This is a genomic window from Billgrantia saliphila (genome assembly GCF_002930105.1).
In the GTDB taxonomy this organism is placed as follows: Bacteria; Pseudomonadota; Gammaproteobacteria; order Pseudomonadales; family Halomonadaceae; genus Halomonas; species Halomonas saliphila.
On sequence record NZ_PJRN01000002.1, the window covers coordinates 56,187 to 113,351 of the forward strand.

Annotated in this window: 50 protein-coding genes (2 of these 50 running past the window's edge); 18 read left to right on the forward strand and 32 right to left on the reverse strand. The window is 64.4% G+C overall.

Translation table 11 applies throughout. From position 1 onward, the window contains the following. The 5 genes from CYJ07_RS02400 to CYJ07_RS02420 all read right to left on the reverse strand — a co-directional run. A protein-coding gene (locus CYJ07_RS02400; protein ID WP_104202083.1) for a Re/Si-specific NAD(P)(+) transhydrogenase subunit alpha crosses the window boundary here: on the reverse strand, positions 1–602 show its 5' end (the start). It extends 970 nt beyond the left edge of the window; 602 of the gene's 1,572 nt are visible here — the first part of the coding sequence; its start codon is at positions 600–602; its stop codon lies beyond the left edge, outside the window. Between the two features lie 255 nt (positions 603–857). Beyond that, positions 858–2,762, reverse strand: coding sequence for a molecular chaperone HtpG (htpG, locus tag CYJ07_RS02405; RefSeq protein ID WP_104202084.1), 1,905 nt, complete (start codon positions 2,760–2,762; stop codon positions 858–860). Between the two features lie 91 nt (positions 2,763–2,853). Further along, the gene (locus tag CYJ07_RS02410) at positions 2,854–3,327 is read right to left on the reverse strand and encodes a PaaI family thioesterase (protein WP_104202085.1); all 474 of its coding nucleotides are present in this window, start codon (positions 3,325–3,327) and stop codon (positions 2,854–2,856) included. Further along, positions 3,320–3,814 (reverse strand): PaaI family thioesterase, encoded by a 495-nt coding sequence (locus CYJ07_RS02415; protein ID WP_104202086.1) that lies wholly within the window; start codon positions 3,812–3,814, stop codon positions 3,320–3,322. Before CYJ07_RS02415 ends, CYJ07_RS02410 begins: the two co-directional genes overlap by 8 nt. A 37-nt stretch (positions 3,815–3,851) precedes the next feature. Beyond that, the gene (locus tag CYJ07_RS02420; protein WP_231489506.1) at positions 3,852–4,190 is read right to left on the reverse strand and encodes a YkvA family protein; all 339 of its coding nucleotides are present in this window, start codon (positions 4,188–4,190) and stop codon (positions 3,852–3,854) included. Positions 4,191–4,363: 173 nt separating this feature from the next. Between CYJ07_RS02420 and CYJ07_RS02425 the strand changes: the two genes are divergently transcribed. Beyond that, the gene (locus CYJ07_RS02425; protein WP_231489507.1) at positions 4,364–6,322 is read left to right on the forward strand and encodes a transglycosylase SLT domain-containing protein; all 1,959 of its coding nucleotides are present in this window, start codon (positions 4,364–4,366) and stop codon (positions 6,320–6,322) included. A 62-nt stretch (positions 6,323–6,384) separates the two neighbouring features. Here the strand turns inward: CYJ07_RS02425 and CYJ07_RS02430 are convergent, their stop codons facing one another. Beyond that, entirely contained in the window at positions 6,385–7,026 is a 642-nt protein-coding gene (locus CYJ07_RS02430; RefSeq protein ID WP_104202087.1) for a LysE family translocator, read from the reverse strand. A 362-nt stretch (positions 7,027–7,388) separates the two neighbouring features. Between CYJ07_RS02430 and CYJ07_RS02435 the strand changes: the two genes are divergently transcribed. Beyond that, a complete protein-coding gene (locus CYJ07_RS02435) occupies positions 7,389–7,595 on the forward strand; it encodes a cold-shock protein (protein WP_104202088.1) in 207 nt (68 codons plus the stop codon). A 125-nt stretch (positions 7,596–7,720) separates the two neighbouring features. Here the strand turns inward: CYJ07_RS02435 and CYJ07_RS02440 are convergent, their stop codons facing one another. The 3 genes from CYJ07_RS02440 to CYJ07_RS02450 all read right to left on the reverse strand — a co-directional run bounded on the left by CYJ07_RS02440 (position 7,721) and on the right by CYJ07_RS02450 (position 11,191). Beyond that, a complete protein-coding gene (locus CYJ07_RS02440; RefSeq protein ID WP_156085464.1) occupies positions 7,721–8,545 on the reverse strand; it encodes a hypothetical protein in 825 nt (274 codons plus the stop codon). 129 nt (positions 8,546–8,674) lie between these two features. Beyond that, positions 8,675–10,582 (reverse strand): M48 family metallopeptidase, encoded by a 1,908-nt coding sequence (locus CYJ07_RS02445; protein ID WP_104202090.1) that lies wholly within the window; start codon positions 10,580–10,582, stop codon positions 8,675–8,677. Between the two features lie 12 nt (positions 10,583–10,594). Beyond that, positions 10,595–11,191 carry a LemA family protein gene (locus CYJ07_RS02450; protein WP_104202091.1) on the reverse strand — a complete coding sequence of 199 codons (597 nt, stop codon included), beginning with the start codon at positions 11,189–11,191 and terminating at the stop codon, positions 10,595–10,597. Between the two features lie 105 nt (positions 11,192–11,296). On the opposite strand from CYJ07_RS02450, the gene CYJ07_RS02455 reads away from it, so the two are divergent. Continuing rightward, on the forward strand, positions 11,297–12,895 hold the full coding sequence (locus tag CYJ07_RS02455; RefSeq protein WP_197038238.1) for a cation:proton antiporter family protein: 1,599 nt from the start codon (positions 11,297–11,299) through the stop codon (positions 12,893–12,895). A gap of 38 nt (positions 12,896–12,933) precedes the next feature. After that, the gene (locus tag CYJ07_RS02460) at positions 12,934–13,221 is read left to right on the forward strand and encodes a hypothetical protein (RefSeq protein WP_104202092.1); all 288 of its coding nucleotides are present in this window, start codon (positions 12,934–12,936) and stop codon (positions 13,219–13,221) included. Positions 13,222–13,287: 66 nt separating this feature from the next. Here CYJ07_RS02460 and pepN read toward each other — a convergent pair whose 3' ends face one another. From pepN to CYJ07_RS02485, 5 genes are all read right to left on the reverse strand, one after another. Continuing rightward, a complete protein-coding gene (gene pepN / locus CYJ07_RS02465; RefSeq protein ID WP_104202093.1) occupies positions 13,288–15,924 on the reverse strand; it encodes an aminopeptidase N in 2,637 nt (878 codons plus the stop codon). Positions 15,925–15,994: 70 nt separating this feature from the next. Next, entirely contained in the window at positions 15,995–16,408 is a 414-nt protein-coding gene (locus CYJ07_RS02470) for a YbaN family protein (RefSeq protein WP_104202094.1), read from the reverse strand. Between the two features lie 178 nt (positions 16,409–16,586). Further along, positions 16,587–17,123, reverse strand: a complete 537-nt coding sequence (locus CYJ07_RS02475; RefSeq protein WP_197038239.1) for an Hsp20/alpha crystallin family protein — start codon at positions 17,121–17,123, stop codon at positions 16,587–16,589. A 118-nt stretch (positions 17,124–17,241) separates the two neighbouring features. Next, on the reverse strand, positions 17,242–17,727 hold the full coding sequence (locus CYJ07_RS02480; RefSeq protein WP_104202096.1) for a YajQ family cyclic di-GMP-binding protein: 486 nt from the start codon (positions 17,725–17,727) through the stop codon (positions 17,242–17,244). A 61-nt stretch (positions 17,728–17,788) separates the two neighbouring features. Continuing rightward, positions 17,789–18,259 (reverse strand): GNAT family N-acetyltransferase, encoded by a 471-nt coding sequence (locus tag CYJ07_RS02485; RefSeq protein ID WP_104202097.1) that lies wholly within the window; start codon positions 18,257–18,259, stop codon positions 17,789–17,791. A 172-nt stretch (positions 18,260–18,431) separates the two neighbouring features. Between CYJ07_RS02485 and CYJ07_RS02490 the strand changes: the two genes are divergently transcribed. The 9 genes from CYJ07_RS02490 to CYJ07_RS02530 all read left to right on the forward strand — a co-directional run bounded on the left by CYJ07_RS02490 (position 18,432) and on the right by CYJ07_RS02530 (position 32,264). Then, positions 18,432–19,934, forward strand: a complete 1,503-nt coding sequence (locus tag CYJ07_RS02490) for a RimK family protein (protein WP_104202098.1) — start codon at positions 18,432–18,434, stop codon at positions 19,932–19,934. Positions 19,935–20,312: 378 nt separating this feature from the next. Then, entirely contained in the window at positions 20,313–21,659 is a 1,347-nt protein-coding gene (locus tag CYJ07_RS02495; RefSeq protein WP_104202099.1) for a UDP-glucose dehydrogenase family protein, read from the forward strand. A gap of 9 nt (positions 21,660–21,668) precedes the next feature. Then, the gene (locus CYJ07_RS02500) at positions 21,669–23,597 is read left to right on the forward strand and encodes a glycosyltransferase (protein ID WP_104202100.1); all 1,929 of its coding nucleotides are present in this window, start codon (positions 21,669–21,671) and stop codon (positions 23,595–23,597) included. A 19-nt stretch (positions 23,598–23,616) separates the two neighbouring features. Continuing rightward, positions 23,617–25,182 (forward strand): PilZ domain-containing protein, encoded by a 1,566-nt coding sequence (locus tag CYJ07_RS02505; RefSeq protein WP_104202101.1) that lies wholly within the window; start codon positions 23,617–23,619, stop codon positions 25,180–25,182. Next, positions 25,172–26,041 carry a polysaccharide lyase gene (locus tag CYJ07_RS02510; protein WP_231489508.1) on the forward strand — a complete coding sequence of 290 codons (870 nt, stop codon included), beginning with the start codon at positions 25,172–25,174 and terminating at the stop codon, positions 26,039–26,041. Before CYJ07_RS02505 ends, CYJ07_RS02510 begins: the two co-directional genes overlap by 11 nt. Before the next feature lie 36 nt (positions 26,042–26,077). Then, positions 26,078–27,325 (forward strand): alginate lyase family protein, encoded by a 1,248-nt coding sequence (locus CYJ07_RS02515; protein ID WP_104202102.1) that lies wholly within the window; start codon positions 26,078–26,080, stop codon positions 27,323–27,325. A 36-nt stretch (positions 27,326–27,361) separates the two neighbouring features. Beyond that, positions 27,362–30,001: a tetratricopeptide repeat protein gene (locus tag CYJ07_RS02520; RefSeq protein WP_104202103.1), complete on the forward strand. Its 2,640-nt coding sequence runs from the start codon at positions 27,362–27,364 to the stop codon at positions 29,999–30,001. Positions 30,002–30,067: 66 nt separating this feature from the next. Next, entirely contained in the window at positions 30,068–30,961 is an 894-nt protein-coding gene (locus CYJ07_RS02525) for a polysaccharide lyase (protein WP_231489509.1), read from the forward strand. A 49-nt stretch (positions 30,962–31,010) separates the two neighbouring features. After that, positions 31,011–32,264 (forward strand): alginate lyase family protein, encoded by a 1,254-nt coding sequence (locus tag CYJ07_RS02530; protein WP_231489510.1) that lies wholly within the window; start codon positions 31,011–31,013, stop codon positions 32,262–32,264. A 99-nt stretch (positions 32,265–32,363) separates the two neighbouring features. Here the strand turns inward: CYJ07_RS02530 and CYJ07_RS02535 are convergent, their stop codons facing one another. From CYJ07_RS02535 to CYJ07_RS02585, 11 genes are all read right to left on the reverse strand, one after another. Beyond that, entirely contained in the window at positions 32,364–33,659 is a 1,296-nt protein-coding gene (locus tag CYJ07_RS02535; protein ID WP_104202105.1) for an adenylosuccinate synthase, read from the reverse strand. A 127-nt stretch (positions 33,660–33,786) separates the two neighbouring features. After that, positions 33,787–34,962: an ATP phosphoribosyltransferase regulatory subunit gene (locus CYJ07_RS02540; protein WP_104202106.1), complete on the reverse strand. Its 1,176-nt coding sequence runs from the start codon at positions 34,960–34,962 to the stop codon at positions 33,787–33,789. 169 nt (positions 34,963–35,131) lie between these two features. Then, positions 35,132–36,028, reverse strand: a complete 897-nt coding sequence (gene hflC / locus CYJ07_RS02545; RefSeq protein ID WP_104202107.1) for a protease modulator HflC — start codon at positions 36,026–36,028, stop codon at positions 35,132–35,134. Then, positions 36,029–37,258, reverse strand: coding sequence for an FtsH protease activity modulator HflK (gene hflK, locus CYJ07_RS02550; RefSeq protein ID WP_104202108.1), 1,230 nt, complete (start codon positions 37,256–37,258; stop codon positions 36,029–36,031). A 147-nt stretch (positions 37,259–37,405) separates the two neighbouring features. Next, positions 37,406–38,722, reverse strand: a complete 1,317-nt coding sequence (gene hflX, locus CYJ07_RS02555) for a ribosome rescue GTPase HflX (RefSeq protein ID WP_104202109.1) — start codon at positions 38,720–38,722, stop codon at positions 37,406–37,408. A 9-nt stretch (positions 38,723–38,731) separates the two neighbouring features. Beyond that, positions 38,732–38,983 carry an RNA chaperone Hfq gene (gene hfq / locus CYJ07_RS02560; protein ID WP_104202110.1) on the reverse strand — a complete coding sequence of 84 codons (252 nt, stop codon included), beginning with the start codon at positions 38,981–38,983 and terminating at the stop codon, positions 38,732–38,734. A 123-nt stretch (positions 38,984–39,106) separates the two neighbouring features. Beyond that, positions 39,107–40,045 carry a tRNA (adenosine(37)-N6)-dimethylallyltransferase MiaA gene (miaA, locus tag CYJ07_RS02565; protein WP_104202111.1) on the reverse strand — a complete coding sequence of 313 codons (939 nt, stop codon included), beginning with the start codon at positions 40,043–40,045 and terminating at the stop codon, positions 39,107–39,109. A gap of 14 nt (positions 40,046–40,059) precedes the next feature. After that, positions 40,060–41,988 (reverse strand): DNA mismatch repair endonuclease MutL, encoded by a 1,929-nt coding sequence (mutL, locus tag CYJ07_RS02570; RefSeq protein ID WP_104202112.1) that lies wholly within the window; start codon positions 41,986–41,988, stop codon positions 40,060–40,062. Beyond that, positions 41,985–43,403, reverse strand: coding sequence for an N-acetylmuramoyl-L-alanine amidase (locus CYJ07_RS02575; protein WP_422666940.1), 1,419 nt, complete (start codon positions 43,401–43,403; stop codon positions 41,985–41,987). The genes mutL and CYJ07_RS02575 overlap by 4 nt, the downstream gene beginning before the upstream one ends. Positions 43,404–43,465: 62 nt before the next feature. Then, positions 43,466–43,966 (reverse strand): tRNA (adenosine(37)-N6)-threonylcarbamoyltransferase complex ATPase subunit type 1 TsaE, encoded by a 501-nt coding sequence (gene tsaE, locus CYJ07_RS02580; protein ID WP_104202113.1) that lies wholly within the window; start codon positions 43,964–43,966, stop codon positions 43,466–43,468. Then, positions 43,947–45,512 carry an NAD(P)H-hydrate dehydratase gene (locus tag CYJ07_RS02585; protein WP_104202114.1) on the reverse strand — a complete coding sequence of 522 codons (1,566 nt, stop codon included), beginning with the start codon at positions 45,510–45,512 and terminating at the stop codon, positions 43,947–43,949. Before CYJ07_RS02585 ends, tsaE begins: the two co-directional genes overlap by 20 nt. Positions 45,513–45,613: 101 nt before the next feature. On the opposite strand from CYJ07_RS02585, the gene queG reads away from it, so the two are divergent. Continuing rightward, on the forward strand, positions 45,614–46,717 hold the full coding sequence (gene queG / locus CYJ07_RS02590) for a tRNA epoxyqueuosine(34) reductase QueG (protein WP_104202115.1): 1,104 nt from the start codon (positions 45,614–45,616) through the stop codon (positions 46,715–46,717). A gap of 99 nt (positions 46,718–46,816) precedes the next feature. Here the strand turns inward: queG and orn are convergent, their stop codons facing one another. After that, positions 46,817–47,401, reverse strand: coding sequence for an oligoribonuclease (gene orn, locus CYJ07_RS02595; protein WP_104202116.1), 585 nt, complete (start codon positions 47,399–47,401; stop codon positions 46,817–46,819). A gap of 86 nt (positions 47,402–47,487) precedes the next feature. On the opposite strand from orn, the gene rsgA reads away from it, so the two are divergent. From rsgA to asd, 3 genes are all read left to right on the forward strand, one after another. Continuing rightward, positions 47,488–48,519 (forward strand): small ribosomal subunit biogenesis GTPase RsgA, encoded by a 1,032-nt coding sequence (rsgA, locus tag CYJ07_RS02600; RefSeq protein ID WP_104202117.1) that lies wholly within the window; start codon positions 47,488–47,490, stop codon positions 48,517–48,519. A 40-nt stretch (positions 48,520–48,559) separates the two neighbouring features. Then, complete coding sequence (locus CYJ07_RS02605; RefSeq protein ID WP_104202118.1) at positions 48,560–49,390, forward strand: sulfurtransferase; 831 nt, start codon at positions 48,560–48,562, stop codon at positions 49,388–49,390. 166 nt (positions 49,391–49,556) lie between these two features. Next, positions 49,557–50,414 (forward strand): archaetidylserine decarboxylase, encoded by an 858-nt coding sequence (gene asd, locus CYJ07_RS02610; RefSeq protein ID WP_104202119.1) that lies wholly within the window; start codon positions 49,557–49,559, stop codon positions 50,412–50,414. 15 nt (positions 50,415–50,429) lie between these two features. Here the strand turns inward: asd and epmA are convergent, their stop codons facing one another. After that, the gene (epmA, locus tag CYJ07_RS02615) at positions 50,430–51,404 is read right to left on the reverse strand and encodes an EF-P lysine aminoacylase EpmA (RefSeq protein ID WP_104202120.1); all 975 of its coding nucleotides are present in this window, start codon (positions 51,402–51,404) and stop codon (positions 50,430–50,432) included. A gap of 198 nt (positions 51,405–51,602) precedes the next feature. Then, on the reverse strand, positions 51,603–52,169 hold the full coding sequence (gene efp / locus CYJ07_RS02620; RefSeq protein WP_104202121.1) for an elongation factor P: 567 nt from the start codon (positions 52,167–52,169) through the stop codon (positions 51,603–51,605). Positions 52,170–52,269: 100 nt separating this feature from the next. Between efp and epmB the strand changes: the two genes are divergently transcribed. Next, on the forward strand, positions 52,270–53,316 hold the full coding sequence (gene epmB / locus CYJ07_RS02625) for an EF-P beta-lysylation protein EpmB (RefSeq protein WP_104202122.1): 1,047 nt from the start codon (positions 52,270–52,272) through the stop codon (positions 53,314–53,316). A gap of 102 nt (positions 53,317–53,418) precedes the next feature. Here epmB and leuA read toward each other — a convergent pair whose 3' ends face one another. The 4 genes from leuA to CYJ07_RS02645 all read right to left on the reverse strand — a co-directional run. Beyond that, positions 53,419–55,125: a 2-isopropylmalate synthase gene (gene leuA, locus CYJ07_RS02630; protein WP_104202123.1), complete on the reverse strand. Its 1,707-nt coding sequence runs from the start codon at positions 55,123–55,125 to the stop codon at positions 53,419–53,421. A 349-nt stretch (positions 55,126–55,474) separates the two neighbouring features. After that, positions 55,475–55,807 carry a protealysin inhibitor emfourin gene (locus tag CYJ07_RS02635; protein WP_104202124.1) on the reverse strand — a complete coding sequence of 111 codons (333 nt, stop codon included), beginning with the start codon at positions 55,805–55,807 and terminating at the stop codon, positions 55,475–55,477. Then, a complete protein-coding gene (locus CYJ07_RS02640; protein ID WP_104202338.1) occupies positions 55,804–56,847 on the reverse strand; it encodes a M4 family metallopeptidase in 1,044 nt (347 codons plus the stop codon). Before CYJ07_RS02640 ends, CYJ07_RS02635 begins: the two co-directional genes overlap by 4 nt. Before the next feature lie 81 nt (positions 56,848–56,928). Beyond that, a protein-coding gene (locus tag CYJ07_RS02645) for an ion transporter (RefSeq protein ID WP_104202125.1) crosses the window boundary here: on the reverse strand, positions 56,929–57,165 show its 3' portion. The gene runs 597 nt beyond the window's last position; only the last 237 of its 834 coding nucleotides appear in the window; the start codon falls outside the window, past its right edge — the gene reads right to left on this strand; the stop codon is at positions 56,929–56,931.

Here is a 57,165-nt window from a genome sequence, read left to right on the forward strand (position 1 = left end):
TCGGGGCGAACGTCGAAGGCGCGCACGACGGCGCCCAGGCTGGTCGCGGTACCGATGGCGGCAAGACCGGCCACGCCGGCGCCGATCACCAGCACCTTGGCCGGTGGCACCTTGCCGGCGGCGGTGATCTGGCCGGTAAAGAAGCGTCCGAAATTGTTTCCCGCCTCGATGACCGCACGATAGCCGGCGATGTTGGCCATCGAGGAGAGCGCATCCATCTTCTGCGCTCGCGAAATGCGCGGCACCATGTCCATGGCGATGACGCTTGCCCCGCGTGCGCGACAGCGCTCGAGCAATGCCTCGCTCTGTGCCGGCCAGAAGAAGGAGATCAGTGTCTGGCCCTCGCGCAGTCGCTCGGCCTCCTCCTCGCTGGGCTCGCGGACCTTGATCACCACCTCGGCTTCATGCCAGAGCGCCTCGGCGCTCTCCAGCACCGTGACACCCGCGGCGCGATAGGCGTCGTCATCGAAGCCGGCGGCGACTCCGGCACCGCTCTCGATCAGGCATTCATGCCCAAGCTTGCGGATATGCTGTGCACTTTCAGGGGTCAGCGCAACGCGCGCCTCTCCCTTGGCGAGCTCCTTGGGTGCACCAATCTTCACGATGGATCTCCCTTATGGTTATTGAAATCCTGCATAGGTCAGTCCAAGTATTCATACCTGACACTACCGCATTGCACAACAGCAGCGCAGCCGATCGGCAAACCCTGAATGTAGCACTATCCGGCTGAAATTTCGGAAAAAGCGGCAAATTGACGTTTACGTCAAGCGTCAAACAGGACGCGATGTAGGACATGCGAAGGCCGCCCGAAGGCGGCCTGTCGTCTTGGTAAAACCGCATCGTGGCGGGTTATCACATCAGGCGCTCAACAGGGCATTGAGTCGCTTGACGTAGGCGGCCGGGTCGTCGAGATGGCCGCCTTCGGCGATGATCGCCTGATCGAGCAGCACCCGTGCCAGATCGTCGAAACGCTCGCCTTCGGTAGCCTCGAGCCGCTCCACCAGAGCGTGATCGGGGTTGAGTTCGAGGATCGGTTTGACCTCCGGCATCTTCTGCCCTGCGGCTTCCATGATGCGGCGCATCTGGTAGCCCATCTCGTGCTCGGGCAGCACCACGCAGGCCGGCGAGTCGGTGAGGCGGTGGGTCACCTTGACCTCCTGCACCGTGTCGCCCAGCGACTCCCTAACCCGCTTGACCAGCGATTCCTTGGCCTTGGCGGTTTCTTCCTGGGCTTTCTTCTCCTCTTCGCCCTCGATCTCGCCGAGGTCGAGGTCTCCCTTGGCCACGTCGACGAAGCGCTTGCCATCGAACTCGTGGAGATGGCTCATCAGCCACTCGTCGATACGATCGTGCAACAGCAGCACTTCGATGCCCTTCTTGCGGAAGATCTCGAGATGCGGACTGTTCTTCACGGCATTGAAGCCATCGGCGACGATGTAATAAATCTTCTCCTGGCCCTCCTTCATGCGCGACACGTAGTCGGCCAGCGACTGGTCCTGGGTGGTGCTGTCGGTTTGAGTGGTGGAGAAGCGCAGCAATCCGGCAATCTTCTCGCGATTGGCGAAGTCTTCGGCCGGACCTTCCTTGAGCACGCTGCCGAAGGTGTTCCAGAAGGTCTGGTACGCCTCCTTGTCCTTGGCCAGCTTCTTTAGCATGTCCAGCGCCCGCTTAGTCAGCGCGCCCTTGATCTTCTCAACCTTGGGATCCTGCTGCAGCAGTTCACGGGAGACATTGAGCGACAGCTCACGAGTGTCAAGCACCCCCTTGATGAAGCGCAGGTAGAGCGGCAGGAACTGCTCGGCGTCGTCCATGATGAAAACGCGCTGGACGTAGAGCTTGACACCGCGAGTCCCGTCGCGCTCGTAAAGGTCGAACGGCGCGCGCCCCGGTACATAAAGCAAGCTGGTGTATTCGAGCTTGCCCTCCACCTTGTTGTGGCTCCAGGTCAGCGGATCGGCGAAATCGTGGGCCACATGCTTGTAGAAGGCCTTGTATTCGTCGTCGGAGATCTCGCTCTTGGGACGCACCCACAGCGCGGTGGCCTCGTTGACGGTCTCCCAGGAGGTGACCTCGCTGCCCTCGATCTCGTTGCCGTCGTCGTCCTTGGCGGTCTCGACCCTGGGCATGCGCACCGGTACCTCGATATGGTCGGAGTACTTGCGCACCAGGCTTCTCAGGCGGAAGTCATCGGCGAACTCCTTGGCATCCTTCTTCAACTTGAGGACGATCTCGGTACCGTGCGCCTCGCGCTCAAGGTCGGCGACGGTGAATTCGCCCTCGCCCTTCGAGCGCCACTCGACGCCCGCATCCTTGTCGCTGCCCGCCTTGCGGGTACGCACCGTTACCTCGTCGGCGACGATGAAGCTGGAGTAGAAGCCCACCCCGAACTGGCCGATCAGGCGCGCGTCCTTCTGCTGCTCGCCGCTGAGCTGCTTGAGGAATTCGGCAGTGCCACTGCGGGCGATAGTGCCGAGGTTCTTGATCACCTCGTCGCGGTCCATGCCGATGCCATTATCGCGCACGGTCACGGTTCCGGCTTTTGAATCGTGCTCGATCTCGATGCGCAGCTCACTGTCGCCTTCATACAGAGCGTCATTGTCGAGCGCAGCATAGCGCAGCTTGTCGCAGGCATCGGCGGCGTTGGAAATCAGCTCGCGCAGGAAGATCTCCCGGTTGGAATACAGGGAGTGAATCATCAGGTGCAGCAGCTGCTTCACCTCGGTCTGGAACCCTAGGGTTTCCTCGTGAGCGGTCGTGGACATGGAACGGTCACCTCATGGCTTGAACGCAAGGCGACGTCTGAACGTCGCCATTTTGAAACTGTTCAGCGATATGGGGACCGAACCGGGCTTTTCAAGCGTCTTCGTCGGGAGTGGCCAATACGAAGTGCAAACGCGCCGTGGCCACCGGCAGCGTTTCCGCTTCCTGCCAGGCCACGACCTGGACGTTGGCCAGCCGCCGCCCTTCACGCAGCAACCGACAGCGGGCGTGGGTGGGCACGACCCGAGCCGTACGCAGGTAATCGATGGAGAAGTCGACGATGCGCGGCAACCGCGGCTCGCGGGTCGCCATCATCAGGTCGAGGGTGCCCGCGGTTTCCATGAACGCCGCCACCACGCCGCCGTGAAGCGCCGGCAGCAGAATATTGCCGACATTGTGCTCGTGCGGCTCGAGTTGATAGATCAGCCCTTCGCCTTCTCCCGCGTCGTCGGGTGTAGCGCTGACGCCGATATGACGGGCGTAGGGCAGACGCTCCAGCCAGGCCGTCACATCGCCTTCGGCCCGGGTCCTGGCCAGCCAGGCCACATCGTGGAAGCCCTCATGCATGGTCCGCATCTCCGAACAGCGCCTCGCCGAATCCTGGCGGAGTATTACGTGCTCCCAGGCGTACGAAGTTGCCGATCCCTCGGGCGATCGTTCGCCCGGGCGTCTGCCACAGCGTACCTTCGGTGAAGACCATCGAGGCGGTTACCCTGACCACACGCGCCTCGGCCAGAATCGCCATACCAGCCACCGCCGGTCGGTAGTGGTCGACCCGCAGGTCCAACGTCGGGCACACTTCGGGCTCGGGCAGGCCGCAAAGCACGGCGGAACCGCATACGGTATCGAGCAGCATGGTCAACACTCCGCCGTGAACGAGTCCGCGCTCAACGTCACCGAGCAGCGCGTCTTGCCACGGCAGGCGCATGATCACCTCAGGCGGATCGACGGAAACGACGTCGAGTCCCAGCCCTCGGGTATGCGGTATCACGGTCACGAAGCGCGTCAGGGCGGTTCGCCATTCGTCGGCGGTAGGGGGGGATGCATTGGGCATCGCGAGACCTCGCAAGGGGCGGATTCAAACGATCGTATCAAAACTGCCCTTCGTCGTCCCCCTCCCCTGCGACGGGCAACCCCCGCCAGGTGCGGTAGGCGTCCAGGCTGCGATCGACACGAGTCAGCAGCCAGCCAACGATGACAAAGTCATCGACGACACCGATCAGCAGCAGCCAGTCGGGAATCAGGTCCAGCGGCGAGATCAGATAGGCCAACGCCGCCAGCATCCAGCCGAAGGCCGCCCAGGGCGGTGGCCGGTAGCGGCCTTTCACCACGTCGCGGCACATGGGCACGAAAAGCTTGAGGGCGCGTGCGATCTGGCCCAGTACCCGCGAGCGGCGGCGCAACCGCCCCACGATATTCCAAGGTTTCACTCTTCGTATCCCTCCTCATTTCGCCGGAACGGCAATATGATCTCTCACGATAGGCGATCCCCGGCCGGACGCCTATCTCGCACTACATATCGGTTGGGACGACACTTCTCAAGCCGGTGTCGATCGGCCACCATGTCGCCAACACCGCTCGCGAACTGAACGAGGTAATCTCCATGTCGCCGATGCTCCGCCTGAGGCAGTACCTGCGGCACCGCCGCCTCCTGGTCATCGCTACCCTGCTTTGCCTGCCGCTGGTCGGCCAGGCCGACGACCGTGCCATACGCGACGCCCTGGCCGATGCCCGTGCCCAACGGTGGGAAAGGGTCGATGTAACCGCCCTTGCCGATCACCCCCTGGCCGGCTATGTGGAGTATCACCGCCTGCGCGGACGGCTACCGCAGGCCGAGCCCGGCGAGGTGCTTGATTTCATCGAGCGTCATCGGGACTCGCCGCTGGCGGCATGGATGCGCGGCCAGGCGATCGGCCGCTACGGCGAGGCCGGTCGCTACGGCAGCCTGCTCGCCGTGGCGGACGGCGAACCCAGCGGTACCGAACGACAGTGTCATTACTATACGGCGCTGCTCGGCGGCGACCCGCAAGTGGCGGCAGAAGGCGGCCGCTCGCTATGGAATGTGGGCCACTCCCAGCCCTCGGCCTGCGACACCCTTTTCGATCAACTTCGCGCGAACGGCGAGATCGGCGAACTCGATATCTGGCAGCGCAAGATGCTGGCCTGGCAGCAGGGGGAGACGGGTCTCGTCAGCTACCTGGGCCGACAGCTCGACGACCGCTGGCAGGAAGGTCTCGACGCCGTGGATCGGCTTCAGCGCGACTATGCCGCCATTACCCGGGTGCCGACCTGCATCGGCCCCGAGTGCCTCGGCAGCGGCCCGCTGTTTGCCGCTGCCATGTACGGTTTCACTCGCGCCGACACCGAGGCGGCGCTCGAAGCATGGCGCAAGATCGCCGCGCACCTGCCGATCGAGGAAGAACACCGGCACGCCATCGAGGAGGATCTGGCCTTCTACTCGCTGGTGCGCGATGTCGCCAACAACCAGGGCTGGGTCGACGAGGCGCTGCCCCGGATCGCCACGCCGCGCGTGCTCGAATTGCGTGTTCGTCAGGCACTCGCCAGCCGCGACTGGTCCGGCGTGTTGCAGTGGCTCGAGCATATGCCCGAGGAGGTGCGCAACGAGAGCCGCTGGCAGTACTGGGAAGCACGCGCGCATGAGCAGCTGGGCAATCAGGAGCAGGCCGAAGTGGCCTATGCCCAGGCGGCGCAGGAACGCAATTTCTTCGGCTTCGCCGCCGCCGATCGCATCGATCGTCCCTACTCGCTGAACCTGGAGCGCAGCCGTTTCGACGAGGACTTCCAGCGTCAGGTGGAGACGTGGCCAGCCGTACAGCGCACCGAGGCACTCGAACGCATCGGCGAGCAAGGCCTGGCCAATAGCGAATGGCTGCATGCCGTGGCCAACGGCTCGCCGCGCGAGATCCGAGCGCTGGCCGACTACGCAGCCCGTCGTGGCTGGCACGCGCGGCTGGTGCAGACCACCATAACCGCCCAGCTCTGGGATGCACTGGACTGGCGCTTCCCCGAGGCCTACCGCGAGCATTTCCTGCACTGGGGGCAGCGCAATGGCGTCGACCCCTTCCTGCTGATGGGTATCGCCCGCCGCGAGAGCGCCTACAACCCCGAGGCACTGTCACCGGCTGGGGCACGCGGCCTGATGCAGCTGATGCCGGGTACCGCGACCCTGCTGAGTCGGCAGCTCGGCATCAACGACCCCGGCCCCTACGGCGTTCTCGACCCGGAGCTCAATATTCGCCTGGGGAGCACCTACATTCGCGACATGGTCGACCGTTACCGCGGCAACCGCCTGGCCGCCGCCGCGGCCTACAACGCCGGCCCCGGACGGGTTGACCGCTGGCTGCGTGACGCACCGGAGGAGTTCGACTTGTTCGTCGAGGCCATTCCCTTCCGCGAGACGCGCGACTACGTTCAGGCAGTACTCTCTTATCGGGTGATCTTCGAAAGCCTGGCCAACGGCGGCAGCACCGAAGGGGTCGTCATGCTCAGCGATGCGGAGACCACCATGCGCTATGACGCCTCGCTGCTGGCCCGAAACTGAATCGGAGAAAGGCATTCCGCGACAGGCCCCCGGCGGCATCGAGGCCTGTTGCGTCCCGGCGCTCAGCCAGGCTGACGTTCGAGCGCCAGCCTGACGCCGAACGCGATCAATACCGTCCCGGTCACGCCGTTCAAAGCCCTGGCGAATAGTCGGCTGCCGAGCCAGCGCCCCGCGCCGCCTACCGTCACGACGATGGCGATCTGCCACAGGTTGGCGATCACGAAGTGGACGCCGGCCAGGAACAGCGATTTGATCAGCGCGGGGTCGCCCGGGGCGATGAACTGGGGCAGGAAAGCCATGTAGAAGACCACGGTCTTTGGGTTGAGGACGTTGGAGAGCAGCCCCTCACGCAGCGGGCGCCATACCGGTATGGGCTGGCGCTCGCCCCCTATGGCCGCCATGGGCAGGCCGGAGCCGCGCCAGGCCGCCATCAACCCCGAAATGCCCAGCCAGATCAAGTAGCCCGCCCCGGCCAGCTTGAGGAGCCCGAAAGCCCATGCCGACTGCAACAGGATCAGCGATATCCCCAGGGCCGAAACGGTGGCATGGACGAACAGGCCACAGCAGATCGCCACGCTGGTGAGAACGCCGTCGCGAACCCCGCCACGCGCGGTGTTGCGGATCACCAGCAAGGTATCGACCCCAGGCGTCATGGACAGTAGCGTTATGGCGATCAGGAAAGGCCAGAACTGAGAATCCAACATGGGGGTTACCTCCGCTAGGGTGTCGGTGTGGCAAGCTCGCACCCGCCGCATGCCGCGGCGACTTGGCGCGATGTCGTGCCGAAAACGGCATGGCGCAATCAGAGCAATGGGATTCTCTGGACGCTCCGATATTTTCTATCTACAGTGGATTGAGCGGACCGCATTGGCTGGAGCAGGTAGCATTAAATGCCCCTTCGGCCCATCGCGCAAACCGCTGCGTTGGCCTGCAAGTGGAAAGTCGTCCGTTGTATTTCGCTTTGTCGATACACCCGAAGCGCACTTTTCTTCTCTTGCCCACGCACTTCGGGCCCGGCATCGCCGAGTGCCCAGCACGATCAATCTGTAAGTAAGGAAAATCGACAATGGCAACTGGCACTGTCAAGTGGTTCAACGATACCAAGGGCTACGGTTTCATCTCTCCGGACGACGGCGGTGATGACCTGTTCGCCCACTTCTCCGAGATTCAGGCTGAAGGCTTCAAGACCCTGCAGGACGGTCAGAAGGTCACCTTCGACGTAACCCAGGGCAAGAAAGGCCTTCAGGCCTCCAATATCCGGATCGCCAACTGAGGCATCGCCTCGTTCGATCCGACCCGGCTTCATGATCTCCAGCCGGGCAGCCATACGAAAGGCCCACCGCAAGGTGGGCCTTTTTCGTGCTCCTTCCTTCTGGCCAGCACAAGCCAGCTACGGATTCAGGATTCGGGTTCGGTCCGGGTCCGCCTTTCGGATTGGGACGCTTCGGGCTCGGTAGCGGATTCGGCTTGCGGCTCGGGCTCGATCCTCGGAAGGTCGCCTCCCGGCTCACTCTGCTCCGCCTCCTCGAACTGCTCGTCGAGCTGACGCTGCGCCTCTTCGAAGCGACGCTCGGTCTCTTCCAGCAACGCATCGATATCCGACTGAGTGGTCTCACCACGACGCTCCGCCTCCTCGTCGATGGACGAGGTGCTGCGGTCGTCCTCCTCCATGGGCTCGAGACTCGACTCGAAGTCTGACGATCCTTCCATAGGCTCCAGCGTTGGTGCGTCGCGCTCGACCTCTTCGAACTGTTCGTCGATACGTCGCTGTGCCTCTTCGAAGCGGCGCTCGGTCTCCTCGATAATGGCCTCGACATCGGAACGAGTCGGCTCGCCGGGCAATGCGCCGCCCTCTTCCAATGTCTCGTCGGGCGTTTCGCCCAAGGCCTCGGCATCGGCTACGTCCTCTTCGTCCGGATCCGAGGCTGTGGGGGTTTCCTCCGTTCCCTGCCCCTCCTCTTCCCGCACCCGCTCGTCCTCCTGCGCCGACGGCGATGCCGAGGCAGCTCCGGCGTCGCTCTGCCGCTCTGCTCGCTGCGCTTCCTCAGCGCCCTCCTCCGCAGGCGGCGGCGTGGAAGGCTCTTCGCTCGTGCCGTCGGTCTCGGCAGCGGATTCCGTATCCTCAACCTGGGACGTGGCCTCCTCGTCGCCGTCTCCGCAGCCGGCCAGCCCCAGACCCAGGGTCAGCAGCAGCGCAGCAGTCATTCGGGGTGTCTTCGCCATTGGCTATCTCCCATCCATTAGAGGCCAGCAAAAGGGCCTTATTGCAGCAGAGCCCGGGAGCCGCTGCAAGCCGCCGGGTTCGCAAGTTCAAAAACTTGGACAACGCGGAAGGGAAACGATCCCTCCCGCTCAGTCGCCCATGGCGATCGGCAGCGGACACTCGAGCGACCAGGCCACCGTCCGCAGCGCTTCTGCTTCACCCGCCGCGATGCAGCCATCGTGGCTGACGCAGCAAGCCAGGGCATTGACCAGCCGCTTGCGCTCATCGCCGCCCAGCCCGCTGCAGTGCGCCAGGGCCCGATCGAGCGCCTGGGGCGCTGCCGGCTCGGGACAGAACGTCAGCGACAAGCCCAGCTCTACGGCAGCCGCCCGGAATGCTTCCCGCGCCCGAGCCACGTCGACCTCGCCCGCCAGTGCCAGGCTCGATAGCAGCCGGCCAATGGGCTCGACGTTCTGCTCCAGGCCGGTCTGCCGCTTGCCCTTCGGCATCACGCCTTCGATGCCGACCATCACCAGGCGATGCAGCGCCCACTGCAGCATACCGGGTTCGTTCTCGGCCGCCATCAACCGGGCGAGACATTCGCGAAAACGGGCGTACTGGGTCGTCGCCAGTTGACGCAGCACGGGCAGCGCCAGTTCGATCAGCGGCAGCCGATGGCCCGGTTCGAGCTCGGCCAAGGCTGGCATCAAGCGATCGAGTTCGACGAGAACTTCCGGTAACGCCGCCTCGATCAGGGCCTGGCGCTGGCGCGCTCGGCTGGCCGGATCGGCCCCCATCAGAATGCCGTAGACCAGCGCCCGGGCGGCATAAGGCTCGTGCGCGGCCTCGAGCAGACGACGGTCGAGATCGCTCAGTGTACGGTGCGCCTGGCGGAGATCCTCGTCGCGCGGCTCCCCGATCCGTCGCGCCGGCGCCGTGCCGGCCACATGGACCAGACCGCTTGCCGGAGCGCCTGTCCGCCGCCGCTCGGCGTCATCTTCGGCATGCGAGGCTTGCCCGGGACCGACTCGGTCATGCATGGGATGCGGCTCGGGCAGGTGGCCGTTCCACTCGGGATCGAGACGTCGAATGCGCGTCTCGAGCGGAGGATGGGTGGCGGTCAGCCGGCTCAGGTGACGCGACCCGCTGCCGAAGAAGAGATGACTGAACTCCTCGGCGCGAGCCGTACGCAGCTCGGACCCCTGGGCCGCCACGCGCTTGAGGGCATCGGCCAGGCCCGCCGGATTGCGGGTGTACTGAACGGCACTGGCATCGGCCAGGTATTCGCGCTGGCGGCTGACCGCGGCCTTGATCAGATTGCCGCACAAGGTCCCCACGAAGCCCACCACCATCAGCGCCACGCCGGCAGCAAGCAGCACGACGTGACCATTGCCGCGGCGCGAGCCGCGCACCACGCGTCGTGTCGCCATGCCTCGCAACAGCATGCGACCGACGAGACCGATCACCAGGATGCCATACAGCAGCGCAATCAGACGCATGTTGAGGCGCATATCGCCATGCAGGACGTGACTGAACTCATGGGCGATCACACCCTGCAGTTCATCACGCGTAAGCGCCTGAATGGCGCCACGGGTCACGCCGATGGCCGCATCCTGAGTCGTGTGTCCGGCGGCGAAGGCGTTGATGGCGGTCTCGGGCAGGACATAGACCGCCGGCACGGGAAGCCCGGCAGCGATGGCCATCTCCTCGACCACGTTCAATAGGCGGCGCTCCTCGGCATCGCGCGTGTCGCCATTGATGGGGCGACCGCCCAAGGCCTCCGCCACCGCGGCCCCGCCGGCGCGAAGCTGAAAATGCCGGATCAGACTGCCGCTGACGATCACCACCAGCACGCCGACGATCACGCCGCCAAGCAGCCGCGGGTCCAGCACGCGGGCCAACGGATCGCCGCCGGGCTGGCCGCCCTCCAGCAGCACCGTGGCCAAGGCCACTACCAGCACGGCGGCAGCGACCATACCCAGTACGGCGACGATCAGCAGCGCGACCAGCCAGAGGGTCAGTCGCCTGGCTCGCGCCTGGGCACCGAAGAAATCCATGGCCGCGAGCCGTCAGAAACCGACGCGCGGAGCCGTCTGGATTTCGGCGCTGTCGTCGAACTCCAGCAGCGCCGCATCCTCACGATGCCCGAGCGGCCCTGCCAACAGCACCGGCGGAAAGCTCTGCTTATAGGTGTTGTACTGCATCACCGCATCATTGAACGCCTGGCGGGCGAAGGCCACCCGGTTCTCGGTGCTGGTGAGCGTCTCGGAGAGCTGGCGCATGTTGTCGGAGGCCTTGAGCTCCGGATAGGCCTCCATGACCACATTGAGCCGCCCCAGGGCGGCGCCCAGCGCCCCCTCGGCGCCGGCCAGCTCGGCCATGGCGCCGGGCTCGCCCGGACGGGCGGCCGCGGTTTGCAGTCCCGACAGCGCGGCATTGCGCGCCTCGGTGACGGCCGTCAGCGTCTCGCGCTCATGCGCCATGTAGGCCTTGGCGGTCTCCACCAGGTTGGGAATAAGGTCGTAACGGCGCTTGAGCTGCACTTCGATCTGGGCAAAGGCGTTCTGGTAGCGGTTCTTCAACGCCACCAGGCGGTTGTATATGCTGACGCCGTAGATCACCAGCAGGGCCAGCGCTACCAGTAGCACGATTGTCGTGATTTGCATGTTATCTCCTCGTCGCCGGCTGCCGATGAAGACCTCGCCAGTGCCATTTTGCGAAGCAAACTCTTACACTCAGCCCTCGGACACATTATCAGAACATGGGGATAGATGATCGAAGCCGCCTACATCGTAGCCGCTTTCCTCGGCGGCGTGACCGCTCTGGCCGTCCGCCTTCCGCCGCTGGTCGGATTCCTGGCGGCCGGCTTCGTCCTCAATATGCTGGGCTACGAGTCGACCCCCCTGCTGACGACCATTGCGGATGTCGGGGTGACCCTGCTGTTGTTCAGCATTGGCTTGAAGCTCAACGTCCGCCACCTGCTCAAGGGCGAGGTCTGGGGAAGCGCCTCGCTGCACATGATAGGGTCGAGCCTGCTCTTTCTCGCCATTCTCGGAGCGCTCAAGTGGCTGGGACTGAGGCTGCTGGGTGACGCCACCTGGGCCACGCTGTTGCTCCTGGGCTTCGCGCTTTCCTTTTCGAGCACGGTCTTCGTGGTCAAGGTCCTTGAGAAGCGAAGCGAGACCCAGTCTGCCCATGGCCGCCTGGCCATCGGGGTGCTGATCATGCAGGACGTCTTCGCCGTGGTATTCATTTCGGCCTCGTCCGGCGAGCTACCGAGCCCCTGGGCCATCGGATTGCTGCTGTTGATCCCACTGGCGCCGCTGCTGCGCCAAACGCTGGATCGCCTCGGGCATGGCGAGATGCAGATGCTCTTCGGCATGATCCTGGCGCTGGTGCTCGGCTATGGCCTGTTCGATGCGGTGGGGCTCAAGGGCGATCTCGGCGCCTTGGTCGTCGGCCTGCTGCTGGCCCCACATCCCGCTGCCGGCAACCTGTCCCGCTCGATGTTCAATCTCAAGGAGCTACTGCTGGTGGGCTTCTTCCTGAGCATCGGCTTTACCAGCACACCGGATTGGGGAATGCTGGGCATCGCTCTGCTGCTGGTCGCCGCGCTCCCCCTCAAGAGCTTGCTCTATCAGCTGATCTTCATGCGCTTTCCGATGCGCCGCCGCACCTCGCTGCTGGCCACCTTGACCCTCACCAATTACTCGGAATTCGGCCTGATCGTGGGCGCCCTGGCCGTTTCGACAGGCTGGCTGGCACCGGAGTGGCTGGTCGTGCTGTCGCTGGCGGTGGCCATGAGCTTCGCCTTCTCCGCGGCACTCAATATGGTAAGCGAGAGCGTATACCGCCACGTCGAGGGCCTGCTGCCTCCGTCACGGGAGGTCGACCTGCCCCCCCGGGAGCGACCGATCGAAATCGGCGATGCACAGGCCGTGGTACTCGGCATGGGACGCATCGGGCGCAGCGTTTACCGACGCCTGCGCAAGGAATATGGCCTGCGGGTGCTGGGCATCGATAGCAATCCGAAAACCGTCGCGGAGCTGAGCGAGAGAGGCTTCAACCTGCTGGAGGGCGATGCGGTGGATTCGGATTTCTGGGATAAGCTATTGATGTCGGAGGACGTTCAGTTGGTCATACTGGCCATGCCGCACCATTCGGGCAATCTGTTCGCCCTGCAGCAGCTGCGAAATCGCCAGTTTCCGGGTCGCATCACGGCGGTGGTCGAATACCCCGAGGAGATCGAGCCGATTCGCGAACTGGGAGCCAATGCGGTCTTCCACGTCTATGACGAGGCGGGGCGCGCCCTGGCGGACAGCGCCGCCGCGAATGCGGGTGTACCCCCCGTGACGCAGCAGATCGGCTGATCGACGACAGTTTTCTATTTCACAACGAGAGAGATTCCATGCAGGACTTCTTCACCTGGCTTGGCCGCACCTTGGGCGAGATCATCCGCTTCGTGGTTGACCTGCTGCTTGTCTTCTTCCAGAACCTGGGCGCTTCCGTGCGCAACTTTTTCGATGCCTTGACGAACGCGCTGGGCATACCACCCACGCTGATCAGCCTGGGGGTTCTCCTGCTCGGCCTGTGGCTGCTCTACTTGGCGCTGCGCGCCCTGTTGCGCCGACGCCTGTTCGCCACCTTGATCTGGGCGGTGCTAGGCGTAACCGTCCTGAGCTGGCTGATCTATTGATTGGGCGAAGACGTGATCGGGCGAGGGGCTGCCGCTTGCGCGCTATCCCCTCGCCCAAGATGGAGCTCACTGCGCCAGAGCTTTCTCGACCACTTCGTAGACATTCGGAGAGAGAGGCTCGGCGCGGATACGCTCGAGTTCGCGTTTCATCAATTCCTGGCGAGGCTCGTCGAAGCGCTGCCAGCGCGTGAGCGGCGTGACCAGTCGCGCGGCAATCTCGGGATTGAGCCGGTTGAGTTCGATCACCACGTCGGCCAGCAACCGATAACCCTCGCCGTCGGCACGGTGGAAATTGATACGGTTCTGGTTGGCAAAGGTGCCTACCAGCGCCCTCACCCGATTGGGATTCTTCAGCGAGAAGGCGGGATGTCCCATCAGGTATCTGACACGTTCCAGGGCATCCGCCTGCGGCCGGGTGACCTGGATGGCGAACCACTGGTCCATGACCAGCGGATCGTGGGCCCACTTCTCGCCAAAGGCGCGCAGCGCCGGGTCGGCCAGGTCTTCGCGACTGCTGTGAGTCAATAGCGTCAGCGCATGACGCACGTCGGTCATGCTGTGGTCGGCCGCGAACTGCTGCTGGGCAAGCTCGATCGCCTGCTCGTCCTCAATCGCCATCAGGTAGGAGAGCGCCACGTTCTTCAGCTTGCGCTGGCCGATCTGTTCGGGTGTCGGCGCGTAGGGAGCCTCGCTGCGATTCTCCTCGTAGAGACGCAGGAAGTCGTCGCCCAGCGCCGCGGCCAGCGACTGCTTGACGAAGGTGCGCGCGGCATGGATCGCCTCGACATCCACCAAAGGCTGCTGCTCTGCAATGTAGGCTTCGCTGGGCAGCGTCAACATCTCGGCCATCACCGCCTTGTCGTCGCTGCCACGCTCCAGCAGGGCGCGGAAGGCCTCAACCACGCGCGGATCCATGACCTTCTCGACGCCGTTGCGGTGGGCGGCGATCAGATCGTCCAGCGCCAGCATGGCCAGCCGTTGCCCGGCGTCCCAGCGATTGAAACCGTCAGAGTCGTTGGCCAGCAGAAAGGCCAGGTCCTCGCGACTGTAGGGGAAGCGCAGCTGCACCGGAGCCGAGAAGCCCCGCAGCAGCGATGGCACGGGCGCCTCGGGCACGTCGGTGAAGATGAAGGTCTGCTCCGCCTCGCGCAGGTGGATGACTCCATCGCTACCTAGCGACTCGCCGTCCAGGTTCAGCGCCAGGTCGCGTCCGGACTTGGTTCCCACCAGCCCCATGCGAACGGGAATGTGCAGCGCCTGCTTCTCGGGCTGGTCGGGCGTGGCGGGGGTACGCTGGCGCAGGGTGAGACGATACTCGGCATGGGCATAGTCGTACTCGCCGTGTGCGTCGATCTCCGGAGTGCCGGCCTGGGAGTACCACAACATGAACTGCGAAAGATCCGTCCCGGAGGCCTCGGCCATGCAGCCGACGAAATCCTCGATGGTCACTGCCTGACCATCGAAGCGTTCGAAATAGAGGTCGCTGCCGCGACGGAAGGCCTCCCAGCCCACCAGGTTGCACAGCATGCGCACCACTTCGGCGCCTTTCTCATAGATGGTCAGGGTGTAGAAGTTGCTGATCTCGATGTAATGATCGGGACGCACCGGGTGAGCGGTGGGGCCGGCATCCTCGGCGAACTGGGCGGTACGGAAGAAGGCCACGTCCTCGATACGTTTCACCGGGGCCGAGTTAACGTCGGCGGAGAAGCACTGGTCGCGAAACACCGTGAAGCCCTCCTTGAGCGAGAGCTGGAACCAATCGCGACAGGTGACTCGGTTACCCGACCAGTTGTGGAAGTACTCGTGGGCGACGATCCCTTCGACGCGCTGAAAGGCGGCGTCGGTAGCGGTATGCGTATGGGTCAGCACCGCCGCCGAGTTGAAGATGTTGAGCCCCTTGTTCTCCATGGCGCCCATGTTGAAATCGTCGACCGCCACGATCATGAACAGGTCCAGGTCGTATTCGCGTCCGTAGGTCTGCTCATCCCATTGCATGGCCCGCTTGAGCGAGGTCATGGCATGGTCGGTCTTGCCCAGGTTCGCCTCCTCTACCCAGATCTGCAGGGTAACGTCTCGCCCGCTCATGGTGGTGAAGCGGTCCTCTACCTTCTGCAGGTCACCGGCCACCAATGCGAACAGGTAGCTGGGCTTGGGGAACGGGTCGTCCCAAGTGACGAAATGCCTGCCATCGGGCAGTTCGCCCCGCTCCACCGGGTTGCCGTTGGATAGCAGCACGGGCAGGTTCGCCTTGTCGCCCACCACGGTGGTGGAGAAGGTGGCCATGACATCGGGTCGGTCGGGATAGTAGGTGATCCGACGAAACCCCTCGGCCTCGCACTGGGTGCAGTACATGCCGTTGGAGAGGTACAGCCCCTCCAGCGCCGTGTTCTCCCGCGGTGCAATCTCGACCACGGTGTCGAGCAGGAAGCGTTCGGGGGGGCGATGCACGGTCAGGCCGGCATCGCTCAATGCATATTCGTCCTCGGCCAGCGCCTGGCCGTCGATGGCGATCGACTTCAGGACCAGTTGCTCGCCATCCAGCACGAGCGGCTCGCCGGCCTGCCACTCGGGATGCCGCTCGACATGCAGGCGGGCCTGGACGCGGGTCGCGCCGGGATCAAGGTCGAAGCGCAATTCAGTGTGACGAATGCGATAGGCGGGCGGCCGATAGTCGTGTCGATAAGTCGGCTTGGGTTCTGACATCGGGATGGCTCCTGTCCATGGTCGAGGGCCATTGTAAGGGTGCCGACTACCGAACCTCAAAGGCGCCGGCTCAGCGCCGCAGCAAACGCACCGGAGACACGCCACCCGCCGACACTCTGGCAGGCTCGGGCCGCGTGACGATCCAGAGCCCCAACAGTGCCAGCCCGATCGTTAGGGCGATCTTCAGCCACAGAAGACTAAGAGTCAGCAGCAGGGTCAGGATGGAAAGCGTCAGCATTCCTCCGGCGAGCCATTTGGCATGGCGTGGGATCGCCCTCTCCCCTTCCCATGCCGCCACGGTCGGGCCGAAGCGGGGATGTTCGCGAATCCACAGGGCGAAGCGCGGCGAGCCGCGCGTTGCCGCCCACACGGCCAGCAGCATGAAGCAGGTCGTGGGCATCAGTGGCAGGAACATGCCGATGACACCGAGGCCGAAGCTGATCCAGGCCAGGACGATGTAGAACGCGCGACCTAGCGAATGCATGTACATCTCCCGAGGCGAAGCATGCCATTTGCCTACATTGAAGCCTATTCACCCTGCGGGAGCCAATCGCCTGTGGCTATAGCGACGTTCAACGCCTTCTACCGTGGCGGCGGGCGTATCGAAAGACAGCGAGCTCGCCCCTAGGCGAGCTCGCGAGAGAACGAGGCTCAGCGCCATGTCACCGGATGGGGATTTCGCGGCGATTCGACGCTGTTGCCTCGGGGTTGCGCGGAACGCGAACGGTCAACACCCCATTGGAAAAGGACGCCTCGATGCCATCGGGCCTGGCATCGCTAGGCAGGTCGAGGACCCGACGGAAGCTGCCGTAGGCGCGCTCGATACGCTGGTAGCGATCCTCACGGGAGCTGCTTTCCTGCCGCTTCTCGCCCTGAATGACCAGGCGATGGTCTTCGAGGGAGAGTTTGATGTCCTTCTCCTCCACGCCCGGCACTTCGACGCTGATCAGGTACTCATCGTCGCGCTCGGCGATATCGAGCTGGGGACGCAACAGGCTCGGCACATCGCCGAAGCGAGTCCCGAGGCTCGGCATACCGAACTGGCGCATCACATTGTCCATCCAGCGATCCAGTTCCTGATGCATGCCCAGCAGCGGAGAAATCTCGCCATGCCGGGCTTCCGCCGGCACCGAGGGCCGGGGCGCATCGGCACTTTCGCTCTTGAACCAGTTCCACGGAGAGAATTTCTGCAGATTCATACGCCACCTCCTGTTCGATCTCATCGATTACGTGACGCATAGCGGATGGTGCCTGTTCGGCACCCTGCTTTTGCAATCGAACAATTAGTGGCGTCGAGCTGAATTTCAAGGGGGTCGATCAATCGCGGAAATTGTCGAACTGAAGGGCCAGGTCAGGCCCCTCTTCGCCGCGCAGCATAGCCATCACCTGCTGCAGGTCGTCACGCTTCTTGCCGGTCACGCGCACCTTGTCACCCTGGATCTGTGCCTGCACCTTGAGCTTGCTGTCCTTGATGCGCTTGACGATGTCCTTGGCCTCCTTCTGTTCCAGCCCCTGCTTGAGCTTGACGTCCTGGCGCGCCCGCACACCCGAGAGTTCGGGCTCCTGAACCTCCATGCAGCGCGCGTCGATGCCCCTCGCGATCAACCGACTGCGCAGCACGTCGAGCATCTGCTTGAGCTGGAAATCCACTTCGGCCTCGAGCTGAACCGTATCGTCGTTGAGCTCGAAGCTCGCCGTGACGCCCTTGAAGTCGAAACGCCCCTGAATCTCGCGGTTGGCCTGGTCGACCGCGTTGCTGGCTTCATGCTTGTCGTACTCGGAAACGATATCGAAGGAAGGCATGGCGTTGTCCTGATTGCCGGTGATGTCGGAAGTCTAACAGCCAAGGTCGCACCCTGCGCGCCTACGTCGGAAGCGACGCCGACGCATCGAGTGGCTTGACCATCTGCCAGCCGGCGCAGCCGTCCTCATAGTAAGCCTCGAGCCAGCGCTCGAGGCGAAACCCCATGCGCCGATAGAGCCCCAGAGCGATGCGGTTGTCCGCACGCACCTCAAGCCCGAGCGCCTGAGCCCCGCGTGCCGCAGCCTGATGCTCCAGCGCCTCGAGCAAACGTCGGCCCAATCCGCTGCCACGCGCTTCGGGATGAATACAGAACGAGTAGAGCCGGGCGCGAACGCTGCCGCGACGAAACAGCAGGGTGCCATAGCCCAGCAGGCGTCCGTCGTTCTCTGCCACCCAGCTTTCGGCATGCGCCCGGTTGAGCAGGTGCCAGAGCTGGCGCCGAGTGAAGCGGTCGCCACTGAAAGCGACCAGTTCCAGGCGATAAAGCGCATCCAGGTCCTGGGGACGAGCCTGGCGCAATGTGACGGTCATTCAGTCATCTCCCGAGAGGGACCAGTCAAAGGGGTATCACCGACAAGTCTGCCAGTCGGGACGATGAAATCATTTCACCCGCCGTCACGCTTGTCGACCACGAGATGCGACGGCATGCTGGCGACATTCACCGGCGCTAGTGCCGCCCTCGCCAACCGAATGGAATTCGCCCATGTGTCCCTTGCGTATCGTTGTCGACCGACAGGAAGACTGGCAGCCCTACTACCCCTCCGAAGACCTGGTCAGCGCCGACGATTTCCTTGCCCTGGATCGGCGTCACCGCGCCGCCGCCGATCAGGACCGCAGCACGCACGTGATCAATCTTTGCGGTGAGCTCGATTATCTTGGCACCGGCTATTACGTCTCGCTGCTCGCTCAGGCGCGCGGACAGCGCGTGTTGCCCTCGGTGGAAACGCTCAACGAGCTATCGCGCAAGGCCCTGGTCGACCTGCAACTGGATTCGCTGGCACCGCTGCTGGGAGAACTGGCGCGTCGGGGCAAGCTCGCTGGTGACAGCGTGACCCTGCATGTGCTGTTCGGTGAATGCCGCGAGCCCGAGCTGGCGCGGCTCGCGCGCAAGCTTTTCGAGCGTCTTCCCTGTCCCCTGCTCGAGGCACGCCTGGTAAGACGCCACGATCTGTGGCGGCTGGCCCGGGTCAAACCGCTCACACTGCGTGACCTGAGCGCAGACGAGCAGGATCTCTTCGCCGTGGCGCTCAATCGCCACTCACGCAAGGTCTGGCGCACGCCGAAGGCGCGGCGCCGCTACCGCTTCGATCTGGCCATTCTGGTCGACCCCAAGGAGGCCATGCCGCCGAGCAACCGTAGCGCTCTAAAAGCCTTCATTCGCGCCGGCCGCAAACTGGGAATCGACGTTTCGCTGATCACCCGCCGCGACGCAGGCCGGCTCGCCGAATTCGATGGCCTGTTCATTCGCGAGACTACGGCGCTGGATCACCATACCTACCGCATGGCACGACTCGCCGAGCATGAGGGGCTGGTGGTGATCGATGCTCCCCGCGACATCCTGCGCTGCACCAACAAGGTGTACTTGCACGCGCTGCTGCGTGCCCGTGGCGTACCGGCGCCCGACGGCGTGCTGCTCAAGCGGCGCGACCGCCGACCGCTGGCCGAGCGAGTCGCCGGCCTGAGCTTTCCCATGGTGCTCAAGATCCCTGATGGCTCCTTCTCTCGCGGCGTGGTCAAGATCGAGTCGCTGGAACAGCTCGAGCGCGAGGCCAGACGCCTATTCGAGGATTCCGCCCTTCTGCTGCTGCAGGAGTGGCTACCCACCGAATACGACTGGCGCATCGGTGTGCTCGGCGGCCAGGTACTCTTCGCCAGCCGCTACTATATGGCGCGGGGTCATTGGCAGATTTACGACCACTCGGGGGCGCGGGTGAAGAGCGGCGGCTTCACCACCCATGACCCGGCCGAGGTCCCGCCCGCCGTAATCAAGGCCGCCCTCAAGGCCACCCGACTGATCGGAGACGGCCTCTATGGCGTTGACCTCAAGCAGGCCGGGGATCGCGTCGTGGTCATCGAAGTGAACGACAACCCCAACGTGGATGCCGGTGTCGAGGATACCGTCCTGGGTCGCGCGCTTTATGAGCGCATCATGCGCGTCTTCCTCGCCCGGATGGAGATGCGCGTTCGCGCTCGAGCAAGTGAGTGAAGGTACGTCGCCAGACGGTAACACCGCCGCCTTACTCAAAAAAACAATTAACATCAATTAGTTACTTAGTCAGATAGAGTAACCGTCGCCAATTGGAGACAGTGCAACCCCTTGATCTGCAAGCATACCTCGACTCAAGACTCAGCATGTCTGTTTTTGGCGACACATTTTAGCACACTGTTTCTTCATTTCCCTGCCTGGACTCTTGCAAGCCTTTGTTTCTAAGGTGGTTGGCTTAATTGGCGCGGATGTTGCCTACCTTAAGACACGCAACAACACGCAATCTGGCCCTGAGCGTCATGTGACGCCGGTACAAACTCCGGCGCAATGGCGCCGTTTGGATGAATGGGGCCCAACCATCAAGGAGCGACGACGATCATGAGGATTACCATCTTCGGTTCTGGCTATGTGGGTCTTGTAACCGGTGCCTGCCTGGCCGACGTCGGCCACGACGTCATGTGTGTCGATGTGGACGAGCAGAAAGTGGCTCGCCTCAACGCCGGTGAAGTCCCCATCTACGAGCCCGGTCTCGAGGACCTGATCAGCAATAACATGGCCGCCGGACGTATCCGCTTTACCACCGATGCCGCCGAGGCGGTGAAATTCGGCCTGCTCCAGTTCATCGCCGTCGGTACGCCCTCCGACCAGGATGGCAGCGCGGACCTCAAGTACGTGCTGAAGGTCGCCGAGACCATCGGTGCACACATGGACGAGTACAAGATCATCGTCGACAAGTCGACCGTGCCGGTAGGTACCGCCAGCAAGGTCGAGCGGACCGTGGCCGCCGAGCTGGAAAAGCGCGGCCTGAACCACGAGTTCGATGTTTGCTCCAACCCCGAATTCCTCAAGGAGGGGGCGGCGATCGAGGACTTTTCGCGCGGTTCGCGCATTATCGTCGGGACCGATTCGGAGCGCGTGAAGAAGGCGATGCTGGAGTGCTACGGACCGTACAACCGTCAGCGCGACAAGATGATGTTCATGGGCGTGCGCAGCGCCGAGCTGACCAAGTATGCGGCCAATGCCATGCTGGCGACCAAGATCAGCTTCATCAACGAGATCGCCAACCTGGCCGAGCGTCTCGGCGCAGACGTCGAGGAGGTTCGCCACGGCATCGGCTCCGACCCACGTATCGGCTACAGCTTCATCTACCCGGGCTGCGGCTACGGCGGCTCCTGCTTTCCCAAGGACGTCAAGGCACTGGCGCACACTGCCGAGGAAATCGGTCATCCGGCCGAAATGATCAAGGCCGTTGAGCGGGTCAACGCCCGACAGAAGAACAAGCTGTTCGAGAAGCTCTGCCAAGCCTTCGACGGTCAGCTCGCCGGCAAGACCATCGCCCTTTGGGGCCTGGCGTTCAAACCCAACACCGACGATATGCGCGAAGCACCCAGCCGCGCCCTGATGGAAGCCCTGTGGGATGCGGGCGCCCACGTTCAGGCATACGATCCCGAGGCTACCGAGGAGTGTCGTCGTATCTACGGCGAGCGTGACGATCTAGTGCTGGCCGATCGCCGGGACGACGCTCTGGAAGGCGCGCATGCACTGGTCATCTGCACCGAATGGAAGGCCTTCCGCACCATCGACTTTCCCAAGCTGCGCGAGACGCTCGCGGAGCCGGTGGTCGTCGATGGGCGCAATCTCTATTCGCCCGAGACCGTCAAGGCTGCCGGGCTTGCCTATTACGGTATCGGCCGGGGCGATTCCGTGCGGCCTGTGCTGGCCTGAGGTGTCGACATGACCCCCACTCCCCGAAACCATTCGACCGCCAGTCGAGTCACGGAGCTGACCACGTTCCTGTTCGGCATGGCGCTGTTGGTGGTGATTCTCAGCGAGTTGCCCTCGGAAGTGTTCTCGCCGGAGTCGGAGAGTTTCATCTTCGTCATTGGCGGGATCGCCATCTGGCGCTACTCCTGGTGGGCCATCCAGGCCGTGCGTTCGGTCTGGTACAACCGGGTCGTCTTTCCCAAGCTGCGGGCCGAAGCGGATGCCGTCGGTGAGCTGGAGCGGCCACCGGAGCTGTTCGTGCTCTGCACCTCGTTTCGTATCGAGGCGCAGGTGAACTTCCAAGTCTACGATGCGCTGATCCGCGAGGCTCGCGACTACGGTGTGCCGACGACGATCTTCGCCTCGGTATCGGACCGCACCGACGTCGACGTCATCACTCACGTGATGGACGACCATGACTGGCCGTCCAACGTCGAGGTGCGCTACATGTTCCAGAAGGGGGACGGTAAGCGTTCGGCCATGGCTGAAGTGCTGCGTGCGATCTCCCGGCGCCTACCGGCGCCGGGGTCGCTGCTGATCTCGATGGACGGCGACATTCGTCTCGAGCCGGGTACGCTCTCGCGCTCGCTCTCCTTCTTCGTGTCGCAGGATGACCTGGGCGCGCTGACCACCAACAACCAGGCCGTCGTCACCGGCAACGACGCCACCCGTGAGTGGTACGACCTGCGCTATGCCCAGCGCCACCTGATGATGAGTTCGATGTCGCTGTCCCGGCGACTGCTGGTGCTGACCGGTCGCTATAGCGTATTCCGCGCCGATCTGGCGACCCAGCCGGACTTCATCGAACTGATCGAGAGCGACCATGTCCACCACTGGCGATTCGGCAACTTCAAGTTCCTCTCCGGCGATGACAAGTCGTCCTGGTTCTGGCTGCTGAAGAATGGCTGGCGCATGATCTACATACCGGACGTCTTCGTGACGGGCTTCGAGGAGTTGCCCGACAGGCGCCGCTTCTTTGCCTCGACCACCGATCTGATGCGGCGCTGGTACGGCAACATGCTGCGTACCAGCAACCGAGCGATCGCCCTGGGACCGCGCCCGATGGGCATCTTCACCTGGTGGAGCCTGATCGATCAGCGTCTCTCCATGTGGACGACCCTCGTGGGCCCAACGGTGGTCACGCTGGTCACGCTGTTCGTGAGGCCCTCGTTCTTCTTCGCCTACGTGCTGTGGATTCTGTTCACCCGCGGCATCGCCACCTTGATCCTGGCCTGGCAGCGCGGACGCTACAGCATGCTGTGGATACCGCTGATCTACTACAACCAGGTCTGGGGCGCGATTCTCAAGACTTATGTCAGCTTCCGCTTCAATCGGCAGAAGTGGTCGCGCCAAGGCATCTCGGCGGGAGAACCCGATGACCCGGTGGCGGCGCGCCGTCAGCGTCGCATGGGGCACGTGCTGCACGGCTTCGTCTACGGCGTGATGCTGTTCGCGTTGATGCTCGGCACTGGCGTGCTGCAGCCGCCGGACCGCGCCTCGCTGCACATCGCTCTCGATCAGGGCTGGGAGCGCAACCACGAGCCCGAACGGCTGGATCGCTGGCTCGCTGCCCTGCTCGTCGACAACCACGGAGAGACCGTTCATCTGCCCACCGGGTACTTCCAGCTCGAAGGCTCGCTTCTCGATGCCATCGAGCAGGGCTCACTCTCCGACACCCGGCGCATCAGCGGAACGGCCGAAGCCACCACCCTCGCGGTCTCCCCCGCCGTGGCGGAGAGGCTGCTGGGGCCGGACGGCGAACCCCTCCAGGGCGACGTCCAGTGCACCACGCAGGCCAATTGCCGGATGACTCTCAACGAACACGACCTGACTCTCGTCAACGTACGACTCAGGGTCGAACCTGTCGCCGCTGCAGAGGTGGCGACAGCGGGACCTTGACGCAAGGAGCGACCTACGGATGGCTGATCACTTTTCCAACGATGACCCCAAGCGGCACGAGCCAACGCTCGGAGGGAACCGAGCCAGGGGAACCGAACAAGGGCACGCCGAGTCCGGCAGCCCCAATCACGACGCCACTCGCCTGAGCAAAGGTGACCGGCTGCAGCATGAACGGCGCGACGAGCGGGGCTATATCCGCGTCACGCTGCCGTTCCGTGTAGCGCTCGATGATAGGGACGAGACGACCCTCGCTGGACACGATGTCTCGCTCGGCGGCTTCTCGGCTCACAGCGAACACCATTTCGAGCCCGGCGACAAAATCTCGGCCTCGCTGCTGATGATGGCAGGCGCCACCGAGCTGATCGTGCCGCTGCGCGCCGAGTGCCTGCGCTCGACCGCCTCGGCGGCGGGCCAGGGATACGACATCAGCTTCGAGATCGTGGAGATCGAGCCTCAGCATCGCGAGCTATTGCGTCAGATCATACGCAGTGCGCTCAGCGGCCGTTCGCCCAATATCGAAGGCTTGATGGCGGGGGAGGATCCGCAGACGCCGCGCAAGCGAAAGGCGACCAAACCGCAGCCACCCGCACGGCCGCCGAAGCCGATGGGCCGTTACATACTGCTCTTCGTCGCCATCGGCGTGCTGGTGCTGGTGGGCGCGGCCACGGCCTACCGCAACTTCATGCTGATCGAGCCCAGCTTCGCCGCCGTCACGGCGCCGCGTATCGACATTCGCGCCCCTGGGCCGGGCCTGCTGGGTGAGCATGATCTGACCGCCGGCGACCGGGTCGAGCGCGACCAGCTCCTGACCAAAGTCGTCAACAGCGACCTGGAGTCGGACCTGATCCTTGCCGAGGCGGCGCTGGATTACAACGAGCGGTTGATCGAGAACCTGCGCGAAAATATCGAAGGCGGCGCGCAGCGAGTCAGCCTGGCCAATTCAGCGCAGCCGGCCAGCGGTGACACCATGACCTTCGAGTCGGTGTCGCCCGAGATAGCCCAGGCGCGTATCGATCAGTTCGAGACGGTGCGGGACTATGAAAGCTCCCGTATCGCCGCCCTCGAGGCGCGCATGGCGAGCAACGATATCTACAGCCCCTGCGACTGCCTGGTGGCCTGGGCCCTGAGCAGCGCCGACGGGGTCTATATCAACGAGAGCGAGCGGATCATGACCCTGATCCGAACCGATGAGGATGACGTACTGGTCGAGGCGCTGGTTCACATGAGCGACATCAGCCGCATCGAGCCCAACCAGCAGGCCTACGTGACCCTGGCCAACTCCTCCCAGCCGATCCGCGCCCGGGTCCGCAACGTCGCTCTCGACGTCGAACGCCAGCCCCGCGCCGGCTTCCCGAGCTGGGTTCGCCAACAGCAAAACGTCGCAAGCGTGCTGCTCGTGCCCGAAGACCCTCTGCCCGCCGACAGCGTCGGTCAGCCCGTGGACGTGCGCTTCACCGAGGCTCCCCTGCTCGGCGCCGCTTCGGAGCGGATCTGGCAGGGGGTACGTACCGTGATTCAATTCGGCGACGACATCTATCGCGCTGCGATTCAGGAGGATGACGATGAAAATGCCGATGAAGGCTAACGCAATCCAATCAGTACTGCTGAGCGGGGCCGCCGTCGGACTGGCGGCTCTGTCCACGACGACGCTGGCCGACGAGGCAGAGGATGCGGTCGTTGCCATTCCGCAAGAGGAAGCCTGCTCGCAGCGTTATACGCTGGCCGAATCGCCGCGTCCGCGGCAGGCCGCCAACGGCCATGCGGCGGTCCGCGAAGGCTTCCACACCAAGCGTCACTGGGGCACCGAGGAGAACGTCGAACGCCTGGGTGCCGAGCACACCGAGATCGACGAACCCGGGCTACGCGTGCACTACCCCGCCGGCACTTCCTCGCCCGGCGAGGAGCCCCTTGGCGGGGCAGGCTTCTATAGCGATCCCCCCTCGCTGAAGGGGGCCGAGCAAGCGTGCCTGAGCTACATGGTGCGTTTCCCGGCGAATTTCGACTTCGTCAAGGGTGGCAAATTACCGGGGCTGTATGGCGGTGAAGCCCCGTCTGGAGGAGAGGATGTCAACGGCAAGAATGGGTTTTCCATGCGCCTGATGTGGCGCGAGGAGGGAGAGGGTGAGCTCTATCCCTATGTGGTCGGCTTCGAGGGCGAGTCGGTGGGACGCGGCTTCTGGCGTTTTCCTCTCGGCCAGTGGGTTACCGTCGAGCAGGAAGTGATACTCAACGATCCCGGCCAGGAGAATGGCATCGCCCGGCTATGGGTCGATGGGCGCCCGGTGCTGGAACAACAGAATATCGTCTATCGTACCTCGCCCTCGGTCACCATCGATGGACTGATGTTTTCCACTTTCTTCGGCGGCACCGGCGAAGGCTGGCGAACACCGCGAGACCAGTATGTGGATTTCGCTGCCTTCCGCTTCTATGTTCCCAGCACCTGACGATACCTCTCGAGCGCCGACGGAGTGACGCCGATCATGCCCCTTGCCCTTTTCAAAGGACGCTTTTCCCATTGCCTGGCAGGCTTCGTGACGCTGGCGCTCGTTGCGCCATGGAGCAGCGCCGACAGCACGGAGCTGCTTTCCCGCGACGAGCGGATGGAGCTGGACCTGTCCGAGTACAGGGTCACCGACCCCGATGCCAGCTATTTCGATGTCGAGGCGCGCATGGAATTGCTGCGTGAAACCGACAATGCCGTTCTTCTTCAGGAAATTGACGAGCGCACGCTGGGGCCCAGTTGCCAGCAGCTACTCAATCAGGAGCCGCTCACCACCCGCGGCGCAATCCCCGGCTACTACCCCAGTCCCGAGGAGTGGGAACTCGCCAGTGAACCGCTGTTCGCCTTCGAGGATAGCGTCTCGGGGCTTGCCGGCGCCTTCGTCGCCAGCGGCGACGTGTTCTATGCCGAGTGCCTGGTGCGATACCTGCATCGCTGGGCCGAGGCCAAGGCGTTGACCACCTTCGTATTCGATTCGAACGATCCCCAAGCCTGGTTCGCTTCGGAATCGATGCTGTTCGCCGCGGCCATGGCCTACTCCATCGTGCGTCCCTATATCGATGGCATGGAGGGAGAGCGCAAGGAGATCGAGCAGTGGATGCATGGGCTCGCCCTGCAGCACTCGGCGTTCCCGGGCCAGCCCGAGGAGAGCTGTTGCAACAACCACTTCTATCGCCGAGCGCTCTACGCCAGCATGATCGGCGTGCTCGTCGAGGACGACGAGCTGTTTCGCTTCGGTGTCAGCGCGATCTATTCCGCGCTGCACGACATGACCGAAGAGGGAGCCCTGCCGCTCGAGGTAAGCCGTGGTCGCCGCGCAACGCACTACCAGAACTATGCGCTCATTTACCTGATCACCAATATGCAGATCATCCATCGCCAGGGCTATGACATCTTCGACTTGGAGTACCAGGGCAATACGATCCACGACGGGGTCGATTTCCTCTTCGAGATCCTCGACAACCCGGCCGCTCTTGGCGACTACGCCCCGCTCGAGCAATACACGGGCTTTCTCAAGGATCCGCAGTACTTTACCTGGATGGACATCTACCTCTCGCACTTCGATCACCCGCGTGTGAGTGATTTCGTGAAACGCGTGCGGCCCCTGTACAACCGCAGCGCGGGAGGATTCATCACACTGTACTTCATGGATCCCGATGCTCAGGAGCACGTCTATCTGGATGAGGAACGCCGACGCAGCGAGGCCTTCCGCGGCCTGGGCGAGTGAGAGTTGACACACCACGACATAGCTAGAGGGGAACACATGGAAAGGACGACGAATTGGACTCGACCCACCCCAACGCTGCGGCCAGCCGCAGCGTTAGTTCTGGCTGCCTGGCTCTCCGGCTGTGCCGCGACCGGTGGACCCTCCTCTGGCGACCACGCCCCGCCCGTCCCGGCGGAGTATGCAGCCTGGTTCGGTGGCGTGGTCGAGGCCCGCATCGACGGGAATGATTGGGACGCCATCAATTACAGTCGAACGCTAATCGAGCAAGGCCGACACGAGGAAGCGATCGATCGCCTCGAGGCGCTCATGACGCGCAACATACCGCCCGCGTTCTACGAGATGGGCAAGCTTTACGAGCGCGGCGAAGTGGTAGAGGAGGATCCTGCCAAAGCCGCTCAGTATTATGGAAAAGCGCTGGAGCGGCCCTCTTCGGTTCGCGGCAACGTTTCACTGAATCTCGCCCGGCTCTATCAGGAAGGCCGAGGGGTCGAGCGCAACGACGTGCTGGCCTACCACCTGCTGCGACAGGCAGTCGACGCCAACCTCGGCCGTGATGCCGAGGTGCGCCTCGGCATGCTGCTGGCCGAAGGTGGCGAAGGCGTGGAAGCCGACCCCGAGCTTGCCAAGCACCTTCTCGAACGCGCTGCCGAACAAGGCAACGCAAAAGCCCTGCAGGCGCTGGCCGAGGCCCACTCCGCCGGCGGCTGGCTGGAGGAACAACCGGCCGAGGCCATGGATTACGCCCAGCGCTACGCAGAGGCCCTCGAGACACAGGCCAACCGGGGCGATACCGGGGCCATGCTCCAACTGGCCTCCCTTTACTCGGAGGATGGCCTGCTCGGCGACCAGCCGGACCAACGCATTCATTGGCTGCGCCAGGCCGCCGAAGCCGGCGATCTCGACGCTCTGGCCAGGGTCGGTCGGGAAATGGTTGCCGCCGGTGAGCATAGCCAGGGTATGGAGCTGCTTGAGGAGGCCGCCAGCCAAGGACATGTCGACGCCATGGCCTACTACGGCGAGGCCCTGCTTTCCCCCGAAGGCGGCAGGCCGGAGCCGGTTCGCGCCGAACGTTGGCTGAGAGAAGCCATCGACAGAGGCTCGCTCGATGCTCAGGTCATCCTGGGGCGGGCCCTGGTGGAAGGCCAGGGCGGGCTCAACGACCTGCCACGAGGCATGAACCTTCTGGAACAGGCCGCCGAGCAGGACCATCCATTGGCCCTGGCCCAACTGGGCGCCCTCTATCTCGACGACGAGCGCGTCGCCGGTCAACCCTATATTGCCGTCGATTATCTCGAGCGCGGCCATCAGCTCGGCCATCCCTGGGCCACCCAGCAGCTCGGTGCGGCCTATCTCGAAGGGCGCGGTGTCGCGCCGGAGCCCAGCCGCGCCGAGGAATTGCTGAGCGAAGCCGCCGCACGCGGCCAGGCGGGCGCCATGCGTCTCCTGGGTGAAGCCTACCTGTCGGGCGAAGCCCTGGAGTTCCATCCCAGTCGCGGCGAGGAACTGCTGCGTCAGGCGGCCGAGGCCGGCGATACGACGGCCATGACCCAGCTCGGCGAGGCCTACCTGGAAGGACCGCTCGACGACCCGTCGCAGGGTGTCGATCTGCTGACCCAGGCGGCCCAGCAGGGCGACGCCTATGCCATGGTCGTACTGGGTCGCGCCTATCGAAAAGGCAATGGCGTCGAGCGCGATCTGGACGAAGCCACCCGCTGGCTGACTCGCGCCCAGGAGGCCGGACACGAGTCGGCCGACGACGCCCTCACCTACGTCCAGCGCGACCTGGGGGCCCAAGGCGATATCGACGCCTTGGTGTCAGCCGCAGAGGACGGACACCCGGGCGCCATGGCCGATCTTGGCCGCGCCTTTCTCGATGGACAGGGTGTCGAGCGCGATGCGGCCCGGGGCGAACGCTGGCTGGAACGCGCCCACGAGGCAGGCCATGCCGGCGCCGCAGCCAGCCTCGGAAGAATGCACATGGACCGTGGAAGCCACCAGCGCGGCATCGAATATCTGGAAGCCGCCGTGGCCAGAGGGCACGCGGGGGCTCGGGCCGACCTGGGCGAGGCCTATCTGACCGGTAATCACGTCGAGCGCGATGTGGAGCGGGGCCTGGAGCTGGTAACCGCCGCCGCCGAGGCGGGATCGCCGCACGCCGCCTTTACGCTGGCCGAACTCTACCAGGAAGGTGACGGGGTCGAGCCGGATGCCGAGCAGGCGGAACGCTGGTATCGTCAAGCCATAAGCAGCGGCGCTCGCTACGCTAAAGCCGGCCTGGGCAGGGCATTGCTCAGGGGCGAAGGTGCCGTCGCCCAGGACGTCGACGAAGGTCTTCAGCTGTTGCAGGAGGCTGCCGACCAGGGCGATCCCGGCGCTCAGGCGACCTTGGGACGCGAATACCTGCGTGGCGAGATTCTCGAGCGCGATCCTGAGAAAGGGGCGGATTATCTCTACGAATCCGCCAGCCAGGGGCACGCCAGTGCCCGTCTCGCCCTGGCCGAAGCCTATCTTTCTGCCCGTGGCCTGGAGCGGGCCAACCAGGAGCAGGCTCTGCTATGGCTGGACGAGGTTTTCGAGAGTGAAGGTCAGTTGGCCGTCGAAACCCTGCGCCAGTTGCTGACGGATGAGGCGGCAGTAGCCGCGGCGAGCGACGTAGAAGTGGCCGAGGACGAGTGAGGCCACGACCTGGCCCGTAAACGGGCCAGGTCATTTCTTCTCCCATTCAGGCTGCAGGAATCGATGATGACATTAGTTTTGCACGCTCGGCTGACGTTTGCCGGTGGCGTGGCATTGGCATGCCTGAGCGGTATGCCGAGCCCTGTCAGCGCAAAGGATGACCCCAGTGCGCTCTCCACACCTCGTTTGGCTCCCTGTTCCGAGCGCTACCCCGTGGTCGCCCAGCTACGCCCTCTTCGCTGGGATCAGACGGCCAAGCAATCCATACGCGAGGATTTCACTTCGACCCGCGACTGGGGGACCGAGAATAACACCTCGTTACTTCCCGCCATGACCAGTGGCCTGCCCGAGCCTGCCCTGCGGGTGCATTACCCTGCCGGCAGCTCTTCTCCCAGCGATGCCGATCAGGAAGGGGTCCCACGCGGAGGGGCCGGATTCTATACCGAGCACGCCGACTTGCAATACACCGACCGGGCATGTCTACACTATCTGTTACGGTTCGATACGAATTTTGACTTCGTCAAGGGAGGTAAGCTTCCCGGGCTCTATGGCGGCGAGGCGCCCAGCGGTGGCGAAAAGGTCACCGGTGAGAACGGTTTTTCCATGCGCCTGATGTGGCGCGAGGATGGCCAGGGCGAACTCTATCCCTACGTGGTCGGCCACGAAGGGGATTCCATCGGACGCGGTGCGTGGTATTTCCCCACGGGCCGCTGGATCAGCGTTGAACAGGAACTGATCCTCAATACGCCCGGGAAGGAGGATGGGTTGGTCCGTCTATGGATCGATGGCTGGCCGATCCTCGAGCGCCGGGATCTCGTCTACCGCACCCAGTCGGATGTGGGCATAGACGGCCTGATGTTCTCCACCTTCTTCGGCGGCACCGGCGAGAAGTGGCGAACGCCTCGCGATCAGCATGTCGATTTCGCCGCCTTTCGCCTTCACGCACCCAAGCGAAGATAGCGGCTGTTCTACCAGCCGCGGCGTTATCGATGCAGGAGGCTGGTACGCTATGACACTTCGTCTACAGGACGTTCAGACCATAACCGCTCGCCGCATGGCGGCTCCCATCACCATCATGGCCCTGTTGGCCTATGCCGTGCCCTCGGCATTCGCCATGTCGCTCGAAGAGCGCAAGGACCTCGATCTCTCCGAGTACGAGGTCACCCATCCAGAGGCCTCCTACTTCGAGGTCGACGAGCGCATGGCACTGCTGCAGGAGACGGACAATAGTCTCCTTCTCCAGCACCGCAATGAACTCGCCAAGCACGCTCCGAGCTGTCAGCAGCGGCTCGAGCTTCCCCCCATCACCGATAAGATGCGCATCCCGGGCTTCTATCCCACCCCGGACGATTGGCGGCTCGCCACCGAGCCGCTATTTGCCTTTGAGGATACAGTTACCGAATTGGCTGGTGCTTATGTGGCCAGCAGCGATGATTACTACGCTGAGTGCCTGGTACAGTTCCTCGATCAGTGGGCTGGCGAGGATGCCCTGCTGGACTTTCACTATCATTGGTCGGACCCGCAGGCGTGGTTCTCGCTGGAATCGATGATCTTCGCTGCCGCCATGGCGTATTCGGTGGTCGAACCCGGGATAGAAGGGATGCGGGAAGAGCGAGATCGCGTCGAATCCTGGCTCAATGAGCTCGCCAGCGTGCACATGGAGATCGAAGGGGCCGACAGCAGCTGCTGCAACAACCACTTCTATCGGCGCGCACTTTACGCGACCATGGTGGGCGTGCTGACCGAGGACGACAAGATGTTTCGCTTCGGCGTGAGCGCTATCCATTCCGCGCTGCACGACATGACCGAGGAAGGGGCTTTCCCCTTGGAGATGCAGCGTGGCCGGCGCGCGACGCACTACCAGAATTATGCCCTGCTCTATCTCATTCCCATCATTGAGATCGCATCCCGCCAAGGCTACGACATCTACGATCTGGAGGTCGGTGGCAGCACCATCCACGATGCGGTCGATTTCACCATGGAAATCCTCGAGAACCCCGCGCAGCTCGGCGACCTAGCTCCGCGCGATCAGTACACTGGCTTTCTCAAGGACGACCAATACTTCGCCTGGATGGAAATGTACCGCAAACGCTTCGATGACGATCGCTTCGACGATCTCCTGGCACCAATGCGACCCATTTACAATCGCAGCGCCGGCGGTTATGCAACGCTCTACTTCATGGAACCCGAAGTGCAAACGCATATCGTACCCGACGAGGAAGAGCGTCAATCCCGTGCTCTCAAGGGGCTCGCCGATCAATGACGACCGTCACGACGCATGCCCTCCGAGACAGTAACGAGTGGCAGCGCCTGGCAACGAAGAGGCCGGCTAGCCGGCCTCTTCACCCCTGCAAAGCGCGCGTTAGCCCTCGAAGGGGTTGCGCAGCACGATGGTCTCGTTGCGGTCGGGGCCGGTCGAGACGATATCGATCGAAGTGCCCACCCGCTCCTCGAGGAAGCTGATATAGGAGCGAGCGCTGGCCGGCAGATCCTCGATTCGCTTGGCGCCCAGGGTCGACTCACTCCAGCCCGGCAGATCCTCGTAGACCGGTTCGATGGCTTCGTAGCCCTCGGAATCGACCGGGTTCTCGATCACCTCGCCGTCCTTGCTGCGATAGCCCACGCAGACACGAATGTTCTCCAGTCCGTCGAGTACGTCGAGCTTGGTCAGGCACAGGCCGGATACCGAATTGATCTGTACCGCATGGCGCAGCGCCACCGCATCGAACCAGCCGCAGCGGCGCGGCCGTCCGGTGGTGGCGCCGAATTCATGGCCACGCTCGGCCAGGTGGCGGCCATGCTCGTCGAACAGCTCGGTGGGGAACGGGCCGGAACCGACGCGAGTGGTGTAGGCCTTGGTGATGCCCAGCACATAGTCGAGGTAGAGCGGACCGACGCCGGAACCGGTGGCGGTCCCGCCAGCGGTGGTGTTGGAGCTGGTGACGAAGGGATAGGTGCCGTGGTCGATGTCGAGCAGCGAGCCCTGGGCGCCTTCGAAGAGAATGTTTTCGCCGGCGCGTCGCAGCTGATGGACCAGGCTGACGGTATCGCAGACCATGGGACGCAGCTCTTCCGCCATTTCCATGGCGTGATCGAGGACCTGCTGGAAATCGACGGCCTTCTCGCCGTGGTAATTGACCAATACGAAGTTATGGTAGTCGAGCACCTCGCCCAGCTTGGAGGCAAAACGCTCACGGTGGAGCATGTCCCCCAGACGCAGGCCGCGACGCGCTACCTTGTCTTCGTACGCCGGTCCGATACCGCGCCCGGTGGTGCCGATCTTGGCCACGCCACGTGCCTTCTCCCGAGCCAGGTCGAGGCGCACATGATAAGGCAGGATCAGCGGACAGGCAGGCGACAGGCGCAGGCGCTCGCGCACCGGTACGCCCTTGGCCTCGAGCTCGCGAATTTCCTTGATCAGCGCTTCGGGCGACAGCACCACGCCGTTGCCGATGACGCAGGTCTTGTCTTGACGCAGGATGCCGGAAGGAATCAGGTGCAGAACGGTCTTCTCGCCGTCGATGACCAGCGTGTGTCCGGCATTGTGACCGCCCTGGAAGCGCACCACCGCCGACGCGGACTCGGTCAGCAGATCGACCACCTTGCCTTTGCCTTCGTCTCCCCACTGGGTGCCCAGTACGACTACGTTCTTGCCCATTGTGTCTCGTCTCTCGTGTCAGCGCCGCGTACGTGCGCGTCGATGATCCGGCCCGCGGGCCGCGCTCGGAAACCGGCGCGCGTCGCCGGTGCCGTCCAGTTGTGGCATCCGTCGCTCGAGCGGATGCCTAGAGGGCCACCGTCTGCCAGCGGCCGTCGTCGTGCACCAGCCGCCGGCTGCAACGATGCGCCTCGGGGGGCGTCGACTGTCCGGGCAGTGCCTGTACCACCCGGTGTCCGCCCGCACGCAGCGCAGCGATCGCCTCGGCCACGCCTTCGCCCTCGGCGGGCGCCCAGATACCGTCGCAAGCCGGCTCGCTCTGCACCAGGGTGGCCAGCTGCTTCAGGTCCATCGAGAAGCCCGTGGCCGGTCGCGCCCGGCCGAAGGCGCGGCCGGTATCGTCATAGCGCCCGCCCTTGGCCAACGCCTGACCGTAGCCCGGCACGAAGGCGGCGAACATCATCCCGGTGTGATACTGGTAGCCACGCAGTTCGGCCAGATCGAAGTACAGATCCACCTCGGGATGCTCACGCTGCACGCCGCGATGCAGCGAACTCAGCTGCGCCAGTGCTTCCCCGACTGCCGCCGGCGCGCCGTCGAAGACGCTGCGCGCCGTCTCCAGCACATCGGCATCGCCATGCAGCCGCCCCAGCGCCATGAACATCTCCGCCAGGGCGGGGTCTGCAACGCTTGCCTCGACCTGAGCCGCCAGCGCCCCGGGCGACTTCAACTCAAGCGCCTCGAACAGCGCGCGCTCCTGGTCGGGGTTCAGCGCGGCCGCCTGCACCAGGCTACGGTAGATGCCGATGTGTCCCAGCGCCAGGTGCACCTCGTCGGCACCGGCCACCTTGAGGCTCGTCAGCGCCAGGTGCAGGATCTCGAGATCGGCTTCCAGCCCGGCATGGCCGAACAGCTCGACTCCCACCTGCACCGGACTGCGCCCTCCCTGATGCTGGTCGGCCTTGGCACGCAGAACATTGGTGCAGTAGCACAGCCTGGCCGGCCCCTGATGGCGCATCGAGTGGGCGTCCATGCGCGCCACCTGAGGTGTTACGTCGGCGCTGACCCCCATGAGGCGGCCGGTGAGCTGGTCGGTGAGCTTGAAGGTCTGCAGCTCGAGGTCGGTACCGGTACCGGTCAGCAGCGAGTCGAGGAACTCCACCGGCGGCGGCATCACCTGGTCGTATCCCCAGCGATAATAGAGGTCGAGCAGTGCCCGGCGCAGCTCTTCCATACGGCTCGCCTGAGGCGGCAGCACCTCGTCCATGCCGTCGGGCAATAGCCAGCGGTCAGCAATGGTCATGTTGTCAATCCTGCAAGACGAAGGGGCGGGACGAAAAGACACGAAGCCAAAAAAGGCCCACAAAAAAACCGGGCCACGCCCGGTTGACGGATTCTATCACGTTTGTCGGCGGGATGAACCCCGCGAGACCACGGCGGACGACCCAAGGGCCGTCCGCCGCAGCGGGACGTCATCCCTCGCCTGAAGCGTCGTCCTGTATCGACGGCCCTTTGAGATAGCGGAAGAAATCGCTCGAGGGATCCAGCACCAGCATGTCGCGCTCACCGTCGAAGCTGCTGCGATAGGCGTTCAGGCTGCGCCAGAAGCTGAAGAATTCCTGATCTTGTCCATAGGCTTCGGAGAAGATCGCCGCCGCCTCGGCATCCCCTTCACCGCGCAGGGTTTCGGCACGCTCGGTGGCCTGGGCCAGCAGCACCTGACGCCGGCGATCGGCGTTGGCGCGAATCCGCTCGGCCTCTTCCTGCCCCTGGGCGCGCCATTCGCGGGCCTCCCGCTCACGCTCCGACCGCATGCGGTCGTAAACGGCCGCCGACACGTCGTCTGGCAAGTCGATGCGCTTGACTCGAATGTCAAGGATCGACACGCCCAGCTCCTCGCGCATCAACGAATCGAGCTCTTCGGTGGGACGGATCATCAAGTCGTCGCGCCGCTCGGCGATGATCTGCTGGAGATCCAGACGACCGAACTCGTTACGTAGACTCTCGTCGACCCGCGGCTGGATCAGGCGAATCGCCATCGTCTCGTCACCCGATGTCGCCTCGTAGTAACGCGTGGGGTTAACCACCTGCCACTTGACGAAGGAGTCGACGATCACCGCCTTCTGCTCGAGCGTCAGATAACGGCTGGTATCGGTATCCAGCGTCAACACCCGGGTATCGAACTTGCGCACGGTCTGGGTGATCGGCACCTTGAAGTGCAGCCCCGGCTGGATGTTCTCTTCGATGACCTCACCGAAGCGCAGCTTGACCGCGCGCTCGGTCTCGTCGACCACATAGAGACTATTGCTCGCGAGCCAAGCCACCGCCGCCAGGCCGCCCACGATGATCAAGGAACGGTTGTTCACCATTTAGCGGCCCTCCCTGCGAATACCACCGTTATTGCTGCTTTGCGAGGTCGACGAGGTACGCAGGCGCTCGAGCACGCGCGGATCGAGCTCGCCGCTCTCGCCGTCGGCATTGCTGCCGCCTTCGCCCTCGCCACGGTTCCCGCTGCCGGGCCGCTGGTCTAGCGGCAGGTACATCAGAGGGGCATCGTCGCTGACGTCGAGCAGTACTTTCGGCGTGCGAGCGAAGACGTCGGCCATGGCATCGATGTAGAGACGCTCTCGCATGATCTCCGGTGCGTTGCGATACTGCGTGAGCAGCGCGTTGAAGCGGTTGACCTGACCCTGGGCCTCGGCCACCACGGATTCGCGATACCCCTGCCCCTGCTCGACCAGACGCTGCGCCTGACCTTGGGCAGCCGGGATGATGGCGTTGGCGTAGGCCATGCCCTCGTTGATAGTGCGCTGACGGTCCTCGCGCGCCCGGATCACGTCGTCGAAGGCATCGATGACCGGCGCCGGGGCCGACGTCGATTCGATGTTGATGGTTTGCAGTCGGATACCGGTGCCGTAGCTATCCAGATAGGTCTGCAGACGGCTCGCCACGGAGTTGCCGAGAATCTCGCGTCCCGAGGTGAGAATGTCGATCATGTCGGTGCCGCCCACCACGTGGCGCAGCGCGCTGTCCAGCGCGTTCTCGATTGAGAGCTGCGGATTGCGCACGTTGAGCACGAAATCGCGTGGGCTGTTCACTTGATACTGGGCCGAGATCTCGACCTCGACGATATTCTCGTCGCGGGTCAGCATCGACTGGGTCTGGGTCAGCGAGCGCACGCGCGTCACGTTGACCATGCGTACGTCATCGATCAACGGCGGATTCCAGTGCAGGCCGGGATTGACGACTTCCTGGAACTTGCCGAAACGCAGCACCACCCCACGCTCCGACTGGTCGACCAGATAAAAGCCCAGGGCCGCCCAGATACACAGGGCGACGATGAGCAGCAGCCCGGGCAGAGCGAAGGTATTGCGCGGACGACCACCGCCGCCTTTGCCGCCACGACCGCCACCGCCCTTGCCGCCGCGGCCGCCGAGCATGTTGTTGAGCTTGTCCTGAAACTTCTTTAGCGCCTCATCGAGATCGGGAGGGCCCTGGTTGCCGCCACGATTCCCACCACCGCCGCCATTGCCGCCGCGTCGCCCCCCGCCACTCCAAGGGTCATGCTGGTTACCGCCACCCGGCTCATTCCAAGCCATACGTCGTCTCCACTCTGCGTTGCTCCCTCGCCGACGTCGCTGCGGCCAAGGAGTCGGTTGCCATCCTGTCTTTGGCGCCAAAGACGCCTGGTACCGTTATTGTGCGAGAAAAGCCCGACACCCCCGTCGAGCCTTCGATCCGAAGCGTCAGGCGTCCCACTCCGGTCGCTCATGCAGCTCCGGCGGCAGGTAGTCCTCCGCCCGCTCGCCCAGTCGGGCCATTAGCTGCAAAAAATCGCGCCGGGGAAGGCGCACGTCGAGCTGGACCCGACCGCCTTCCTCGTAATGCTCACTGCGCACCGCTCCCAGTTCGTGCAGGCCTGCGCGCAGACGTCCCTGCTCCGGAGTAAGCGCCATGGCAAAATCGATCACATCATTGGCCAGGCATTCGGACAAGGCCTGCTCGAGCAGATCGAGCCCGCGCCCATCCCGAGCCGACAGCCAGACCGTCTGAGGACGACCGTGACCATCGCGCTCGATGCGCGGCGCACTGTCGAGCAAGTCGATCTTGTTCATGACCTTGAGCATCGGCACGTCCAGCGCGCCGATTTCGTCGAGCACCTCCTCGACCTGGGCCACGTTGAGCTCGCGATCGGGATCGGCGGCATCGATCACGTGAACCAGCAGCGACGCCTCGGCCGCTTCCTGCAGCGTGGCCTGGAAGGCTTCGACCAGCTTGTGAGGCAGGTGGCGGATGAAGCCGACGGTATCGGCCAGCACCACCGGGCCGACGTCACCAACCTCCAGCCGCCTCAAGGTGGGGTCGAGGGTAGCGAACAACTGATCCGCCGCATAGACCTTCGCTTCGGTCAGGGCGTTGAATAGCGTCGACTTGCCGGCGTTGGTATAGCCGACCAGCGACACGCTGGGGATCTCCGCCCGGGCCCGCGCGCGACGGTTCTGGCTGCGCTGGCTGCGCACCTTGTCGAGCCGCTTGTGGATCGCCTTGATGCGCGCACGCAGCAGGCGACGGTCGGTCTCGAGCTGGGTCTCGCCGGGGCCGCGCAGGCCGATCCCCCCTTTCTGTCGTTCCAGGTGGGTCCAGCCCCGCACCAGGCGGGTAGACATGTACTCGAGCTGCGCCAGTTCAACCTGCAGCTTACCTTCGTGAGTGCGCGCACGCTGGGCGAAGATATCGAGGATCAGCCCGGTGCGATCCAGTACGCGACACTTGAGCTCACGCTCCAGGTTACGCTCCTGGGAAGGGCTCAGGCTGTGGTTGAAAATGGCCAGTTCAGCGCCGTGCACTTCCAGCGCCCCGCGGAGCTCCTCCACCTTGCCACTGCCGATGAAGGTGCGCGAATCGGGCCGATGCCGGCTACCACTGAGCAGCATGGCCGGCTCGGCGCCGGCGGAACGAACCAATTCCAAGAACTCGCCCGGATCCTCGCGTTCGCGCTCATCCTGGAAGTCGACATGAACCAGTACAGCCGTTTCGCCGGCATCGGGTCGTTCAAAAAACAATCAATAACCTCATGCGTTGGTGTCCGGCTGAGCCGCGGGATCCTGCGGCGGCAAACGCACGTTGCGCGAAGGCACCACTGTGGAAATCGCATGCTTGTAAACCATCTGGCTGACGGTGTTGCGCAACAGAATGACGAATTGATCGAACGACTCGATCTGACCCTGCAGCTTGATGCCGTTGACCAGGAAAATCGAAACCGGAATGCGCTCCTTACGCAGGATGTTCAGGTACGGGTCTTGAAGGGACTGCCCTTTGGACATGTTACCTCTCCCTAAAACGTTCTCATGAGGGGTGGAAGTTGTGTTCTTGGGTTGTCTGCCATACGGCACGACACCATGCCGGTCCGGCCTGGTCACCCGGCCACTCGAAGCCATCATATTACGCTAAGAGCCCGTTTCACGCACGAATTTCAGGATATCCGACAGCGCGTCGGGGGCCTGGCTATCGACCCAGCACAACGCCGGCCAGCTACGCAGCCAAGTCAGCTGACGCTTGGCCAGCTGCCGGGTCGCCACGACGGTGCGGTGACGCAGCCACTCGATATCGCCGGCTCCGTCGAGAAACTCCCAGACCTGCCGATAGCCTACGCTCTTCATCGATGGCAGGCCGGGATGCAGGTCTCCGCGGGCTCTCAACGCCGCTACCTCATCGATCAGGCCGCTTTCCAGCATGAGTTCGAAACGCGCTGCAATCCGCTCATGCAGAATGCCACGATCGCAAGGGGCGAGTCCTATCGACAGCACTTTCCACGGGAAGTTTTCAGGATGTTGCCTGCGCCATAGTTCGGTAAGCGTCTCGCCACTGGCGCGATACACCTCGAGCGCACGTATCAGCCGCTGAGGATCGTTGGGGTGGATGCGCTCGGCGGATTCGGGATCGATCCTGGCCAGCTCGGCATGCAGCGCCGCCAGCCCGCCGCACTCGGCCTCTCGCGCCAGCGTTTCGCGAATCGCCGGATCGGCGGCCGGCAGATTGGCCACACCCTCGAGCAGACGCTTGGCATACATCATGGTGCCCCCCACCAGCAGCGGGATACGGCCCGCTGCGGTGATTTGCCGCATCTCGCGGCGGGCATCCTCGCGAAAGTCGGCCGCCGAATAGGGATCGGCCGGGTCGCGTATGTCGATCAGCCGGTGAGGAGCGCGGGCCAGTTCCTGGGGCGATGGCTTGGCGCTACCGATATCCATGCCGCGATAGACCATGGCCGAGTCCATGCTGATCAGCTCGCAGTCGAGCCGTTCGTGCAGAGCGATGGCCAGGTCGGTCTTGCCGGCGGCGGTGGGCCCCATCAGCAGGATGGCGAGCGGACGTTCGTCAGGCATCGATGTGACGCTCCCTACTGTCCCCGCAGGAAGAGCCGGTCCAGCTCCCTGAGCGACATCTCGGTCCAGGTGGGGCGGCCATGGTTGCACTGACCGCTACGCTCGGTACGCTCCATGTCGCGCAGCAGAGCGTTCATCTCCGCCGTGGTCAGGCGGCGGTTGGCGCGTACGCTGCCATGACAAGCCATGGTCGCCAGCAGTTCGTTGACGTGCGCCTCCAGCCGATCCGAACGACCGTAGCGCTCGAGGTCGGCGAGCATGTCGCGAACCAGCGGCTCGACGTCTGCGTCCACAAGCAGCGCCGGCACCTGGCGCACCAGCAGCGTCTCGGGCCCAGCCACGTCGAGTTCGACGCCGAAGCGGGCGAAGGCATCACGTTCGGCTTCGGCGGTGGCCACTTCGGCCGCGCTGGCCGCCAGCGATACCGGCACCAGTAGCGGCTGGGCCTCCAGCGCACCGCCGTGCACCTGGGCCTTCATGCGCTCGTAGACGATCCGCTCGTGGGCGGCGTGCATGTCGACGATCGCCATGCCGTGGGCCGTCTGCGAGAGGATATAGATCCCGTGTAACTGGGCGACGGCATAGCCCAGCGGAGGCACGCCGGTGGCATCCGCCTCCGGCATGACGGCGGACCTTTGCCGCGCCGTGATCGGCGTCTCCGCCTCAGGCGGCGCCAGCGCGACGTCGGCTTCGCCTTCTGCGACAGGAGCCTGGGGCGTCAGCAGGCGTTCCTCGTGTTCGGGGTGCAGTGCGCGATAACCGGACATGAAGGCGCGCACGCGATCGGCCGTGACACGCTGGCCGCCGTCCTCGGCTTCATGCAGTGCCATGGGCTGCTGCTGCCAGCGCCCCGCCGCCTCGCGCACTTCCCACTCGGGTTCGGCCGCCGCCTCGGCGGCTGGCGTCTCGCGCTCCCCCGGTCGCGCTTCGGCCAGCGCCCGGTGCAGGCTGGAGAAGAGAAAATCGTGGACCATCCGTCCGTCGCGAAAGCGCACCTCGTGCTTGGTGGGATGCACGTTGACGTCCACCACCAGCGGGTCGACTTCCAGATAGAGAACGAAGACCGGATGACGACCATGAAACAGCACATCTCGGTAGGCTTGGCGGATGGCGTGCGCCACCAATCGGTCGCGCACCACGCGGCCATTGACGAAGAAGTACTGCTGATCGGCTTGAGCACGCGAATGCGTGGGCAAGCCCACCCAGCCCCACAGGCGCAGGTTGCCGGCTTCGAGGTCGAGATGCAGGGCGTTGTCGAGAAAGCTCTTTCCCAGCAGCGCGGCGACGCGGCGCTCGCGACGAGGTGCGTCGTCTCCCGCAGGAAGCTGGTGTACGGTCTTCTGGTTGTGGCGCAGCACCCAGGCGATATCGAAGCGCGACAGGGCCAGGCGCCGGAACGCCTCCTCCACGTGGCCGTATTCGGTCTTCTCCGTACGCAGGAACTTGCGCCGGGCCGGCGTATTGAAGAATAGGTCGCGCACTGTCACGGAAGTCCCGCGCGGGTGCGGTGCCGGCGTAACCCGCGGCTCCATCTGGCGCCCCTCGGCTATCACGCGCCAACCATGGCGAGGGTCATCATCGACATTGGCGATCAGTTCGAGGCGCGAGACCGAGCTGATCGAAGCCAGCGCCTCGCCGCGAAAGCCAAGACTGGCCACGCCTTCGAGATCCTCGAGCGAAGCTATCTTGCTGGTGGCATGACGCGACAGCGCCAGTGGCAGGTCGCTCTCGGCGATGCCGCTGCCATCGTCGCGTACGCGGATCAGGCGCGTACCACCCGCCTCTAGCTCCACCTCGACACGGGTGCTACCTGCATCGATTGCATTCTCGACCAACTCCTTGACCACCGAGGCGGGGCGTTCGACCACCTCCCCGGCGGCGATCTGGTTGGCAAGCCTGGGGTCCAGCACCTGGATGCGCTGCGTCTCGCGAAGTACCGTCATGAGCGGGGAATCCGTAATACCTGCCCGACGCGGATCACGTCGCCGTTGAGCTCGTTGGCCTGCTTGAGCTGGCCCACCGGCACGCCGTGACGCGCGGCAATCTGGGAAAGCGTGTCACCGGGCTGGATGCGGTATTCGTTGCTAGAGGGCGAGCGCTGGTTGTCCCGCTGCCAGGCGAGCAGGCTGGCCGGTGGCGGGTTGCTGCGAAAATGCGAACGCAGCCCGGCGAAGATCGATTCGGCCAGCCGCTGCTGGTGACCCGAATCGCGCAGACGGCTCTCTTCGTCGGGATTGGAGATGAAGCCGGTCTCGATCAGCAACGAGGGGATGTCGGGCGACTTCAGCACCATGAACCCGGCCTGCTCGACACGCGACTTGTGCAGCCGGTTCACGCGCCCCAACTGGTCGAGCACCTGGCCGCCGATGGCCAGTGAATCATTGAGCGTTGCCGTCATGGTCAAGTCGAGCAGCACGCCGCGCAGCACCTCGTCCTTGTCGTTGAGCGACAGGTTGCCGTCCACCCCGCCGATCAGATCGGCCTGGTTTTCACTGGCCGCCAACCATTGAGCGGTTTCGGAGGTAGCGCCGCGCTGGGACAGGGCGTAGACGGAACTGCCGTTGGGCCGAGGGCTGTTGAAGGCATCGGCGTGGATGGAGACGAAGAAGTCGGCCTTCTGCTCGCGGGCGATACGGGTGCGCTGACGCAGGCCCACATAATAGTCGCCATCACGAATCATCACGGCGCGAAAGCCTTCGGTGTCGTCGACCAGTCGCTGCAGGCGTCGGGCGATCTCCATTACCACGTCTTTTTCACGAATACCGCTGGGTCCGATGGCGCCGGGGTCTTCTCCGCCGTGCCCGGCGTCGACCGCAATGATGATGTCTCGCCGCGGGTGGGGAGCTGCCGGCTGGCTCGCCACCGCCGCATCGACATCCACGCTCGGCGCTTCGTCCGACTCGCCGCGGTGCCGATTGGCGGCGATCTCCTGCTCGCGGATCATGGCCTCGATGGGGTCGATGGGATTTTGTACCGCGCTCTCCCCAGGGTATTCCATGTCGACCACCAGGCGGTGACCGTACTGCTCGTTGGGGGGCAGCGTGAAGTGTCGCGGCTCCACTTCGCGCGAGAGCTCCAGCACCACGCGCAAGCCGCCGCCATCGCGAACCCCGCTGCGCACTGCCGTGATGGCGCTGCCCTCCAGCTCCAGGCTCGCCAGGTCGGTATCGAGGCCGCTCTGGTCGAGATCGATCACCAGACGCCGCGGATTGTCGAGCGTGAAAATGTTGGCCTCGGCATGGTCGGAAAGATCGAATACCAGTCGCGCATGGTCCGGCGCCGCCCACAGGCGAATATTGTCGACCTGGGCTGCCCGCGCCGGCGCATCGGGCAGCAGGGTCAGGCATAGAATCGTCAGCAGGCCGATGCCGGCCGTCAGCGGCCAGTCGAAGAGGCGTGCGAACGAGGATCGAATATGGCTCACGGCGTTTCGGGTTCCCGGTCGATGATCATGTCGGCAAGGGCGGCATCCTGCGCCAGGGTGGCCACGACGCCCCGGCCATGGGCCGTAGAAGCCTCGAGTGTGGCCAGGCGCCCGGTGCCGTCCAGACACAAGGTGACGACCAGGTCCGGAGGCGGCAGCCAGCCGGCGCCGCGGCTCGGCCACTCGACCAGGCATAGGGCATCGTCGGCGAACAGGTCGCGACCACCGATGAACTCCAGCTCCTCGGGGTCGCCCAGGCGATACAGGTCAAAGTGATGGATGCGCCGTCCTTCGAGCTCGTAGGGCTCGACCAAGGTATACGTAGGGCTCTTCACCGCACCCTCATGGCCGTGAGCACGCAGGACGCCGCGTGCCAGCGTGGTCTTGCCTGCCCCCAATTCGCCTTCGAGATAGACGCGTCCGCGCCCTGCCAAGGCTTCGCCGAGGCGCTGCCCGAAGACGACCTGGCGCTCTTCGTCATCGAGTCGCACGCGCATCCTGTCCCCCTGCAAGCGAGTAAAAGCCCGGACCGAACCCGGGGTTGACGAGAACTCGCGCATAGGATGCCAGATCGGCGGCCAGCAGACCACGTTCACCCCCGTCGCGTGCCGCCTGATCGCCGGCAAGGGCGTGCACCGTCACGCCAAGCCGCGCCGCAGTCTCCAGCGGCACGCCCTGCGCCAGCAGCGCGCCGAGAATACCCGAAAGAACGTCGCCCATGCCTCCCGAGGCCATGCCGGGATTGCCATAGGGGCAGACCGCCATCCCCTCCGGCCCTGCCACCAGGCTGCCGGCCCCCTTCAGCACCACGACACCCCCGCGTCGCTGCTGCAGCTCGCGCGCGGCGGCGGGACGGTCGGCTTCGATGTCTGCCGCACTGCATCCCAGCAGACGCGCGGCCTCGCCCGGATGCGGCGTAAGAATCCAGTCGTCTCGCCGCAGACCGTCGAAGCGTGACGCCAGCAGGTTGAGTCCATCGGCATCGATCACCATCGGCTTCGACTCACCCAGCGCCGCCTGCAGCATGCTTTGTCCCCAGGCCCCTTGTCCGAGTCCCGGACCTACCACCAACACATCGGCCCTGGCCGGTAGCTCGCCCAGTTCGGCGGCGCCGCGCATGCCATGCACCATCACCTCGGGACGATAGGTCAGGCAGGCCGTGACATGCTCCGGCGCCGTGGCCAGGCTGATCTTGCCCGCTCCCAGGCGAGCGGCGGCTTCGCTCGCCAGCAGCGCCGCCCCGCCGAACCCCGGCGCCCCGCCCAGGATCAAGACATGCCCCATGCCTCCCTTGTGCGCGTCACGCTCGCGGGGCGGTAGCCACGTCGCGATCAGTTCACGATCGAGTAAATGAGCGGCCGGCACCAGGTCGGCATGGGCCAGCGCATCGACGCCCAGGGCGCGAAAATGCACCTCACCCACCAGTGCCGGGGCCCGCCCCGTATGCAGCCCGATCTTGTCGCCGATGAAGGTCACCGTGCGGGTGGCGCGCACGGCCACCCCGAGTGTGGCACCGGTATCCGCCGCCAGCCCCGAGGGAATGTCGATGGCAAGTACCGGCAAGCCGCTGGCGTTGATCGCCTCGATCGCGTCGCGAAATTCACCCGTTACTTCGCCAGCGATCCCCGTGCCGAGCAGCGCATCGACGATCACCTCACCGCTGAAGGCGATTCCCGCCCGCCATGGTTCGCTACCGACGCCGGCCGCACTTGCCATCTCGGCGGCGCGCGCGGCATCCCCCCGAAGCGCCTCGGGTGGCTTGAGCGCGATACGCTGTACCTCGATACCGGCGACCGCCGCAAGCGCCGCAAGCACGTGGCCGTCGCCACCGTTGTTGCCGCCGCCACACAGCACGGTCAGCCGCTTCACACCCGACCAGCGCGCCTTGAGGCTTTGCCAGGCCGCCGTGGCCGCCCGCTGCATCAGGGCGAAACCTTCCACCCCGCCGGCCATGGTTCGACGGTCGAGTTCGCGAACCTGTGCGGCATGATAGAGCGGGCGAAGCGCGTCGTGTGCCGGTCGATCGGAACGATTGCTGGACATCCGGTGTCTCCCCCGTCTGCGTTGCTTTATCATGGGGAGTGTAAGCGTCGTGACGCTTGCGCCAATCCCCCGCCACGTTTTTGCCCGGTTTTTTCTCGATCATGCCTGTATCCGCGACTCTGGACGCTCATGCCCTGGCTGAGCTTGCCACGACCATCAAGACCTGGGGCCGCGAACTGGGCTTCCAGCAGGTGGGCATTGCCGATGTCGACCTGGCGGACGACGAGCGTCACCTGCAGCGCTGGCTGGAGGCCGGCCATCACGGCGAGATGGGCTTCATGGCCAAGCACGGCACCAAGCGCACGCGCCCCGAGGAACTCGTTCCCGGCACTCTGCGCGTGATCAGCGTGCGCCTCGACTATCTTCCCGCCGAGGTGGAGAGCGCCAAGGTGCTGGGCCAGCCCCAGACGGCATACGTCTCGCGCTATGCCGTCGGTCGCGACTACCACAAGCTGATGCGCAAACGCCTGGCCACCCTGGCCAGGTGGATCGAAGAGCGGGTCGGCTCCTTCGGCTATCGCGCCTTCGTCGACTCGGCGCCGGTTATGGAGCGGGCACTGGCACGCAAGGCCGGGCTCGGTTGGGTTGGCAAGAATGCCATGCTACTCAACCCACGCGCCGGCTCGCTGTTCTTCCTGGGCGAACTCTACGTCGACCTGCCGCTGCCGGTCGATCCGCCGTTCGACGCCGAGCACTGCGGCAGTTGCAGCGCCTGTCGCACGGCCTGCCCCACCGGCGCCATCATCGAGGACAAGGTGGTAGATGCGCGCGCCTGCATCTCCTATCTCACCATCGAGCTGTTCGGTGCCATCCCCGAGCGTTATCGCGAGGCCATGGGCAACCGCGTGTTCGGCTGCGACGACTGCCAACTGGTCTGCCCTTTCACCCGCTTCGCCCGCGCCACGGCGGAGAATGACTTCGCTCCTCGCCACGACCTCGACCGGGCCAGCCTGGTATCGCTGTTCGCCTGGGGCGAGGAAGAGTTCCTCGACAAGACCGCCGGCAGCCCGATCCGCCGCATCGGCTACGAGCGCTGGCTGCGCAACCTGGCCGTAGGGCTGGGCAACGCCCCCTGGAGCGAAGCCGTGGAAGCTGCCCTGCGCGCTCGACTCGCCTACCCTTCCGACCTGGTGCGCGAGCATGTGCGCTGGGCGCTCGGCCGACAGCGGAAGAAGCGTGACCGAGTCATCGCCAGTCAAGCCTAGCGACCCACGAGAAGTAGCCGCTGTACAAAGCTCCAACGCTAGCGGCGCCGGGGACAGGGCGAAGCGGAGGTCTTTTGCACGCCTCTTCCTAATACCGAATCACTCCTCCTCGTCGCGCTCGCTGCCGGCCAGCCGCAGAAAACTATTGCGATAGTGCGCGAGTTCAGCCACCGACTCGCGAATGTCATCGAGCGCCTGGTGAGTGTTGCGCTTGCTGAAACCGGCCAGCGCTCCCGGGTTCCAGCGCTTGGCCAGCTCCTTCAGGGTCGAGACATCCAGGTTGCGGTAATGGAAGAACGCCAGCAGCTCGGGCATCTCGCGCTCGAGAAAGCGCCGGTCCTGATGCACGCTGTTGCCGCACATGGGCGAAACCCCGGGCACCACGTACTGCTGCAGAAACTCGAGCGTCTGGCGCTCGGCCTCGGCGGTATCGATCCGGCTGCGCTTGACCCGCTCGACCAGTCCCGACTCACCATGAGTCTTCTGGTTCCACTCATCCATGCCCGCAAGCAGGCTGTCGGGCTGATGCACGGCAAGGACCGGCCCCTCGGCAATCAGGTTCAGTTCGCTGTCGGTGATCAGGGTCGCCACTTCGATGATGCGCTCGCGGTCGGGTTCGAGCCCGGTCATCTCGAGGTCGATCCACACCAGCAGGTCCTCGCGAGGCGCGGAAGTGTTGGGCATTGGTCAGGCTCCAGGTTGATGGCGCAGCAGGACAGGCAGGGCCACGCTGGTTACAATACCGCTATTGTAACGATCTTCGGGCGCCCATGAACAAACGCAAGCTCAGTCGCCAGCAGCGCTGGCGAGTCGAGAAGATACAGGCAGAACGCGAGCGTCGGGCCGACCAGCGCGACGCCGAGGATTCGCAGAAGCTCGCCGCGGGGGAATACGGTCCCGAGCGACCCGGCCGGGTCATCGCGCATTTCGGCCGCACCCTCGACGTCCAGGGCGCCCATGGCGATACCGTGCGCTGCCACCTCCGCGCCAACCTCGAAGGCCTGGTGACCGGTGATCGGGTCGTGTGGCGTGCCACCCACGATGCCGAAGGTCACGCCGTCGAAGGCGTCGTGGTGGCACGCAGCGAGCGCCAGAACGTGCTGGAGCGCCCCGACGCCCGCGGCCAGCTCAAGCCGGTGGCGGCCAACATCGATCAGATCCTGATCGTCTTCGCCGTCGAGCCGGCGCCTCACCCTAATCTGATCGATCGCTACCTGGTAGCGGCCGAGGCGACCGGCATCGCCCCGGCGCTGGTGCTCAACAAAATCGACCTGCTGCCCGAGAGCGGCGGCGAGCTGCGCGACCTGCTGGCCCGCTACGAAGCGCTCGGCTACCCGGTGGTGGCCACCACCACGGCCCGCGAGGCGGGGCTCGACGCGCTCCTGGCACGCCTGGCCGGCCGCACGTCGGTATTCGTCGGCCAGAGCGGCGTGGGCAAGTCGTCATTGATCGACCGCCTGCTGCCGGACGAGGAACTGCGTATCGGCGCGCTGTCGAAGGATTCGCGCAAGGGCACGCACACCACCACCACGGCGCGCCTCTATCGCCTACCCGCAGCCGACGACGCCGAGCTGATCGACTCCCCCGGCATCCGCGAGTTCGGCCTGATGCACCTGGACGAGCACCAGGTCGCCGAGGGTTTCATCGAGTTTCGCGACCATCTCGGCCACTGCCACTTCCGCGACTGCCGCCACCGGCAAGAGCCTGGCTGCGCCCTGCTGGAAGCCGTGGAGCGGGGCGACATCCACCCGCAGCGTTTTGCCAGCTACCGTCATATCGTCGATAGTCTCAACGAGACCTGATCAGGCCGACATTGCGACAACGAGCCTAGAGGAGAGCGCCATGAGTTCCGAAGAGAATCTGCTACCGCTGATCGTCGAACCCGAACAGCTCGCCGAACACCTCGACGCTCCACAGCTGCTGATCGTCGACGTGCCGCTCAAGGCCGAGAGCTATGAAGAGGGCCATGTGCCGGGCGCGGTCTTCCTCGACCATCGTCGGCTGATGAAGGGCGACGGTGACGTGCCCAACGATGTGCCGAGCCCCGAGGCGCTGTCGCAGCTCTTTTCGTCGCTCGGCCTGACCCGTGACACCCACGTGGTTGCATACGACGACGAAGGCGGCGGCTGGGCCGGGCGCCTGCTTTGGACGCTGGAGCTGATCGGCCATGCCCGCTACTCCTACCTCAACGGCGGCATCCACGCCTGGCGACAGGCCGGCCAGCCCGTATCGCGCGAAAACTCCACTCCCAGGTCCAGCGACTACGAGGCCGAGTTCCTCCATCCGGAAGTCGCCATCGATCGGGCCGAACTTCAGGAACGCCTCGGCGAAAAGGGCTTTGCGGTATGGGATGCTCGTTCGCCGGCGGAGTATCGCGGCGAGAAGGGCGAGAACAAGCGGCTCGGCCATCTCCCCGGCGCGGTGAACATGGAGTGGACCGAGGCCATGGACCGCGAGCGAGCGCTGCGCATCCGCGACTATGCCGAACTCATCACCGAACTCGAAGCGCTGGGGCTCACGCCGGATATGGAAGTGATCACTCACTGTCAGAGCCATCACCGTAGCGGTTTTACCTGGCTGGTGGGCAAGGCGCTAGGCTTCGAGAAGATCCGCGGTTACGCCGGCTCCTGGAAAGAGTGGGGCAACCGCGACGATACGCCGATAGAAAAGTAAGCCATGCGTTGGAAGCTGGAGGCCAACCTGTTATCACCCGCCTCCGGGCTAAGGTTTCCTTCAAGCGTCCAGCCGCGAGCGGCGCTCTTCCAGCTTCAAGCTCAAGGGCGCTTAGCCCACCCGACCGACCATCTACCCCAAAGACCTCTGAAGAGACTTCTCGTCCGTGCCGCTATCCAAGTTATTTTCCCTGATCCAGTACCCTATTCCCCATCATCTGCTTTCGCGGCTGGTGGGGTTTCTCGCCGAATGCCGCGTGGCCTGGCTGAAGGATGGGCTGATCCGCGCCTTCATCAAGGCCTTCGAGGTCGACATGCGCGAGGCCGCCGAGCCCGACATTCGCGCCTATGCCACCTTCAACGACTTCTTCACGCGCAAGCTCAAAGCGGATGCCCGCCCTCTCGGCAAGGGCCTGCTCTCCCCCGCAGACGGCACCCTGTCGCAGTTCGGTGCCATCGAAGCCGACCGCCTGCTCCAGGCGAAGGGTCATCGCTTTTCCGTGGCCGACCTGCTCGGGGGCGATGAGGAAGCGGCAAGACGTTACCGCGGCGGCAGCTATGCCAACGTCTACCTCTCGCCCAAGGATTATCATCGGGTGCACATGCCGTTGGCCGGCACCCTGACCGAGATGGTCTACGTGCCGGGACGGCTGTTCTCGGTCAACTCCGCCACCACCGACCACGTGCCCAACCTGTTCGCGCGCAACGAGAGGCTGGTGTGCCACTTCGACACCGAGTACGGCCCCATGGTCGTGGTGCTGGTGGGCGCCATGATCGTCGCCGCCATCGAGACCGTATGGGCCGGGCAGATCACCCCGCTCTCGGGCCAGGTGCAACGTATCCGCTTTGATAAACCGATCTCGCTCGAGCGCGGCGAGGAAATGGGCCGCTTCAAGCTCGGCTCCACCGTGGTGATGGCCTTCGCCGGGAAGGTCGATTTCGACGATCGCCTTGCCCCCAAGACCAAGGTGAGCGTGTGCGAGTCGCTGGGCAACTTTCCCAACCCCGGCCCCGCATTCGCCTAGTGCGACCCGACAGCGCTAACAGTTGGGCGTGGCGAAGGCGATAACTTCCGCCACGCTCGCCCTGCCCAGGGCGAGCTGAATCAACCGATCGATCCCCAGCGCCACGCCGCTGCCCGCCGGCATACCGTGCGCCAGCGCCGCCAGCAGCCGCCGATCGACGTCCACCTCGGGCAGGCCCAGCCGGCGCCGGGCGACATTGTCTTCATCAAAGCGTTGGCGCTGCTCCTCGGCGTCGGTGAGTTCGTCGTAGCCATTGGCGAGCTCCACCCCTTCGAGGTAGACCTCGAAGCGCGACGCCACCCACTCACCATCCTCCGGATCGCGATGACGCCGCGCCAGCGCCGCCTGGCTCGCGGGATAGTCCACCACCACGTCGAGCCCGTCACGCCCCAGTTCGGGCTCGACGACGAGGCTCATCAGCAGGTCGAGGCAGTCGTCGCGCTCGGCAGCGCCCATGTCTAGCCCGCCGCGTACGCCGGCAATCCGGCGCAACGTATCGAGCTCAACGCCGAACGGATCGAATCCCAACACCTCGCGGAACAGCTCGCGGTAGCGCCGCTGGCGCAGCGGCCCCGGGTCGCGGCCAAGCACGACATGGATCAGCGCCGTCGTCTCGGCGATCAAGGCCTCGAGAGAGTAGCCTGGCCGGTACCACTCCAGCATGGTGAACTCGATATTATGCCGACGACCCACCTCACCGTCGCGGAAGCTGCGCGCGAGCTGAAAGACCGGTCCGCTGCCGGCGGCCAGCAACCGCTTCATGTGGAACTCGGGCGAGGTCTGCAGCCACAGTCGCTCGCACCCCGCCGGCGTGGTCGCCTCGAGCGACAGCGATGCCAGGAGCACATCGGTGCTCCCGCCGTGGCCCAGCACCGGCGTCTCCACCTCCAGCACGCCGCGCTCGGCGAAGAAGGCGCGCACCTCGGTCAGCAGCCGCGCTCGCTCGCGCAGCGTCTCGATACTTGCCGTCGGCCGCCAGTCAGTTGCCATGCTGTCTTACCTCTAAAAACAAGGAAGCCACGCCCTTGAGCGTGGCCACCAAATCTACACCGCCGAACTCGCGGCCTCTCCGAGCGCATCCCTGACTAGGCGAATTCCAACGCAACGGCGGAGTATGGTTTCCCAAATGAGCACGTTAAGGCGGAATTCAACGACGTCAGGGGTGCGCGTAGGAAGGCTTTCGCCCCATCAGGCGCGGGAGACGTACTCGCCGGACCTAGTATCGACCTTCAACACTTCACCCTGGTTGATGAAAAGCGGCACACGCACCACGGCACCGGAGGAGAGCGTGGCCGGCTTGGAGCCCCCCTGAGCGGTATCGCCCTTCAGGCCCGGATCGGTCTCGACCACTTCCAGCTCGATGAAGTTGGGCGGCGTCACGCTGATGGCGTTGTCGTTCCACAGCGTCACGGTGTAGGCCACCTGCTCCTTGAGCCACTTGAGCGTATCGCCAAGGGCCTTCTTCTCCACCGCGTACTGCTCGAAGGAGCCGTCGGTCTTCATGAAGTACCACATGTCGCCGTCGTTGTAGAGATACTCCATCTCGAGGTCCACCACGTCGGCGCCTTCGAGGGATTCGCCCGACTTGAAGGTGCGTTCCCACACGCGGCCGGTGATCAGGTTACGCAGCTTCACGCGGTTGAACGCCTGGCCCTTGCCCGGCTTGACGAACTCGTTCTCGACGATCGAGCAGGGGTCGCCGTCCAGCATTACCTTCAGACCGCCCTTGAATTCGTTGGTAGAATAGCTAGCCATGTTCCCTCTCGAATGATCGGCGCGCCGTAGCAGGCTCTCGACGCGCAAGAAACGTATCGACGGGGATTCGAGCCCCGCCCCTTTGTGACTGGTGTGCCGCATGATAACCCGAACCTCCGCCCTTTTGCAGAGACCGGAAACGCCGAGCGCTGACGTGACGCCCTTGACGTTGCAGAGCGCCTGGCAGACCCAGTTGTCGAGGGCGATCCGCGACCCGCGCGAGCTTTGCCGACGGCTTGGGCTGGACGATGCCTGGCTACCCGGCGCCGAGCGCGGCCACACGCTGTTCGAGGTGCGAGTGCCCGAAGCCTTCCTGGCGCGCATGCGCCATGGCGATCCCCACGATCCGCTGCTGCGCCAGGTGCTGCCGCTCGCCACCGAGGACGAGAGCATACCCGGATACGTCACCGATCCACTGGCCGAGGCCGAGCATACGCCGGGGCCGGGGCTGATCCATAAGTACGCCGGTCGCGTGCTGCTGATCGCGAGCCCCGCCTGCGCGGTGAACTGCCGCTACTGCTTTCGCCGCCACTTCCCTTATGGTGACAACAGCCCCTCCCGCAACCAGTGGGAGCGCTCGCTCGAGACGCTGCGTGATGACCCGAGCATTCACGAAGCCATCCTTTCCGGCGGCGATCCGCTGGCGGCCAGCGACCGTCAGCTCGGCTGGCTGGTCGAGCGGCTCGAGGCCATCCCGCATCTCAAGCGCCTGCGTCTCCATACCCGCCTGCCGGTGGTGATCCCGGATCGCATCGACGAGGCCCTGCTCGGCTGGCTCGGCACTACGCGGCTGCAGAGGGTCGTGGTGTTGCACGTCAACCATGCCCAGGAGATCGACGGCGCCGTGATCGATGCCTGTGCACGCCTCAAACGGGCCGGCGTCACCCTGCTCAACCAGAGCGTGCTGCTGCGCGGCGTCAACGACTCCGTCGAGGCACTGGCAGAACTCTCCGAGCGGCTGTTCGAGGCCGATGTGCTGCCCTACTACCTGCACGTACTCGACCCGGTGGCGGGGGCCGCCCATTTCGACGTGCCCGACGAAGAGGCCCGCGAACTGGTCGCGGGCCTGCGGGGTGTACTGCCGGGCTTCCTGATGCCACGCCTGGTCAGGGAGGTTCCGGGCGAGGCGAGCAAGACGCCGCTCTGAGAGGAAAGAGAGAAGAGAGAGCGGTGGATTTCTTTCTACCTTCTTTTCAGGCGCGTAGCGCCGATCTTCCCTCTCATGGCGGCGTAGCCGCTCTTCACTGCCTCAGGCCAGCGTCGACGCAGTCACATTGGCCGCCGCCGGCTCGTTGGAAACATGCCGGTTGATAGCGCTCATCACCGCCTTCATCGAGGCGCTGGTGATGCTCTCGTCGGTGCCCACGCCGAACACCGCCTTGCCGTCGATGCGCACCTCCACGTAGGCGATCGCCTCGGCATCGGCGCCTTGTCCACGCGAGTGTTCGTGGTAATCGATGATCTCGACGTCGTGACCGGCAGCCGCCAGCGCCTTGATGAAGGCCGCCAGTGGACCGTTGCCCTCGCCGTGAATCGTGCGGCGTTCGCCGCGCTCTTCGATCGCAGCCTCCAGGCTCACCTTGGGGCTGTCGGGCTCGGAGGAGAGTCGGTGATTGACCAGCGCATAGGGCTCGGCACGAGCCAGGTACTCGTCGGCAAACGCCTGGTAGATCATCTGAGAGGTAATCTCCTTGCCCGTGCGATCGGCCACCTCCTGCACCACCTGGCTGAATTCGATGGAGAGTCGGCGCGGCAGCTCGATGCCGTGCTCCTGTTCCAGCAGATAGGAGACCCCACCCTTTCCCGACTGGCTGTTGACCCGGATCACCGCCTCGTAGCTGCGGCCCACATCCAGCGGATCGATAGGCAGGTAGGGCACTTCCCACATGGCGTCCGGGTTGGCACGGCGCTCGGCCATGCCCTTCTTTATGGCATCCTGGTGGGAGCCGGAAAAGGCGGTGAACACGAGGTCGCCCACGTAGGGGTGGCGCGGGTGCACCGGCAGCTGGTTGCAGTACTCCACCTCACGCATGATCGGCGTGATGTTGGAGAAGTCGAGCCCCGGATTCACGCCCTGGGTATAGAGGTTCATGGCGAGCGTCACGATGTCGACATTGCCGGTGCGCTCGCCGTTGCCGAACAGGGTGCCCTCGACGCGATCGGCACCGGCCATCACGGTGAGTTCGGCCGCCGCTACGCCGGTGCCGCGGTCGTTGTGCGGGTGCACGCTGACGATCAAGTGATCGCGATTCTCCACGTTGCGACAGAACCACTCCACCTGGTCGGCGTAGTTGTTGGGTGTCGCCGCTTCCACCGTGGCCGGCAGGTTGACGATCATCTTCTTCTCGGCGCTGGCGCCGTAGGCCTCCATCACCGCCTCGACCACCTCCTTGGCGAAGTCCATCTCGGTGGTGGTGAACAACTCCGGCGAGTACTGGAAGGTCCAGCGGGTTTCCGGCGCCGCCGCCATCAACTCACGAATCTGGGCGGTGGCATCCACGGCGATACCGATGCACTCCTCCTTGCTCACGTTGAACACCACGCGGCGAAACACCGGATCGGTGGCGTTGTAGACGTGAACGATGGCGCTCTTCGCTCCCTTCAGCGCCTCGAAGGTGCGTTCGATCAGATGCGGGCGAGCCTGGGTCAACACTTGGATGGTGACGTCGTTCGGTATCTTGTCCTGCTCGATCAACGTGCGCACGAAGTCGAAGTCGGTCTGCGAAGCCGAGGGGAAGCCAACTTCGATCTCCTTGAAACCGATCTTCACCAGCAGATCGAAGAAACGTTGCTTGCGCTCCTGGTCCATGGGGTCGATCAGCGCCTGGTTACCGTCACGCAGGTCGACGCTGCACCAGGCGGGCGGCGATTCGATCCGGCGGTTCGGCCATTGTCGATCGGGCAGGTCGACAGCGACGAAGGGGCGGTACTTGGCGGCGGGGTTATCGATCATCATGGCGTTGTTCTCCCTGGCTGGCGGCGCTGGTCTCGAAGACGGATGGCATCAGAAACGGCAACGCCCCGACTGCGCGAAGCATACCGGGGCGTCCTTGATACATGGTGAAAGCTCCCACACGACCGTCGACGGTCGGGCAGGCACGGCAATCACGATGGGGGGCAATTCGGAAGGAAGACATTTCGGCACCTCAACTGACCTGGACAAAAAACACGATACGCAAAGGTATCGACCGGCACGCTCAAAGGCCGGCTAGTAGTCGTAGGTCTAGGTCGAAGTGGCGAAACGATGTATTCATGTTCACAGAAAATCAGCTTGGGAAGCCCTTGTCAAGCAAGGCGCAATCGCACTACTCCGAATCGGCGCGGCGCCACCATTCCAGCAAAGCGACAGGTACCGACTCTTCGACGGCACAAAGCTTCCAGATTTCGCAGCCACTGTCGTCCTCGACGCTCAACTGCAGCCATCGTCGATCGGCTCCCGCGGGCTCTGCATCGCCGCGACAGCTCTCGGCGACGAGCTCCAGCAACCGCTGCAGTTCGGCGCGCTGAGATTCGCTGCAGCGGGCGCAGTCGAGACGACGCGGACGTGCGAGGCCCGGGAAATGCGCCAGGCCGCCCTCACGTTTGAGCCGCAGCACGCTGGCCGAGGTCAGCCGCGGTGGATGCGACGCGTCGCTCATGGCAGAACCCCTACCCCTCGCCACGCCTCGTGCACCGCCGCGACCTCCCGGCTCGACGAGCCGAAACGCCGACTGGCGTTGTCGATCGTCAATTCGGCGAAAGCAATGAACTCGCAATCGCTGGCCAGCCGAGGGTCGATCAGGGTGTCGTACCAGACCGGCCCGACACTCTCCCACGCATATCCACCCAGCGACACGGCGGCATGATGGTAGGCGCGGTTGGGGATTCCCGAATTGATGTGCACTCCGCCGTGGTCGTCCTGCGTCTCGACGAAGTCGTTCATGTGACCCGGCTGCGGGTCACGACCAAGCAGCGGATCGTCATAAGCCGTGCCGGGCTCTGCCATCGAGCGCAGCGCATGTCCCGCGACGCGGTCGGTGAAAAGTCCCGCGCCGATCAACCAGTCGGCCTCCTCCGCCGACTGCCGGTCGCGGTACTGCTTGGCCAAGCTGCCGAACACGTCAGCCAGCGACTCGTTCAAGGCACCGGCCTGGTAGGCATAGACCAGGGCCGCCTCATGCTCGATCACGCCATGGGCAAGCTCATGGGCGACGATGTCCACGGCAATGGTGAAGCGGTTGAACAGTTCGCCGTCGCCATCGCCGAAGACCATCTGGCGGCCGTCCCAGAAGGCGTTCTCATAGTCCTGGCCATAGTGCACCGTAGCCATCAGCGGCATGCCCCGGTCATCGAGCGAATGACGCTGGAATACTTCCCAGAACAAGCGATAGGTATCGCCCAGACCATGATAGGCCTCGTCGACCGCCGGATCGCCGCTGTCGGCATCGCCTTCCGACCGGACCAGCTCACCCGGCAGGGTGCGGAGGTGTCGCGCATCGTGCACGTAGCGAGCCGACCGGCCGCGCTCGGCGCTACCCGCTGGCAACGTCAGCGCCGCGGCACGCGCCCGAAAATGGGCATCCTCATGCAGCGTCCGGCGCGCGCGGTCACGCAGCCGAGGCGAGGCGGAACCGGCGATCCGCTCTAGCAGATAGGGGGGCAAAAAGGCCTGGGGCCTGGCGATGGCAAAGCGGGTCATCTTCATCTCCCTTCGATTCCATGGACCCATCCTGTGAGTCCGGCTCTCACTGTCAGGCTCGCCTCGATGCGGAAGGTTCCCTCATGAGTCCCGTCTTTCCAGCAACGCCTCCATGCGGGTCAGCTGATCGCGCAGTAGGCGTACATCCTGACGCAGGCCATGCAACTCTGCTGCCTCTCCTTCGCCGCTCTCCAACTGGACCTGAATGCTTTCCTTCTGCATCACATCGAGCACGATGCCAATCATCATATTGAGAAAAATGAAGGCATTGAGAAAGATGAAGGTGAGAAAGAATATCCAGGCGTAGGGATAATGCTC

What these genes read in the sequence shown, in the direction of transcription:
- CYJ07_RS02455 (WP_197038238.1), top strand. Translation starts at nt 11,297, where the DNA reads ATGATCGAAGCCGCCTACATCGTAGCCGCTTTCCTCGGCGGCGTGACC.
- epmB (WP_104202122.1), top strand. Translation starts at nt 52,270, where the DNA reads ATGATAACCCGAACCTCCGCCCTTTTGCAGAGACCGGAAACGCCGAGC.
- epmA (WP_104202120.1), bottom strand. Translation starts at nt 51,404, where the DNA reads ATGGCAACTGACTGGCGGCCGACGGCAAGTATCGAGACGCTGCGCGAG.
- queG (WP_104202115.1), top strand. Translation starts at nt 45,614, where the DNA reads ATGCCTGTATCCGCGACTCTGGACGCTCATGCCCTGGCTGAGCTTGCC.
- CYJ07_RS02415 (WP_104202086.1), bottom strand. Translation starts at nt 3,814, where the DNA reads ATGCCCAATGCATCCCCCCCTACCGCCGACGAATGGCGAACCGCCCTG.
- leuA (WP_104202123.1), bottom strand. Translation starts at nt 55,125, where the DNA reads ATGATGATCGATAACCCCGCCGCCAAGTACCGCCCCTTCGTCGCTGTC.
- CYJ07_RS02475 (WP_197038239.1), bottom strand. Translation starts at nt 17,123, where the DNA reads ATGAATCTGCAGAAATTCTCTCCGTGGAACTGGTTCAAGAGCGAAAGT.
- CYJ07_RS02435 (WP_104202088.1), top strand. Translation starts at nt 7,389, where the DNA reads ATGGCAACTGGCACTGTCAAGTGGTTCAACGATACCAAGGGCTACGGT.
- orn (WP_104202116.1), bottom strand. Translation starts at nt 47,401, where the DNA reads ATGCCCAACACTTCCGCGCCTCGCGAGGACCTGCTGGTGTGGATCGAC.
- htpG (WP_104202084.1), bottom strand. Translation starts at nt 2,762, where the DNA reads ATGTCCACGACCGCTCACGAGGAAACCCTAGGGTTCCAGACCGAGGTG.
- CYJ07_RS02585 (WP_104202114.1), bottom strand. Translation starts at nt 45,512, where the DNA reads ATGTCCAGCAATCGTTCCGATCGACCGGCACACGACGCGCTTCGCCCG.
- CYJ07_RS02505 (WP_104202101.1), top strand. Translation starts at nt 23,617, where the DNA reads ATGGCTGATCACTTTTCCAACGATGACCCCAAGCGGCACGAGCCAACG.
- miaA (WP_104202111.1), bottom strand. Translation starts at nt 40,045, where the DNA reads ATGCCTGACGAACGTCCGCTCGCCATCCTGCTGATGGGGCCCACCGCC.
- CYJ07_RS02525 (WP_231489509.1), top strand. Translation starts at nt 30,068, where the DNA reads ATGACATTAGTTTTGCACGCTCGGCTGACGTTTGCCGGTGGCGTGGCA.
- CYJ07_RS02540 (WP_104202106.1), bottom strand. Translation starts at nt 34,962, where the DNA reads ATGACCATTGCTGACCGCTGGCTATTGCCCGACGGCATGGACGAGGTG.
- CYJ07_RS02485 (WP_104202097.1), bottom strand. Translation starts at nt 18,259, where the DNA reads ATGACCGTCACATTGCGCCAGGCTCGTCCCCAGGACCTGGATGCGCTT.
- CYJ07_RS02450 (WP_104202091.1), bottom strand. Translation starts at nt 11,191, where the DNA reads ATGCAAATCACGACAATCGTGCTACTGGTAGCGCTGGCCCTGCTGGTG.
- pepN (WP_104202093.1), bottom strand. Translation starts at nt 15,924, where the DNA reads ATGTCAGAACCCAAGCCGACTTATCGACACGACTATCGGCCGCCCGCC.
- tsaE (WP_104202113.1), bottom strand. Translation starts at nt 43,966, where the DNA reads ATGCGCGTGCGACTCGATGACGAAGAGCGCCAGGTCGTCTTCGGGCAG.
- CYJ07_RS02495 (WP_104202099.1), top strand. Translation starts at nt 20,313, where the DNA reads ATGAGGATTACCATCTTCGGTTCTGGCTATGTGGGTCTTGTAACCGGT.
- CYJ07_RS02520 (WP_104202103.1), top strand. Translation starts at nt 27,362, where the DNA reads ATGGAAAGGACGACGAATTGGACTCGACCCACCCCAACGCTGCGGCCA.
- CYJ07_RS02430 (WP_104202087.1), bottom strand. Translation starts at nt 7,026, where the DNA reads ATGTTGGATTCTCAGTTCTGGCCTTTCCTGATCGCCATAACGCTACTG.
- CYJ07_RS02410 (WP_104202085.1), bottom strand. Translation starts at nt 3,327, where the DNA reads ATGCATGAGGGCTTCCACGATGTGGCCTGGCTGGCCAGGACCCGGGCC.
- CYJ07_RS02515 (WP_104202102.1), top strand. Translation starts at nt 26,078, where the DNA reads ATGCCCCTTGCCCTTTTCAAAGGACGCTTTTCCCATTGCCTGGCAGGC.
- CYJ07_RS02460 (WP_104202092.1), top strand. Translation starts at nt 12,934, where the DNA reads ATGCAGGACTTCTTCACCTGGCTTGGCCGCACCTTGGGCGAGATCATC.
- CYJ07_RS02440 (WP_156085464.1), bottom strand. Translation starts at nt 8,545, where the DNA reads ATGGCGAAGACACCCCGAATGACTGCTGCGCTGCTGCTGACCCTGGGT.
- CYJ07_RS02490 (WP_104202098.1), top strand. Translation starts at nt 18,432, where the DNA reads ATGTGTCCCTTGCGTATCGTTGTCGACCGACAGGAAGACTGGCAGCCC.
- CYJ07_RS02640 (WP_104202338.1), bottom strand. Translation starts at nt 56,847, where the DNA reads ATGACCCGCTTTGCCATCGCCAGGCCCCAGGCCTTTTTGCCCCCCTAT.
- CYJ07_RS02470 (WP_104202094.1), bottom strand. Translation starts at nt 16,408, where the DNA reads ATGCATTCGCTAGGTCGCGCGTTCTACATCGTCCTGGCCTGGATCAGC.
- mutL (WP_104202112.1), bottom strand. Translation starts at nt 41,988, where the DNA reads ATGACGGTACTTCGCGAGACGCAGCGCATCCAGGTGCTGGACCCCAGG.
- CYJ07_RS02530 (WP_231489510.1), top strand. Translation starts at nt 31,011, where the DNA reads ATGACACTTCGTCTACAGGACGTTCAGACCATAACCGCTCGCCGCATG.
- hfq (WP_104202110.1), bottom strand. Translation starts at nt 38,983, where the DNA reads ATGTCCAAAGGGCAGTCCCTTCAAGACCCGTACCTGAACATCCTGCGT.
- CYJ07_RS02500 (WP_104202100.1), top strand. Translation starts at nt 21,669, where the DNA reads ATGACCCCCACTCCCCGAAACCATTCGACCGCCAGTCGAGTCACGGAG.
- CYJ07_RS02480 (WP_104202096.1), bottom strand. Translation starts at nt 17,727, where the DNA reads ATGCCTTCCTTCGATATCGTTTCCGAGTACGACAAGCATGAAGCCAGC.
- CYJ07_RS02510 (WP_231489508.1), top strand. Translation starts at nt 25,172, where the DNA reads ATGAAGGCTAACGCAATCCAATCAGTACTGCTGAGCGGGGCCGCCGTC.
- CYJ07_RS02425 (WP_231489507.1), top strand. Translation starts at nt 4,364, where the DNA reads ATGTCGCCGATGCTCCGCCTGAGGCAGTACCTGCGGCACCGCCGCCTC.
- CYJ07_RS02445 (WP_104202090.1), bottom strand. Translation starts at nt 10,582, where the DNA reads ATGGATTTCTTCGGTGCCCAGGCGCGAGCCAGGCGACTGACCCTCTGG.
- hflC (WP_104202107.1), bottom strand. Translation starts at nt 36,028, where the DNA reads ATGGTGAACAACCGTTCCTTGATCATCGTGGGCGGCCTGGCGGCGGTG.
- CYJ07_RS02605 (WP_104202118.1), top strand. Translation starts at nt 48,560, where the DNA reads ATGAGTTCCGAAGAGAATCTGCTACCGCTGATCGTCGAACCCGAACAG.
- efp (WP_104202121.1), bottom strand. Translation starts at nt 52,169, where the DNA reads ATGGCTAGCTATTCTACCAACGAATTCAAGGGCGGTCTGAAGGTAATG.
- hflK (WP_104202108.1), bottom strand. Translation starts at nt 37,258, where the DNA reads ATGGCTTGGAATGAGCCGGGTGGCGGTAACCAGCATGACCCTTGGAGT.
- CYJ07_RS02535 (WP_104202105.1), bottom strand. Translation starts at nt 33,659, where the DNA reads ATGGGCAAGAACGTAGTCGTACTGGGCACCCAGTGGGGAGACGAAGGC.
- CYJ07_RS02635 (WP_104202124.1), bottom strand. Translation starts at nt 55,807, where the DNA reads ATGAGCGACGCGTCGCATCCACCGCGGCTGACCTCGGCCAGCGTGCTG.
- rsgA (WP_104202117.1), top strand. Translation starts at nt 47,488, where the DNA reads ATGAACAAACGCAAGCTCAGTCGCCAGCAGCGCTGGCGAGTCGAGAAG.